Consider the following 57350-nt stretch of genomic DNA (forward strand, 5'->3'; position numbering starts at 1 on the left):
GCGATAGCGCTGAGTGCCGACGGAGATGAAGCACTCGCCCTCGATCAGCGCCACGATCTCGATGCGATTGCTTCTCGGGAATCCGAGGGAACTCGAATCCGGTGAGGTGAAGTAATTGGCGCGCGCGGTCATCCGCTGAGCACTCACCTGATCGATGACCACTCGCTCCGACTCCGCCTCGAACGCCTCTCGACTGCGCGGATGGAATTCACCGACTCCCATCCACTCGCTGATCGCCTTCTCGGCGCCCGGACCGCTGAAGCGCTGCCGATCGATGCGGCAGGGCGAGCTCGGCCTGAGGGGGGAGTCCGTGGACGGGAGGGTCTCTTTCATCACTGCTGTTTCATCTCGAGGATCGGCTACGAGCGCCCGGAACGGGATCCACTCGCCACACGTCCGCGACGGCAGGACATGTGAATTCTCAAAGCCACAACCTGCTCATCCGCACGCTGAACGGGGACTGCTGCGGGGTGACCGAGCGGTGAGTGTAACAGGAGAGAGGGCGCCGAATTCAAGTCCGGCGCCAATTGAGTGATTCCCCGCCGGATCAGCTGATCTCCGCCATCTTCGATTCCCCGTCTTTCCGCGGATGGATGTCTTTCTATACGCAAGCATCGACCTTTATATACGTCCTCATGAACGAAGAGCACTTTCAGGTTCCGGACATGGATCACCGAGCCTCATCAGCCGTTCCCGTCATCTCCGATGATCCGTGCCAGAGATTTCGGGACGCCGCGCGGTCGGCTCACCATCGATGTCGACCCCGCGAAAACCGCTCTGCCGCCCACGAGGCCGGTTCAGATCGTCGTCCGCCGCGACCGTCGCTCGCCCTCCCCACCCACGAAAGGGACACCCGAGAATGAGACCACGACTCCGCCGCCTCCTGGCCGCCGCCGCCCTCGCCGCCGCTGTCGCCGTTCCGAGCGCCGTCGCCGTGGGCGGTGCCGCACCGGCCGCCGTCGCCGACACCGCGAGCGCCGTCCCCGACCTCCGCGTCTCCTACCTCCAGCTCGGAGCGACCGGCTCGCTGGCGCAGATCGATCCGGCCGGCATCGCCGCCTCGAACGTGATCGTGTTCGCCTTCGCCGACCCGGCGAGCAGCACGGCGGATCCCGCGACCCTCGCGGCGATGCAGAAGGTCATCGACCAGGAGGCGAAGGGCACGGTGAACCTGCTCAGCCTCGGCGGGCAGACCGTCACCCGGGACACCGTGAACGCCGGCACGGCGAGCGCCGTCGGCTCCCGGCTGCTCGCGCAGATCGAGGACTACAACGCGAAGCTCAGCGGCGGGAGCATCACGGGCGTCGACCTCGACCTCGAGAACGGCATCGACGCTCCGACGATCAGCGCCCTCGGCGCGACCGTGAAGGGCGCGGGCCTCTCCCTCGCCGTCGCACCGCAGGTCTACCTGAGCAGCGGGACCGAGGTGGACCCGGCCGCGCCCACGAACCTGACCCTCACCTCCGGTGTCCACGACGGCGCGAACGACCAGTTCGGTCCGCTCCTGAAGAGCGGCACGGTCGACTACCTGCTCGCCCAGACCTACAACACCGGCGGCTGGACGGTCGGCGGCGCCGCCGAGAAGGACCCCGGCTTCTTCAGCACGATCGCCCGCGCGCTGAACAGCGCGGTGCGGTCCGACTGCTCCGCCGCCACCTCGCTGTGCATCGGCGAGGGCACGAGGATCGTGATCGGCCAGGTCAGCAACGCCGGCGCCAGCGGCACCGCGAACAACGTCTTCGGCGGATCCGGCGCCGCCGCCTACGACCAGGCCGCGGTGCTCGCCGACCTCGCCGCGCAGTGGAAGGCGATGAAGGCGAAGCCCGAGCTCTACGGTCACGTGACCGGCGTGATGCAGTGGTCGCTCAACAACGACTACGCGCCCGCGGCCTGGGGAGACACCTCGGCCGTCCCCGGCGCCTTCAGCGTCGCGCTCTTCGGGGCGGCCGCGCCGGCACCGGCTCCGTACTTCCTCCTCCAGGTGAGCAACACCGGCCCGGACAGCCCCGACTCGGGCGCCTACGCCTCGGCCACGCTCGTGGTCGACGGTCAGTACTGGATCTTCGGCAACAAGTGGGGCTCGGCACTGAGCCCGGGCGCCAACGAGTCGTTCGGCACCTCGGCGTCCGCCAAGAACCCCGCGACCCCGTACGTGATCAACAGCAGCAGCCTCGACTCGATCTTCAGCGGCGGGAAGAAGTCCTTCACCACCTCGCAGGTGCTGATCAACGGCTACTCCGCGCAGAGCGACGTCGCCTCACCGGGTGAGCAGTACGCCTGCCCGGTCGGATCGGGCTACACGTTCGAGGCCGGGCACTCCTACAACGTGCAGGTCAACGCGAACTCGGGCTTCAAGTCCTGCGCCATCTCGAAGGTCAACTGACCCTTCCCGCACTCCTCGGGCGGGCCGCGCCGTTCCCACACTCCGCTGCGGCCCGCCCGAGGTCGCGACCGGCTCCCCTCCGGTCGCCCTTCCGCTCTCCCGGTCACCCCGACCCGGAGAGCCAGAACGAGAGGAACACCCCATGTCCCGTCACCTGCTCCCCAAGGCGATCGCCGGAGTCGTCCTCGTGGCCGGCGTCCTGACCGGCTGCGCGCCGGCCACCGGAACCGCCTCGCAGTCGTCCACGAGCTCCAGCTCCGCCGCCGCGAAGACCACGGCGCCGTCGACGGTCGCGCCGGCCGGCGAGAGCCGCGAAGGCGCGTTCGAGGGCCTCAACGGCAAGAAGGTCGCCGGCACCGCGACCGTGTCGGGAAAGACGGTCGACCTCAGCGGCTTCTCCTCCGACGAGGGCCCGGACCTGCACCTCTACCTGACGAACGGGACCGACGAGAAGGCCGTGAGCGCCGGAGTCGAGCTGGGCCCGGTCTCCTACGACACGAAGACCCAGAGCTTCGACGTGGGCGACGCCGCCGACTACACCTACGTGGTCGTGCACTGCGACAAGGCGAAGGCCGTCTTCGGCGCGGCGAAGCTCTCGTGACGCGGCCCGGGTGGCGCTGGGCGGCCGCGGCCCTGGGCACCGCCGTCCGCGTCGCCCTGGGCCTGCTCTGGATCAACGAGGGCGCGATCAAGCTGCGATCCGGATTCGGAGCCTCCGACATCCTCCTCGTCGCCGACGGCGCCGCGGAGAACGGGCGAGTGCCCGACTACTTCCAGCTCTTCGCGTCGACGATCCTGCACGATCAGGCCGGTCTCTTCGGCTTCGTCACCCCGCTCGTCGAGATCGGGCTGGGCGTCGCGCTGATCGCGGGGATCCTCACCGCGCCGGCCGCGCTCGCCTCGCTCGCGACGCTGCTGATGTACTGGTCGGCCGATCAGCTCATCGACGAGTACCCGGTGATGGCGCTGCTGTCGGGCATCGTCCTCGGCTTCTCCACCACCTGCTCGCGGATCTCCGCGACGAGCGCCGTGATCCGCGTCCTGCGGTCCCGGCACGGCACGCCGGCCGCCGTCCTGGAGCGACCGGAGCTGCGCCGCTGGCTCTGACGACGCAGAAGGCGCAGACGGAGGCGGGGACCCCGGAACGAGCTCAGCTCCTGTTCCGGGGTCCCCGCCTTCCGCGTCACACCGTGATCGGGGCGCTGCTGCTGGTTCTGCCCAGCGCTGCGAAGACCGCTTCCTCCGCCCCCGGGTAGACGGGGCCCTGCGTCACGGTGGCCGTCACGGCGAAGGTTCCGGAGGGGAGCGGGGTGAAGACGCTCGGGACCGCGGGCTGCCTGATCAGGTCGCCGACGACGAAGGTCGAGCCGTCGCGGAGATTCGTCGCCACGTTGGTCCGGTAGACGCCGGCGGCGATCGGAACGTGGGCGTTGCGCGGACCGTCGGAGACGATGCCGTCTCCCCAGGACGCGACGTCGTGCTCCGAGACGATGTCGACGCGGGAGTCGACGGGCAACGTCAGCGGCGTCCCGAACTCCGCCGCGGGCCCGCCGACCCGCACCACGAGGGCGAACGCACCGGGAACCGCGCGATCCGGTGCGAGGAAGACGCCGAGCCAGGGCGCACCGCTCGGGGTCACGGTCGAAGCGGAGGCGCCCGGGGCGCTCAGAGCAGCGACGACCACGGGGGCTGACCAGGCGGCGGCGAGACCGGCCCGACGGGTCAGACCCGCTGTGGTTGCGCTGTCATTTTGGGAGTCGAAGGGCATGGCGGTTCCTCTTTCGTCGTGGTCAGTGCTCGGTCGCACTCCCGAGCCTAGGAGGAGGGTGCTCGCCGGGGCAGGGCGGAGGAGCCCCCCTTCCGTGCCACGCGGGAGGCGGACGAGGAGTCCCGCCTCAGCGGCAACGGCGCGCACCGGCGCTGCGCGTCGCGGCTCCGCACCCTCCGGCTGAGAGCGTTCTCACCCAGTGCTGGCGGGGATCGACCAGCGGAAGATCACGGTTCGGCAACGCCGCCGATCCGTCGCCCCTCGCGCTTTACAGACCGGTGCACGCGCAATATGTTGTCTCCGTGGACAAAGCCCCTCGGGGCTCCTCGCCCCTCCCGGGCGACGACACGACGACGTGCTCCCACCTGCACGCTCTCGCGCCGTCCTCATCCTCGGACACTGCTTTCAGAGAGGAATGCACTCCATGAAGTTCTCCCGCAGCATCACCACGCTGGCCGCCGCCGGCATCATCTCCCTCGGCCTCGCCGCCTGCTCCGCCAGCCCCGCCAACTCGGGCGGCGCCGCTGCCGGCGCGGGCGCCGAAGGCGACTGCACCGTCGGCATCTCGATGCCCACCCGCAGCCTCGAGCGCTGGATCAACGACGGCGAGGGCCTCCAGTCCCAGCTCGAGGGCGACGGCTGCACCGTCGACCTGCAGTACGCCGACAACAAGACCGACCAGCAGATCTCGCAGATCCAGAACCAGATCGCCGGCGGCTCGAAGATCCTCGTCGTCGCGGCCATCGACGGCGAGGCGCTCGCCCCCGTCCTCGCCGAGGCGAAGAAGCAGAACGCGACCGTCATCGCCTACGACCGCCTGATCAACGGCACCGCCGACGTCGACTACTACGCGACGTTCGATAATTACAAGGTCGGCCAGCTCCAGGGCCAGTACATCGAGTCGACCCTCGACCTCGCCAACGCCGCGGGTCCCTTCACCCTCGAGCCCTTCGCCGGCAGCCCCGACGACAACAACGCCAAGTTCTTCTTCTCCGGCGCCTGGGACGTCCTGCAGCCCTACATCGAGAGCGGCAAGCTCGTCGTGCCGTCCGGCAAGTTGCCCGCCTCGGACGACGACTGGGCCTCCATCGGCATCCAGGGCTGGGCCTCGGACAAGGCGCAGTCCGAGATGGACAACCGCCTCTCCTCCTTCTACACCGGTGACCAGAAGGTCGACGTGGTGCTCTCCCCCAACGACAGCCTGGCGATCGGCATCGAGGCCTCGCTGAAGTCCGCCGGCTATGCGCCCGGCGCCGACTACCCGATCATCACCGGGCAGGACGCCGACAAGGCCAACGTCAAGGCGATCCTCGCCGACGAGCAGTCGATGACGGTCTGGAAGGACACCCGCACCCTCGGCGACCGCGTCTTCCAGATGGTGCAGTCGATCGTCGCGGGCGAGGAGCCCGAGGTCAACGACACCGAGACGTACGACAACGGCGAGAAGGTCGTCCCGTCCTACCTCCTCGAGCCGCAGGTCGTCGTCAAGGACGACGTGCAGTCGGTCCTCGTCGACTCCGGCTTCCTCACGGCCGGCGACGTCGGACTCTGATCGGTCGGGCGGGGCAGGGGAGGAGTGATCCTCCCCCACCCCGCCCCTCTCCCCCTTCTTCCCCTCGAAGCCCATCCTCTGCACAACGAAGTGAGGCCCTGTTGGCCAGTCCCATCCTCATCATGCGCGACATCGTCAAGGAGTTCGGCGGCGGCGTCCGCGCCCTCGACGGCGTCTCGCTCTCGGTCCAGCCGGGCGAGGTCCACGCCATCTGCGGCGAGAACGGCGCCGGCAAGTCGACGCTCATGAAGGTCCTCTCGGGCGTCTACCCCGTCGGCAGCTTCGAGGGCTCGATCGAGTTCGAGGGCCGCCAGGCGCAGTACCGCTCGATCAACGACAGCGAGGCCGACGGCGTCGTCATCATCCACCAGGAGCTCGCTCTGAGCCCCTACCTGTCGATCGCCGAGAACATCTTCCTCGGCAACGAGAAGTCCACCCGCGGCGTCATCAACTGGAACGCCACCAACGCGGAGGCGGCCAAGCTGCTCGCCCGCGTGGGCCTCGCCGAGAGCCCGGCGACGAAGATCCTCGAGCTGGGCGTCGGCAAGCAGCAGCTCGTCGAGATCGCCAAGGCGCTCGCGAAGGAGGTGAAGCTCCTCATCCTCGACGAGCCCACCGCCGCGCTCAACGACGAGGACAGCGACCACCTGCTCGGCCTGATCGACCAGCTGCGCCGCCAGGGCATCACCTGCATCATCATCAGCCACAAGCTGAAGGAGATCCGCGCCATCGCGGACACGGTGACGATCATCCGCGACGGCCGCACCATCGAGAGCTTCGCGATGGCCGGCGAGGACGCGTCGGAGAGCCGGATCATCCGCGCGATGGTCGGCCGCGACCTCAACAGCATGTTCCCGCCGCGCGATCCGCAGATCGGCGAGGAGAAGCTCCGCGTCGAGAACTGGACGGTCCACCACCCGGTCGACATCAATCGCGTGGTCGTCGAGGACGCCTCCTTCACCGTGCGGGCCGGCGAGATCGTCGGCTTCGCGGGGCTGATGGGCGCCGGGCGCACCGAGCTCGCGATGAGCATCTTCGGCCGCAGCTACGGCACCGGCATCTCGGGCCGCGTCTTCAAGGACGGCAAGGAGATCCAGACGCGCACCGTCGAGGAGGCGATCCGCAACGGCCTCGCCTACGCGACCGAGGACCGCAAGCGCTACGGCCTCAACCTCATCGGCGACATCACCGTCAACGTGTCGGCCGCGGCGCTCTCGCGGCTCGCCCGCCTCGGCGTGATCGACAAGCACCGCGAGTACAAGGTCGCCGACTCGTACCGCTCGAAGATGAACATCAAGGCCCCGAGCGTCTCCGCCGTCACCGGCAAGCTCTCGGGCGGCAACCAGCAGAAGGTCGTCCTCTCGAAGTGGATCTTCTCGGGCCCGGACGTGCTGATCCTCGACGAGCCCACCCGCGGCATCGACGTGGGAGCCAAGTACGAGATCTACGGCATCATCAACGAGCTCGCGGCCCAGGGCAAGGCGGTCGTCGTCATCTCGTCCGAGCTGCCCGAGCTGATCGGGCTGGCCGATCGGATCTACACCATCTCCGAGGGGCGCATCACGGGCGAGATCGACCGTGCCGACGCCACCCAGGAACACCTCATGCACTACATGACCGCCGGAAAGGAACAGGCCCGATGAGCGCCACGACCACGACAGCCCCGAGCGGCACGCCGGCGAGCACGCCGTCGACGCCGCCCAAGCGGGCGCGCCGACTGAACATCAACCTCCGCCAGTACGGCATCCTCGCCGCGCTCGCGATCATCATCCTGCTCTTCCAGGTCCTGACGAACGGCCGCCTGCTGCTGCCGGGCAACGTCAACAACCTGATCCAGCAGAACGCCTACGTGCTGATCCTCGCGATCGGCATGGTGATGGTGATCATCGCCGGCCACATCGACCTCTCGGTCGGCTCGGTCGTCGCCATGGTCGGCGCCATCTCCGCGATCGCGATGAACAACTGGGGCCTGCCCTGGTGGGCCGCCGTGATCGTCGCCCTGGTCACCGGTGCCGCCGTCGGCGCCTGGCAGGGCTTCTGGGTCGCCTTCGTCGGCATACCGGCGTTCATCGTGACCCTCGCGGGCATGCTGATCTTCCGCGGCTTCACCCTGGTCCTGCTCACCGGCGGCACGATCAACGGCCTGCCGACCGAGTTCACCGCGATCGGCGCGGGCTGGCTGCCGGGCGTGCTCGGCGGCATCGCCGGCCGCGACGCGCTCACCCTCGTGCTGGGGCTGCTCGTCTGCGTCGCCCTCGTCGTGCAGCAGGTGCGCACCCGCGCCACGCTGCGCCGTCTCGAGCTCCCGCGCGAGCCGATCGCCTCCTTCTACGTGAAGGCGGTCGTCGCGGTCGTCGCGATCATGGCCCTCGCCTGGCTGCTCGCGGGCTACAGCGGCACGCCGATCATCCTGATCGTGCTCGCCGTGCTGATCCTCGCCTACAGCTTCGTGCTCGGGCGGACGGTCTTCGGCCGCCACATCTACGCGATGGGCGGCAACCTGTTCGCCGCGATGATGTCGGGCGTGAAGACGAAGTGGGTCAACTTCTTCATCTTCGTCAACATGGGCGCGCTGGCCGGTGTCGCCGGCATCGTCAGCACGGCCCGCGCGGGCGGCGCCGTCGCCTCCGCCGGTCAGAACTACGAGCTCGACGCGATCGCCGCGGTCTTCATCGGCGGCGCGGCCGTCCAGGGCGGCGTCGGCACGGTGGTCGGCGCGGTCATCGGCGGTCTCGTGATGGGCGTGCTCAACATGGGCCTGTCGATCCTCTCCGTCGACGCCGCGTGGCAGATGGCGATCAAGGGCTTCGTGCTCCTGCTGGCCGTCGCGTTCGACATCTTCAACAAGAGGAGGGCGGGCGGGCGCTAGCCTTCTCTCCTCCCTGCACCGTGCTCGGGCGCGTGCTCTCTCCACGGAGGGCCCGCGCCCGAGCGCATCCCCGGACCGGTGCCCCATCGCGCCGACGAGAGGCTGAGCAGCATGGCAGGAGCAGTCGGAGCATCGAGCAACGCTCTGCTCCGTCGGCACAACCTCGCCGCCATCGCGACCCTGGTGCACCGCTCCGGACCGATCAGCCGCGCCGAGCTGGGCCGCCTGACCGGCCTGAACCGCTCGGCGGTCGCCAACCTCGTCGGCGAGCTGAGCGAGGTCGGCTGGGTGGAGGAGGAGACCACCGCCTCCGACGGCCGCATCGGCCGCCCGAGCGCGACGGTCGTCCCCGGCCGCACCTTCGCGATGGTCGGCGTCCACCTCGACACCGACGCGATCATCGTCGGCCTGGTCGGCCTGCACGGCGACCTCCTCCGCCGCGTCCGCTTCGACACCCCGAAGCCGGCGAGCCCGGCGACCGTCGTCCGCGTGGTCAGCGGCATCGTGGCCGGCTTCCGCGCCGAGCGGGAGACCCATCGCGTCCTCCTCGGCGCCGGCGTCGCCGTGCCGGGCCTCGTGCAGGCCGACTCGGGCTTCGTGCACCGCGCGCCGCACCTGGGCTGGCGCGACGTCGACCTCGCGTCGCAGCTCAGCCGCGCGCTCGACCTCCCCGTCTCGGTCGGCAACGACGCCACGCTCGGCGCGATCGGCGAGTCGCTGTTCGGAGCCGCGCGGGGCGTCGCCGACGTCGTCTACGTGACCGGCGGCGCCAGCGGCATCGGCGGCGGCGTGATCATCGGCGGCGTCCCCCTGCAGGGCTCCTCCGGGTTCGCGGCGGAGCTCGGCCACACCCTCGTCGCCGCGAACGGCCGCCTCTGCGGCTGCGGGCGGCACGGCTGCCTCGAGGCGGAGGTCCGGATGCGCTCGCTCCTCGACGTGCTCGGCGCCCGCGTCCTCGATCAGGACGAGCTCGACATCGCGCTCGGCACCTCCCGCGACCCCGCCGTCCTCGGGGAGGTGGCCCGCCAGGTCGACCTGCTCGCCGAGGGCCTCTCGACCTACATCAACCTCTTCAACCCGACCGCGGTCGTCCTCGGCGGCTTCCTCGGCTCGCTGCTCACCGTCGACCGCGAGCGCCTGGCGGCCCGCGTCTCGGCGCGCGCCCTCAGCGACCTCGCCCGCGGTGTCCGGATCGAGCGCGCGGCCCTGCGCTCGAGGCTGGAGCTGGTGGGGGCCGCGGAGCTACCCTGGCGTCGCGCGCTCGCGGATCCCGCGGCGGCGGTCGGCGGCTCGGAGCCGCCTCCCGCGTCCGGCCCCGGCTCGCGGACGGACGCCCTCGGCGCCCGCGCCTGACACCGACGTCGAGGAGCACGAGCATGGCCGACTTCAACGAGCAGATCATCGCGGAGTTCCGCGCGAACGGCGGGACGGTGACGACCGCGGGCTTCGGCCGCAGCCTCGTCCTCGTGCACCACACCGGCGCGCGCTCCGGCGAGGAGCGCATCGCCCCGCTGATGGGCGTGCACCCCTCCGACGACGTCTGGCTGATCGCCGCCTCCGCCGCCGGCGCCCCGAAGCACCCCGCCTGGTTCCACAACCTCGAGGCGAACCCCGACACCGTGATCGAGACCCCCGACGACGGCACCGTCCCCGTCCGCGCCCGCGTCCTCGAGGGCGCCGAGCGCGACGCCGGCTGGAAGCACTTCACCGACGCCTCCGAAGGCTTCAAGGGCTACGAGGCCAAGACGACCCGCACCATCCCGGTCGTGGAGCTGACCCGCCACTGACCCCGTTCTTCCCCCTCCGCGAGATGCCACTTGTGCACGCGACACGCCGTGAAAGGCGTGCACAAGTGGCATCTCGCGGGGAGGGCTAGCCCTCGGGGTGCGGGGCGAGGTCGGGGGTCGCGCGGTCGAGGTCGGCGGCCTCCTCCTCGGGGCGGGGGGCGATCGTCTCGTCCTCCTCGAGCTCGGGAACGCTCGGCTCGTCGGGGGCGGGGATGCGCGGCGGGACGGAGTGCTCGTCGGAGGCGGTCATGATCGTCCTTCGTTCGGGGTTCGGTGTCGTCGGGGGTCGGTGCCGTCGGGATCGATGTCGTCGGGCGGCGTCCGGAACGGTGGCGCCGCCCGACCGAGAGGGTTCCGGCGGTCAGCTCGCGACGGCGGCGGGCTCGGGGAAGAGCGCGTCGAGCAGGTTCGCGACCCAGTCGATCAGCGCGCGGTCGCCGAGCGGGACGCCGTCGTGCACCGGCATCGGCACGACCACGGCGTTCGCCTGCTGCAGGTACTTCGCGGTCGGGTACATCCGGCGCAGTCGCACCTGGATCGAGTCGGCGAGGTGCGCCGGCGCGACGCGGACGTTCGAGCCCATCGCGACCACGTCGCTGAGGCCGGCGCGCTGCGCCCGCATCCGCAGCCGCGAGACCAGGACGAGGTTCTCCACAGCCTCGGGCAGCTCGCCGTAGCGGTCGGTCAGCTCCTCGACCACGAGGTCGACGCTGCCCTCCTTCGCGGTCGGCGAGGTCGCCGCGGACAGCTTCTGGTACGCCTCCAGGCGCAGCCGCTCGCTGTCGACGTACTCCTCCGGGATGCGCGCGTCGACCGGCAGCTCGAGCCGCAGCTCGGTCTGGCCCTCCGCCACCTCGCCGCGGAAGCCGTCGACGGCCTCGCCGATCATCCGCAGGTAGAGGTCGAAGCCGACGCCCTGGATGTGGCCGGACTGCTCGCCGCCGAGCAGGTTGCCGGCGCCGCGGATCTCGAGGTCCTTCAGCGCGATCTGCATGCCGCCACCGAGGTCGGAGTTGGCGGCGAGCGTCTGCAGGCGGTCGTGCGCGGTCTCCGACAGCGGCTTCATCTCGTCGTAGAGGAGGTAGGCGTAGGCGCGCTCGCGGCCACGGCCGACGCGACCGCGCAGCTGGTGCAGCTGCGAGAGGCCGTACTTGTCGGCGCGGTCGACGATCAGCGTGTTCGCGTTCGGGATGTCGAGGCCGGTCTCGACGATGGTCGTCGAGACGAGCACGTCGAACTTGCGCTCCCAGAAGTCGACGATGATCCGCTCGAGCTGCGACTCGCTGAGCTTGCCGTGCGCGACGGCGATCCGTGCCTCCGGCACCAGCTCGGCGAGCTGCGCGGCGACCCGGTTGATCGTCGAGACGCGGTTGTGCACGAAGAACACCTGGCCCTCGCGCAGCAGCTCGCGGCGGATCGCGGCCGAGACCTGCTTCTCCGAGTACGGGCCGACGAAGGTGAGGATCGGGTGGCGCTCCTCCGGCGGCGTGGCCAGCGTCGACATCTCGCGGATGCCGGTGACCGCCATCTCGAGCGTGCGCGGGATCGGCGTCGCACTCATCGAGAGGATGTCGACGTTCTTCTTCAGCGCCTTCAGCTTCTCCTTGTGCTCGACGCCGAAGCGCTGCTCCTCGTCGATCACGAGGAGGCCGAGGTCCTTGAAGACGATGTTGTCGCTGAGGAGGCGGTGCGTCGCGATGACCATGTCGACGGTGCCGTCGGCGAGGCCCTCGATCGTCTCCTTCGACTCCTTCGCGCTCTGGAAGCGGCTGAGGGCGCGCAGGTGCACCGGGAAGCCGGCGAAGCGCTCCTGGAAGGTCTCGAGGTGCTGGCGGACGAGCAGGGTGGTCGGCACGAGCATCGCGACCTGCTTGCCGTCCTGGATCGCCTTGAACGCGGCGCGCACGGCGACCTCGGTCTTGCCGAAGCCCACGTCACCGGAGAGCAGGCGGTCCATCGGGATCGGCCGCTCCATGTCGGCCTTGACCTCGTCGATCACGGTCAGCTGGTCGGGCGTCTCCGCGAACGGGAACGCCTCCTCCAGCTCGCGCTGCCACGGGGTGTCCGGCGGGAACGAGTGCCCACGCGAGGCCATCCGGGCGGAGTAGAGCTTCACCAGCTCGACCGCGATGTCGCGGACCGCGCGGCGCGCCTTGCTCTTCGCCTGCGCCCAGTCGCTGCCGCCCATCTTGCTCAGCGCGGGGGCCTCGCCGCCGACGTACCGGGAGAGGAGGTCGAGCTGGTCGGTCGGGACCAGCAGCTTGTCGCCCGGGAAGCCGCGCTTGCTGGGCGCGTACTCGAGGACGAGGTACTCGCGCCGGGTCTTCACGGCGTTGCGCCCGCCACTGGAGACCTCGCGCTGCGAGAGCTCGACGAAGCGGCCGATGCCGTGCGTGGCGTGCACGACGAAGTCGCCGGGGCTGAGCTGCAGCGGGTCGACGACGTTCTTCCGGCGCGAGGCGAGCTTCTTCACGGCGCGGGAGTCGTAGCCGACGGTGCGGCCGTAGAACTCGGTGTCGGTGAGCAGCGCGACCTTGGCGCCGTCGACCTCGAAGCCGTGGTCGACGTTGGCCTGGAGCACGTAGGCGAGGCCGGGCTCGAGCTCGGCCGGCAGGTCGGGGACGATGCGCGCGGCGACCTCGTGCTCGGCGAGCACCTGGTCGGTGCGCTCGACGGTGCCTGTGCCGGGGGCGGTCAGCACCACGCTCCAGCCGTCCGCCAGGCGGGCGCGCACATGCGCGAGGGCGCCCTCGACCGCGCCGCCGAAGCCGGGCACGGGCTCGCCGTCGACGCGGACAGCGAGGATCTCATCGATCCCGAGGTCCTCCGGCAGCACCTCGGCCTCGCCGGCGGCGGGACCCTGGCGGAAGGTGCTCATCGTCCACCACGGGTGGTCGGGGGTCTCGGCGCCGGGGGCGCTGAACTTCACGGCGTCGCGGAGGGCGCCGAGCGAGATGAACTCGCCGGACGCCAGGTCGATCGGGGCCTCGGCGCCGGCGGTCGCGGCGCTCCACGCGGCCTGGAGGAACTCGCGGTTCGTCTCGGCGAGGCTGATCGCGCGCGTGGCGACCCGCTCGGGGGCGAGCACGGCCACCGCGGCGCCGGCCGGGAGGTAGTGCGAGATCGGGACGAGGCGCTCCAGCAGCGCGGGGGCGAGCGACTCCATCCCCTCCACCGGGATGCCCTCGGCGATCTTCGCGAGCATCGCGGAGAGACTCGGGAACTCGTGCAGCATCTCCCGGGCGCGCTGCCGGACGGCCGGCACGAGCAGCAGCTCGCGGCTCGGCGGCAGCACGACGGAGTCGGCCTCCCCCGGCAGCGAGCGCTGGTCGGCGACGGAGAAGCCGCGGATCGAGTCGACCTCGTCGCCGAAGAAGTCGATGCGGCTCGGGTGCTCGGCCACAGCCGGGAAGACGTCGAGGATGCCGCCGCGGACCGCGAACTCGCCGCGCCGGGTGACCATGTCGACCCGCGAGTAGGCGAGGTCGACCAGCTCGGACGAGATCCGGCCGAGGTCGTAGCCGCGGCCGCCCTTGACCAGGCGGATCGGCGCGATGTCGGCGAGGTTGTCGGCGACCGGCTGCAGCGCGGCGCGCACCGAGGCGACGACGACGAGCGGCTTCTCACCGGACCAGGTCTTCATCCGGCGCAGGGCGTCGAGGCGGCGGCCGACGATCTCGGCGCTCGGGCTGAGGCGCTCGTGCGGCAGCGTCTCCCACGCCGGGAACTCGACGACCTCGGCGTCCGGCAGGACGCAGCTGAGAGAGGCGCGGACGTTCTCGGAGTCGCGGCCGGTCGCGGTGACGACGAGCGCGGCCTGCGGACGGTCGGCCTCGGCGCGGCGCTCCAGCAGGCCCGCCAGCAGGGGGACGCGGAGGCCGTCGGCCACGGAGAAATCGGCGTCGCGGATCGCGAACGCGAGAGCGTCGTCGAACGTGGAGGCGCGCGCGAGCGCCGAGATGATCCGGTTGAGAGGCACCGGAGGAGTTTACTGCCGACCTCCGACGTGCTCGCTTTCTGCGCCGGTCTTCGCCCGGCGCAGCGCAGTCGGCTGTGCGACCGGGTGCGTTCCGCAGAGCGTCCTGCGTTCGGCTCTTCGAAATCGCTTGGCACGCGATTTCGAAGTCGCCTTCGGGGCGGTCGGCTGGTCTGCCGGGTGCTGGATCTTGATCCGTCAGGAGTGGTCGGCTGGGAGTAGCTGAGGCGACCGTTCTTGACGGATGGGGTCCGCGTTCAGGACAGGGGCGACGCTCGGAGGGCGCGTCGCCGCCTGCCGGGCGCCCACTGCATGCTGATCGAGTAGGGCGCGCAGCGGCCGTATCGAGATCCTCCGGGCTGAGGACGCCGGGTCTCGATACGCCCCTGCGGGGCTACTCGACCAGCATGATCCGCGCAGCGGCCCGTAGCGGGATCCGGCGCTACGGGGTCGTGTGGACCTTCAGCTGGGCGGCCTGGAGGCCGGCGTCGGCGATGAGCTCGACGGCGTCGGCGGCGTCGGCGATCAGGATCGGCAGGTTCTCGCGCTCGGGGCCCGCGAAGTCCTTGAGGACGAAGTCGGCGGCGGGCTGGCGGCCGGGCGGGCGGCCGATGCCGACGCGCACGCGGAGGAAGTCGGCGCCGTCGGTCGCGGCGAGGATGTCGCGGATGCCGTTGTGGCCGCCGTGGCCTCCGCCGTTCTTGAGGCGCAGGGTGTCGAACGGGATGTCGAGCTCGTCGTGCACGACGATCAGGCGCTCGGGCGCGAGGGAGTAGAAGTCGAGCAGCTGCGCGGTCGGGCCGCCCGAGAGGTTCATGAAGCTGTTCGGCTTGCCGAGGATCAGCTTCGGTCCGCCGGGGCGGAGGAAGCCCTCGGCGACCACGGCGTTCGCGCGGTTGTGTCGGCGGAACGAGCCGCCGATCCGGGTCGCGAGCTCGTCGAGCACCATCTGCCCGACGTTGTGCCGGTTGCGCGCGTACTGCGCGCCCGGGTTGCCCAGTCCGACGACCAGCCAGGTCTCGCCCATCTCGTTCCCTCTTCTCGATGCGCTCAGCAGCGACGTCTTCCGCGGGGCGCAGCCCCCGGACGCGGAACGGGCCCGCTCGCGATCGCGGCGGGCCCGTCCGTGCGGGTGGTGCTCCGACTACTCGGCGGCCTCGGTGGGCTCGGCCGGCGTGGTGGGCTCGCCCTCCTCGCCCAGGTCCTGCTCGACCTCCTCGGTGACGTTCACGATGAGCGCCTCGGGGTCGGTGAGCAGCGTCGCGCCCTCGGGGAGGGTGACGTCGGCGGCGGTGATCTGCGTGCCGGCCTCGAGTCCCTCGACCGAGACGACGACGTTCTGCGGGATCTTCGTGGCGTCGACCTCCAGCGAGAGCGTGTTCGCCTCGGTGGAGACGAGCGTGCCGGGAGCGGCCTCGCCCTCGACGTGCACGGGGATGTCGACCGAGACCTTCTCGCCGAGACGGATGACCGCGAGGTCGATGTGCTCGATGATCTGGCGGACCGGGTCGCGCTGGATGTCCTTGACCAGCGACGTCTGGGCGACGCCCTCGATGTCGAGCTCGAGGATCGCGTTCGCCTTGCGGGTCAGCAGGAGGATCTGGTGGCCGGGCAGCGTGACGTGCACGGGCTCGGTGCCGTGGCCGTAGAGGACCGCGGGGATCTTGTTCTGGGCGCGGATCTTGCGGGCCGCTCCCTTGCCGAACGAGGTGCGGACCTCGGCGACGACCTTGTTGGTGAGTTCTGCCATGGTGTTCTCCTGGACGGCGCCGTGCGCCGCCTGCTCGGGTCCCGGCCTGGGGCCGCGGACGGGGTTTCGACTCGAACGCGTGTCTGCGTGAGGAAAGGTCCGCGGCGCTCCTTCCGGAGCTCCACCTGGTTCCACCGCGTCGATCACGGATGCACGGGGCATCCCTCGCCGAAGTTCAGCTGCCCACCCTACCGGCCGCGCGGCCGAGCCGCCACCCGCGGGCGCCCCTACCGCGCCCCCAGCCGGGCTGGCTAGCGTGCGGGCATGACTTCTGACGACTTCGGCTCCTACGTCGAGAAGAACGGCTTCCACCGCGACACCAACTACATCCCGACCCGCATCACCGCGGACGGCCGCGACGGCTACCCGGTCGAGGCGGGCCGCTACCGGCTGGTCGTCTCGCGCGCCTGCCCGTGGGCGAACCGCGCCGTGATCGTCCGCCGCCTGCTCGGCCTCGAGGACGCGCTGTCGATGGGCATCTGCGGACCGACGCACGACAAGCGCAGCTGGACCTTCGACCTCGACCCGGGCGGCGTCGACCCGGTGCTCGGCATCCCGCGCCTGCAGGACGCGTTCCTCGCGCGCTTCCCCGACTACCCGCGCGGCATCACGGTGCCGGCGATCGTCGACATCCCCACCGGCCAGGTCGTCACCAACGACTACCCGGTGATGACGCTCGACTTCTCGCGGGAGTGGACGGAGTTCCACCGCGAGGGCGCGCCCGACCTGTACCCGGAGGAGCGCCGCGACGAGATCGACGAGGTCGCGGAGCTGGTCTTCCAGGACGTCAACAACGGCGTCTACAAGTGCGGCTTCGCCGGCTCGCAGAAGTCCTACGAGCGGGCGTACGACGCACTCTGGGCGCGACTCGACTGGCTGGAGGAGCGCCTCAGCACGCAGCGCTACCTCGTCGGCGCCACGATCACCGAGGCCGATGTCCGCCTCTTCACGACGCTCGCCCGCTTCGACGCCGTCTACTACAGCCACTTCAAGGCCAACCGGAACCTGCTCTCGGCGATGCCGGCCCTCTGGGGCTACGCCCGCGACCTGTTCGCGACCCCGGGCTTCGGCGACACGATCGACTTCCAGCACATCAAGTCGCACTACTACGAGGTGCAGCGCGACATCAATCCGACCGGCGTCGTGCCGAAGGGCCCGGACCTGTCCGGCTGGCTCGTCCCCTCGCACCGCGAGGAGCTCGGCGGCCGCCCGTTCGGCGACGGCACCCCGCCCGGCCCGCCGATCCCCGCCGAGGTCGTCCCCGAGGGCCACGGCGCCTGACCTCCTGAACGGCCGTGCGCGCTGAGTTCCCCCTCCGTGCACGGCCGCTCCCGGCTGCGCGTGCGACCCCGGCGCTAGCCTGGATCCGTCAACCCTGAACGTGTACGTCGAGGAGAACCGTGTCTGACCAGCCCACCGCCACAGCCAACATCGGAGTCGTCGGTCTGGCGGTGATGGGCTCGAACCTGGCCCGCAACCTCGCCAGCCGCGAGGGCAACACCGTCGCCGTCTACAACCGCTCCTCCGGGCGCACCGAGACGCTGATCACCGAGCACCCCGAGGCCGGCTTCGTCGCCTCGGAGACCATCGAGGCCTTCGCTGCCTCGCTGAAGACCCCGCGCACCGCGATCATCATGGTCCAGGCCGGCCGCGGCACCGACGCCGTGATCGAGCAGCTGACCGCCGCCTTCGAGCCCGGCGACATCATCGTCGACGGCGGCAACGCGCTGTTCACCGACACCATCCGCCGCGAGAAGACCGTCCGCGAGACCGGCATCCACTTCGTCGGCACCGGCATCTCCGGCGGCGAGGAGGGCGCGCTCAAGGGCCCGTCGATCATGCCCGGCGGCTCGGTCGAGTCGTACAAGACTCTCGGCCCGATCCTCGCCTCGATCGCGGCGGTCGCCGAGGGCGAGCCCTGCGTCACCCACATCGGCACCGACGGCGCCGGCCACTTCGTCAAGATGATCCACAACGGCATCGAGTACGCCGACATGCAGCTCATCGCCGAGGCCTACGACCTGCTCCGCACGGTCGGCGGCCACGAGCCCGCCGCGATCGCCGACGTCTTCGACGCCTGGAACAAGGGCGACCTCGAGTCGTACCTCATCGAGATCACCGCCGAGGTGCTCCGCCAGGTCGACGCCGACACCGGCAAGCCCTTCCTCGACATCGTGCTCGACCAGGCCGGCTCGAAGGGCACCGGAGTCTGGACCGTGCAGAACGCGCTCGACCTGGGCGTGCCCGTCGGCGGCATCGCCGAGGCCGTCTTCGCCCGCGCCGTCTCCTCCAAGCCCGCGCAGCGCGCCGCCGTGCAGAAGCGCGTCACCTCGCGCCCCACGCCCGTCGCCCTCTACGACGGCTTCGAGGACGACGTCCGCGCCGCCCTCTACGCCTCCAAGGTCGTCGCCTACTCGCAGGGCTTCGACGCGATCATCGCCGGCGCCGAGAAGTACGGCTGGGAGATCGACAAGGGCGCCGTCGCGAAGATCTGGCGCGCGGGCTGCATCATCCGCGCCCAGTTCCTCAACCGCATCGTCGACGCCTACGCCGAGAACGCGGAGATCACGACGCTGCTCGAGGACCCGTACTTCGCCGAGGCCGTCGCCAACGGCGAGGCCGCCTGGCGCCGCATCGTCTCCACCGCCGCGCTCTCGGGCGTGCCGATCCCCGGCTTCGGCGCCGCGCTGTCGTACTACGACTCGCTCGCCTCCGAGCGCCTGCCCGCCGCCCTCGTGCAGGGCCAGCGCGACTTCTTCGGCGCGCACACCTACCAGCGCGTCGACAAGGAGGGCACCTTCCACACGCTGTGGTCGGGCGACCGCTCCGAGGTCGAGCAGGACCCGTCCACGCACTGACCCGCGGACGCACCCACGGGTGCAGACGCAGAAGGCGCCCCCGCCCGTCGGATCCTCGGATCCCGCGGGCGGGGGCGCCTTCGTCGTGCGGAGCGATGGAGCGACGGATCAGCGCAGCCAGACCGTCGTGGAAGGCCGCAGCAGGCGCCCCTCGAGCGGCGCGCTGGCGAGCAGCACCTCGCCCTCGGGGAGCTCCACCGGCTCCTCGCCGACGTTGGTCACCGAGTGCCAGCCGTTCGGGCGCGCGAAGTGCAGCACGCCGGGCTGCGCGTCCCGCCACTCCAGGCTCTCGTCGGTCTGCAGCTCGTGCCGGAGCGCGAGGGCGCTGCGGTAGAGCGCGAGCGTCGAGTCCTCGGCGAGCTCCTCCGCCTCGACGGAGGAGTCGGCGAACCAGGCGGGCTGGGGCAGGTGCGCGCCACCGGGGCCGAAGCCGAAGGAGTCGCCGGTCGCCTCCCAGGGCAGCGGGACGCGGCAGCCGTCGCGGCCGACGTCGGTGCCGCCGCTGCGGAAGAACGTCGGGTCCTGACGGTCGGCGTCCGGGATGCCGGCCACCTCGTGCAGGCCGAGCTCCTCGCCCTGGTACAGGTAGGCCGAGCCCGGCAGGGCCAGCAGCAGGAGAGTGGCGGCGCGGGCGCGGCGGAGCCCCAGAGCGCGGTCGAGCACCGGCTCCGCTCCCCCGCTGAGCAGCCACTGCTTCGCGGGGGCGGTCTCGGCCGCGCCCTTCTGCGGGAGCCCGTAGCGGGTCGCGTGACGGACGACGTCGTGGTTGGAGAGCACCCAGGTCGTCGACGAACCCGACTCCGCGGCCAGTTCGAGGTTGAAGGTGATCAGCCGGCGGAACTCCTCCGCGTCGAGGTCGGCCTCGAGCAGGTCGAAGTTGAAGGCCTGGCCGAGCCCCTCGGGGCTCGCGTAGCGGGCGCGGCGGGAGGCGTCGACCCAGGCCTCCGCGACGGCGGTGCGCGGCGGGTCGTAGGAGTCGAAGAGGGCGCGCCACTCGGCGTAGACCTCGTGCACCTCGTCGCGGTCCCAGAACGGGTGGCTGCCGTCGATCCGCTGGCCGTCGATCTCGGCGGCCGCGGGGAGCGGCTCGGTGAGGTCCTTGACCAGCGAGTGCGCCACGTCGATCCGGAAGCCGTCGACGCCGCGGTCGGACCAGAAGCGGAGGGTCTCGAGGAAGTCGTCGCGGATCTCGCGGTTCGCCCAGTTCCAGTCGGGCTGCTCCTTCGCGAAGAGGTGCAGGTACCACTGGCCGTCGCCGACCGGCTCCCAGGCGGGGCCGCCGAAGACGGACTCCCAGTCGCTCGGCGGCAGGGCGCCGTCCTCACCGCGGCCGTCGCGGAAGACGTAGCGCTCCCGGGCGGGCGAGCCCTTCGGGGCGGCGAGCGCCTCCTGGAACCACGGGTGCAGGTCGGAGGAGTGGTTGGGCACGATGTCGACGATCACGCGGATGCCGCTCTCGTGCAGGCGGGCGGTCAGCTCGTCGAACTCGGCCAGGGTGCCGATCCGCGGGTCGACGTCGCGGTAGTCGGCCACGTCGTAGCCGCCGTCGGCCAGCGCCGACGGGTAGAACGGGCTGAGCCAGACGGCGTCGATCCCGAGCTCCCGCAGGTACGGGATCCGCTCGAGGATGCCGGCGAGGTCGCCGATCCCGTCGCCGTTCGCGTCCGCGAAGCTCCGCGGGTAGATCTGGTAGACGGCCGCCTGCCGCCACCACTGGGCGTCCTCGGTCGTTCCGCTCCTGGTGAGTACCGTGTCCGTCACGGGTGTCCTTCCGTTCGTCGTGGTGTCTGGTCTGGTCTGTGGTCGGCCGCGGCCGGCGTCTCCGCTCATCGAGCCGCGCGCACCCTTTGCTGATCGAGCAGCCCGCGCAGCGGGCGTATCGAGATCCACCTCGCCAGGGCTGCTGCTTCGAGGCCGGCCTCTCGATGACGTGGGTCTCGATACGCCCCTCCGGGGCTACTCGACCAGCAAGGAGAGGGAGCGGCAGCGCGTCAGCGCGTCATTTGATGGCGCCTTGAGTCACTCCCGACATCACCCAGCGCTGGGTGAACAGGTAGACGACGATCGCCGGGGCCATCGCCATCAGGTAGGAGGCGAAGGCGACGTTGTAGTCGTTGCTGAACTGGGTCTGGAAGATCTTCTGCAGCACCGGGAGCGTCTGCAGCGACGGGTCCGAGGTGATCAGCGACGGCATCATGAAGTCGTTCCAGGAGGCGAGGAAGGCGAAGATGCCGACCGTCGCGCTCATCGGGGCGAGCAGCGGGAAGACGAGCCGCCAGAAGACCTGGTTGGTGGTCGCGCCGTCGAGCCGGGCGCTCTCCTCGAGCTCCTCGGGCAGCGAGCGGAGGAACGCGGTGAAGAGCATCACGCTGAAGCTCAGCTGGAACATCACGTGCAGGATCGCGACGCCGAGCGGGTTGTCGAGTCCGACGAGTCCGGTGAGCGAGACCTGCGACAGCGCGAGCACCGGGAACGGCAGGAACATCGCCGCGAGCAGGTAGAAGAACGACCAGCGGTAGAAGCGCTTGCTCCAGTTCCGCGAGATCGCGAACGCGGCGAGGGCCGAGAGGACGATGGTGCCGCCGACCGTGATCGCCGAGACGAAGACCGACACGGCGAACCCGCGGGGGAAGTCGGTCAGATTCCAGGCCTGGACGAAGCCGTCGACCGAGAACGGCAGCGGGATCGAGAAGGCGTTGCCGTCCACCGCCTGGGCGCCGGTCTTGAAGGCCATCGTCAGCGTCACCCACAGCGGGCCGATCACCGAGAGGGCGCAGACCACGAGGACGAGGGTGAGCAGGAGGCTCGAGCGCCGCCGCTTCCCCCCGCGACGGGCGTCGGCGTCGACGGCGGCGCGGGTGCCGGGGAGGGACGGGGCGAGGGGGACCTGGCTGGTCATCAGAAGGCCGCCTTTCCGCGCGAGACGCGCAGCTGTACGAGCGCGATCACGAGCGCGATGAGGAAGAAGATCGTGGCGTTGGCCATCTGGTAGGCGTAGTCGCCGCTGGTGAAGCCGGAGAAGATCGTCATCGCGACGCTGCGGGTCGAGGTCCCGGGGCCGCCGTCGGTCAGGCCGACGATGATGTCGTAGGAGTTGAGGAAGTTCTTGAAGCCGATCACGAGGTTGATCACGACGTAGCCCGCGACCAGCGGCAGCGTGATCGAGCGCAGCTGCCCCCAGCTGGACGCGCCGTCGAGCGAGGCGGCCTCGTAGACGTCGCCGGGGATCGAGAGCACGCCGGCGATGTAGATCAGCAGTGCGGAGGGCACGGCCTGCCAGGCGGTCACGATCACGATCGCGAGCCAGGCGAGATTCGGGTCCGCGAGGATGCTGCTGGCCAGCGGCGTCGCTCCGACCGACTGCGCGAAGGCGGGCAGCGAGTTGGAGAAGAGGAAGTTGAAGACGAACGCGATGATGATGCCCGAGACGACCATCGGCAGCACGAACACGGCCCGCAGCGCGACCTTGCCGCGGATCTGCGAGGTGAGCGCGATCGCCAGGAGGAACGCGATCACGTTGACCGCGAGCACCGTGACCAGCGCGAGCCCCACGGTGAAGCCGTAGGAGGCGAGGATCGCCGGGTCGGAGAACAGCGCGACGTAGTTCGTGAGACCGATGAAGCTCCACTCGCCGAAGCCGATCGAGTCGGTGAAGCTGAAGAAGATCCCCATCAGCGCGGGCAGGGTGATCGCGAGCGTGAAGAGCACGAGCGCGGGGAGCAGGTAGAGCAGGAAGGTGCGGTCGGTGCGCGGCTTCCGTCGCGGGGCGACGGCGGCGCGGGGAGTCGCGACGGTGCGCTCCTCCGGGCGGGCGGGGGCGGAGAGGGCCATGGTGTCTCGTCTCTGAGAGGTGGTCGGGGAGGTCTAGGAGCGGAACGCGATGCGCGCCCAGTCGGCGTCGATCGTGCGGAGCGTCGCGGCGGGGTCGGAGCCGAGGGCGACGCCCTGGACGTAGTTCTGCAGCGGGATGTTCTGCGGCACGAGCTGCGAGGCGCCGAGGCTGAACGCCGCCCGGTCGTAGAACTCCTGGAGCTCGACGAGGGTGGGCTGGGTGACGGCGGGGGCGTCGGTGGTGACGCCGAAGGCGTTGTTGTCGGCGTTGTAGGCGTCGATGATCTCGGGCTGCATCAGGAAGGAGAGGAACTCGCGCGCCGCCGCCTTCTTGGTCGAGGCCTCCGGGATCCACAGCGCGAGGTCGACGTTCACCCGCACGCGGCGCTCGTCCGGGTCGTCCGTCATCGGCAGCGGGAAGGCGCCGATCGAGAGGTCCGGGGCGGTCTTCGCGATCTCGCTCAGCGCCCACGGGCCCTGGAAGTACATCGCCGCCTCGCCGTTCGAGAAGGCGAGGTTGCCGTCGCCGTACGCGCGGCTGGCGGCGTTCGGCTGCGCGTAGCCGGCGAGCTGCACCATCTGCTCGACGGGAGCGGCGAAGTCCTTCTCGAATGAGACCGGCGAGGAGGGGCCGACGTCGGCGCCCTGCTCCTTCAGCTGCGAGAAGAAGGACTCGAGGTCGACGGTGCCGCCGACGGAGTAGTCGAACAGCCCCTGCGCGACGGTCCACGGGTCCTTGTAGGTGCCGTAGATCGGGGTGATTTCCGCCGCGGTCAGTGCGTCGCAGACCGCGAGGAACTCGGTCCAGGTGGTCGGCACCTCGAGGTTCTGCGCGGCGAAGATCTCGCGGTTGTAGAGCACCGCCGACATCATCAGCGAGTAGGGCAGCACGCTGGTGCGGCCCGGGTAGGACGCGGTCTGCTCGATCAGCGGCTGCAGGTCGGGATTGATCCGCTTCGCCTCGGCCATGTCGGACAGGTCGCTCAGGGCGCCTCGCTCGACGAACCGCGCGACCTCGAAGTTGTAGTTCAGGCAGCCGAGGTCCGGCGGGTTGGTGCGGACGAAGCCGGCCGAGAGGTTCGAGGAGAAGTCGTGCACGACCCGCACCCGCGACTGCGCGGCGTGGAAGCGGTCGATGACCTCGTCGAAGTAGCCGATCACCTCGGGCTTGGACTGGAAGAAGGTGATCTCGGTGACCCCGCCCGAACCGGAAGGGGAGGCGCAGGCGGCGAGGCCGAGCGCGGCGGCGCCGGCACCCGCCGCGGTGAGCAGAGTGCGCCGGCTGAGGGCGGTGGTGGTGAGGGGCACTTCGTCGTCTCCCGGGTTGCGGATAAGTTGCTTCGGTGACTAAATCTAGGTAGTAGATCTAGTACGCGATGTACTGTTGCAGCCGATCCGGCCGAGGTCAAGGGGAAGGGGGACTCGATGTCCGAGAGCAGGCTCTCCGTGAGCACCGGCTCGTTCCAGCGCCGGCGCAGCGCGCTCGACGTGCTCGAGTGCGCCTGGACCGGCGAGGCGGTGACCGCCTCCGCTCTGATCGAGCGCACCGGCCTCACCCGCTCCACCGTCATCGCCGTCTGCGACGACCTGATCGAGCTCGGCTGGCTGGAGGAGCTGGAGAACCAGCGCGCCGCCGGCGACTACGTCAAGGGCCGGCCTGCGCGCCGGTACGCACTCCGCCGCCGCGCGGGCGTCGTCGTGGGCGTCGACGCCGGGCAGCACAGCGTCGGCGTCTTCGTCGCCGACCTGCTCGGCGAGACCCTCGTGCGGCACGTCGAGCCCGTCGATCACGAGCGAGTCGAGGACCTTCCGCACGAGCGCCGCGTCGCCGACATCGACCGGGTCCTCGACCGCGCCCTCCTCCTCGCCGGCGTGACCGACGACGAGGTCCTCGCGCTGACCCTCGGCGTCCCGGCTCCCGTCGACGCGATCGGCCACTCCCCCGCGGGCGACAACGGCTTCTGGGGTGCGATGAACCCCGGGCTCGTGGACCACTACTCCGGCCGCGGCTGGTCGCCGGTGGTCGACAACGACGCGAACCTCGCCGCGCTGGCCGAGGGCTGGCGCGGCGCGGCGATCGGCTGCGACGACTACCTGGCGCTGCTCTCCGGCGAGCGGCTCGGCGGCGGGATCGTGCTCGGCGGCTCGCTGCTGCGCGGCGCCCGCGGGCTCACCGGCGAGATGCGCTACCTCGACCTGGTCGAGGGCGTCGGCTCGGCGGAGGGCATCGCCGCCCTCGCACGGACCTGGGCCCGCGAGGCGCTGGCCGCGGCGGGCCGGCCGGCGTCGCTCCTCGACGCCGTGGCGCAGCCCGGGGCCGCCGAGGTGCTGGCCGCGGCCGACGCGGGCGATCCGCTGGCCTCCGCCGTCGTCGCGCGGCTGATCGACCGCCTCACCGCCATCACCGCGACCGTCGCCAACCTGCTCGACGTCTCCCTGATCGTCGTCGGCGGGGCGCTGGCCGCCTCGGCCGGCCCGTTGCTCGCGGCGGTCTCCGAGCGCCTGGTGGGCGAGGTGCACGCCCCGGCACCGCGGATCCTGCCGTCGACGCTCGGCGATCAGGCGGTCGCTCTCGGCGCGGTCCGCTCGGGACTCGGGCGGGTGCGGGCGGATCCGCTCGCGCTGCAGCTGCCGAGCCGGCCGGCCGAGACCGCCGCGCTCGCCTAGGGGCCGCTAGCGCCGGAAGGCGCGGACGATGAGCAGCAGCGCGAGCAGGACGGCGACCGCGGCGGCCGTCGCCGAGGGCAGCGCGAGCAGGAGGACGAGCGCGCCCGCCGCGGAGACGATCGCGGGCCAGCGCGCGCCGGCGACTCCGCGGTCCAGCCGGCGCAGGATCAGCGCGATCAGCGAGGCCGCCACCGCGAACGCGAGCAGGGCGTCGGCGTCGAGGACGACCACCGCGAGCACCGACACCAGGCAGACGGCGAGCTGACCGGCCGCGGGCACGCCCGTGCGGCGGTTGCGGTGGGCGAACGGCCCGGGGATCTCGCCCGTGTCCGCGAGCCGGACGAGCGCCGAGGCGTCGCGCCGGGTCAGGGCGACGAGCGCGAGAAGGGCGGCGAGCACGGCGGCGATGCCGACGAGGGCGGCGGCGGGGGTCCCGGCTGCGACCGCGGAGAGCGAGGCCGGGACATCGGCGAGCTCCTGCGGACCGACGAGCAGCAGCAGCCCGACGCCGATCACGGCCGCCACGACGGTCGTGATGCCGATCCCGAGCAGCGAGCGGCCGAGCGTCGGCGTCTCGCCGGGCGAGGCGGGAGCGAAGAGGACGAGCAGCAGGGCGGCCGCCGTTCCGGCACCCTCCGCACCGCCGATCACCGTCTCCGACGGCGCCGCGACCGGGTCCGCGAGGGCGACGATCACGGCGGACGCCAGCAGGAGGAGCAGCACGAGCCCCAGGAGCAGGCGCGCGAGCCCGGGCGGGACGGCACCGCCGCGGAGCACGAAGAGGGTGGTGCCGACGATCAGGAGCACGGCGACCGGGCGCGCGCTCGCGCCGACGATCGAGTCGGCGGCGGTCAGTGCGAGGGCGGACGCCGCGAGGGCGCGGCCGGCGAGCCCGAGCCACTCCCCCGTCGGTCCGTCGTGCACCTCGCGGCCGGAGTCGGCGACTGCGCCGACGACGGCCATCGCCGCCGCGAGCCCGAGACCGAGCAGCAGCCACCAGCCGGCCTCGTGCGCGGCGGGCGACCAGACCAGGAAGAGCGCGGCCACGGCGATCGACGCCCGCGACAGCTCGGAGGCGCGCAGCAGACCCCCCGTCCGGGTCTGATCACCATGCATGCGCATTCACTCATGCTAGGGCGTCGGACGCTCCCCCGAGCGAGCCGAAGGCCGCCGACCGCGGACGCTCGTGCTGATCGAGCAGCCCGCACAGCGGGCGTCTCGAGATCCACCACCGTCAGACGCGGGTCCGCAGACCACCCCGCGGACGACGCCGGGTCTCGATACGCCGCTCCGCGGCTACTCGACCAGCATGTGGCGCGCGGAGCGCGGACGTCTCCGGTCTCGGCCTACGCGTCGCCGTCGAACATGGAGGTGACGGAGCCGTCGTCGAAGACCTCGTGGATCGCGCGGGCGAGCAGCGGGGCGATCGGCAGGATCGTCAGGCGGTCCCACTTCTTCTCCTCCGGCAGCGGCAGGGTGTCGGTGACGACGACCGAGTCGATGAACTCGGAGCTGAGCAGCTCGCGGGCCGGGTCGGAGAAGACGGCGTGGGTCGCGGCGACGACGACGCCGATGGCGCCGGCGGCCTTGAGGGCCTCGGCGGCCTTGGCGATGGTGCGGCCGGTGTCGATCAGGTCGTCGACGAGGAGGCAGACGCGGCCGCTGACCTCTCCGACGATCTCGTGCACCGAGACCTGGTTCGCGACCTTGGGGTCGCGGCGCTTGTGGATGATCGCGAGCGGCACGCCGAGCTTGTCGCTCCAGATGTCGGCGACGCGGACGCGGCCCATGTCCGGCGAGACGACGGTGAGGGTCGAGGGGTCGAGCTTCTCGCGGAAGTGCTCGAGCAGCACCGGCATCGCGAAGAGGTGGTCGACGGGGCCGTCGAAGAAGCCCTGGATCTGCGCGGCGTGCAGGTCGACCGACATGATGCGGTCGGCGCCGGCGGCCTTGAACAGGTCGGCGACCAGGCGGGCCGAGATCGGCTCGCGGCCGCGGCCCTTCTTGTCCTGGCGCGCGTAGGGGTAGAACGGGGCGACCACGGTGATCCGCTTGGCCGAGGCGCGCTTGAGCGCATCGACCATGATCAGCTGCTCCATGAGCCACTCGTTGATCGGCGAGGTGTGCGACTGCAGGACGAAGACGTCCCCGCCGCGGACCGACTCGCCGTAGCGGACGTAGAGCTCGCCGTTCGCGAAGGTGCGCCCCTCGGTGGTGACCAGCTCGGTGCCCAGCTCGTCGGCGACCGCTTCCGCCAGTGCCGGATGCGCCCTCCCCGAGACCAGGACCAGGCTCTTCTTGTTGCTGGCGGTGATGCCCGTCACTGTGCTCCGCTTCCTCCGGTCGCGCGGTCGGTGCCCTCGGGCTCCGACGCCTGGGCGGCCTCGGCGGCGGTGGCCGACGCGGTTCCCGGACGATGGGTCTGCACCCATCCGGCCATGTTGCGCTGCGGAGCGACGGTGATGCCGAGGGCTCCGGCGGGGATGTCCTTGCGGATGACCGTGCCGGCGCCCGTGTACGCTCCGTCACCGATTCTAACGGGGGCGACGAAGACGTTGTGCGACCCGGCGCGCACGTGCGACCCCACGACGGAGGACGCCTTGTTCACCCCGTCGTAGTTGGCGAAGATCGAGCCGGCGCCGATGTTCGACTCCTCGCCGATCGTCGCGTCGCCGACGTAGGAGAGGTGCGGCACCTTCGAGCCGGCGCCGATCGTCGCGTTCTTGGTCTCGACGTAGGTGCCGATCTTCCCGCGCTCGCCGAGCACGGTGCCCGGGCGCAGGAACGAGAACGGGCCGACCTGCGCCTGCGCGCCGATCACCGCGAGTGTCGCGTCCGAGCGCTTGATCACCGCGTCCTCGCCGACCTCGCAGGAGTCGAGCGTCGTGTCCGGCCCGATGATCGCTCCGGAGGCGATGACCGTCGGCCCCTTGATCTGCGTGCCGGGGAGGATCTCGACGTCGGGCGAGAGCACCGCGTCGACGTCGATCCAGGTGGTGGCCGGGTCCTGGATCGTGACGCCCTCGAGCTGCCAGCGGCGGACGATGCGGGCGTTGAGCTCGAGGGCCGCGTCGGCGAGCTGGGCGCGGTCGTTGATGCCGGCGACGAGCCAGCGGTCCTGCACGGGGACGGCCTCGATGGCGCGGCCGGCGGCCTTCAGCGCGGCGGCGGCGTCGGTGAGGTACTTCTCCTGCTGCGCGTTGTCGGTGCCGATGGCGCCGATCACCGCGCGCAGGGCGGCGGCCTCGAAGGCGTAGACGCCGGCGTTGGTCTCGGTGAGCGCGAGCTCGGCGTCGCTGGCGTCCTTCTGCTCCACGATCGAGGCGAAGCCGCCGTCGACGCCGCGGACGATCCGGCCGAAGCCGGTCGGGTCCTCGAGCACGCAGGAGAGCATCGTCAGGGCGTTCGCCGCGCCGAGGTGCTCGTCGACCAGGCGGCGCAGGGTCGGGGCGTCGAGGAGGGGGACGTCGGCGCTGAGCACCACGACGGTCCCGTCGAAGTCGTCCGGCAGCGCGGCGAGGCCGAGCTCCACGGCGCGGCCGGTGCCGGGCACCTCGTCCTGATCGACGACGAGGGCCGCGGGCGTGTGGTCCAGGACCGCGGCGGCGACCCGCTCGCGCTCGTGCCGGACGACGGTGACGACGTGGCCGGCGTCGAGCGAGGCGGCCGTGTCGAGGACGTGCCCCAGCAGCGGGCGCCCGGCGAGACGGTGCAGGACCTTGGGGGTGCGGGACTTCATCCGGGTGCCCTGACCGGCGGCCAGGATCACCACCGCGAGCGTGCTGTCGACCATGGTGCGCGTGCTCCTCCGTCCGGCACCGGTGCTCGGTGCTCGAGCTCCGCCACCAGGATTCGAACCTGGACCGGACAGCTCCAAAGGCTGCCGTGCTGCCGTTACACCATGGCGGACCGCGCTCTCGCGCGCCGTCCATCCTGCCATCCGCCCGCACCCGCCGTCGCCGTGGCGTCCCCGTCGAGGGGTTCCCGGCGACTCCCGGGGCGCGCACCCGCCAGAATGGACGGGTGAGCGCGAATGACGAGGTGGACGGCATCGTCGACGCCTGGGTGCGCGAGCGGCCCGACCTCGACTTCACTCCCCTGCAGGTCTTCTCCCGGATGCGCCGGCTCGCCAAGCAGCTGGAGCGGGCGCGCGGCAGTGCCTTCGGCCGCTCGGAGCTCGAGACCTGGGAGTTCGACGTCCTCTCCGCCCTCCGCCGCGCAGGGGCGCCCTACCGGATGAGCCCGAAGCAGCTGCTCCAGGCGACGATGGTCACCAGCGGCACGATGACCAATCGGATCGACCGCCTCGTCGAGCGCGACCTCGTCGAGCGCCTCGACGATCCGAACGACGGCCGCGGCGTGCTGGTGCAGATGACGCCGTCGGGCCTCTCCCGGGTGGATGCGGCGATCACCCGGCTCGTTGACGCCGAGCAGGAGCTGCTCGGAGCCCTCACGCACGCGCAGCAGGAGCGGCTGGCGCAGCTGCTCCGCAAGCTCTCGCTCGACTTCGGCTGACGCCGCTGCAGAACATCAGCTGAGACAGGGGTCCCTCCCCCCACAGCGGAGGCACACCCTTCTCAGCTGATGTTCTGCGCCGCTCTCAGCCCTCGAGCAGCTCCGACAGCTCCAGCCAGCGCAGCTCGAGCCCGGCCGCCTCGTCCTGGTGCTCGCGCAGCTTCGCGTTCAGGCCCAGGATGCCGTCGTAGTCGTCCGGGTCGTGGGTCGCCATCTTCTCGTGCACCGCGGCGGAGAGCTGCGTGAGCTTGTGCAGGCGCCGGTCGATCGCCGACACCTCCTTCTCGGCGGTGCGCCGCTCGGCGCCGCCGAGACCGGACGGCGCCGGAGCGGAGGCCCCCGTCGAGCCGCCCGCGGGCGCGCCCTTCTCCAGCGCGCGGCGCAGGTCGAGGTACTGCTCCACCCCGCCTGGCAGGTGGCGGAACGCGCCGTCCATCACGGCGTACTGCTGGTCGGTGACCCGCTCGAGCAGGTAGCGGTCGTGCGAGACGACGAGGAGCGTGCCGGGCCAGGAGTCGAGCAGGTCCTCGATCGCGGCGAGCATGTCGGTGTCGAGGTCGTTGGTGGGCTCGTCGAGGATCAGCACGTTGGGCTCGCTGAGCAGGATCAGCAGCAGCTGCAGCCGGCGGCGCTGGCCACCGGAGAGGTCCTTCACCGGCGTCGAGAGCTGCGCGCTGGAGAAGCCGAGGCGCTCGAGCAGCTGCCCGGGCGTCATCTCCTTGCCGCCGATCGAGTAGCTGGTGCGCTGCTCGGCGATGATCTCGCGGACCGGCTGGTGCTGCACCTCGGTCAGCTCGCGCAGCTGCTGGTCCAGGATCGCGACGCGGACCGTGGTGCCGCGCTTGACCTTGCCGCTGGTCGGCTGCACGCTGCCGGCCACGAGACCCAGGAGCGTCGACTTGCCGGCGCCGTTCACGCCGAGGACGCCGGTGCGCTCGCCGGGAGCGATCCGCCACTCGATCCGGTTGAGCACGGTCCGCTCGCCGTAGCGGACGGTGACGTCGAGCAGGTCGACGACGTCCTTGCCGAGCCGCGAGACGGCGAGCTGCGACAGCGAGACGGAGTCGCGCACGGGCGGCTCGTTCTCGATCAGCTGGTTCGCCGCGTCGATGCGGAACTTGGGCTTGGCCGTGCGGGCCGGAGCGCCGCGGCGGAGCCAGGCCAGCTCCTTCTTCATCAGGTTCTGCCGCTTCGACTCCATGGTGGAGGCCATCCGGTCGCGCTCGACGCGCTGCAGGATGTACGCCGCGTAGCCGCCCTCGAAGGGCTCGACCAGGCGGTCGTGCACCTCCCAGGTCGCGGTGCAGATCTCGTCGAGGAACCACCGGTCGTGGGTGACGACCGCGAGGCCGCCCGAGGTCGCGGCCCAGCGGCGCTTGAGGTGCTCGGCGAGCCAGGCGATTCCCTCGACATCGAGGTGGTTGGTGGGCTCGTCGAGGAAGACGACGTCCCAGTCGCCGACGAGCAGCTTGGCCAGCGCGACGCGGCGGCGCTGGCCGCCCGAGAGCGCGCCGACGACGCCGTCCCAGGGGACGTCGCGCAGAAGCCCGGCGATGACGTCGCGGGTCCGCGCGTCCCCGGCCCACTCGTGCTCCTCGAGGCCGCCGACGACGGCCTGGGCGACGGTGAGCTCCTCGTCGACGGTGTCGGCCTGGTCGAGCATGCCGAGCGTGACGCCGCGGCGGTGGGTGACCCGGCCGCCGTCCGGCTCGATGCGCTGGGCGAGCAGGCGGAGGAGGGTGGACTTGCCGTCGCCGTTCCGGCCGACGATGCCGATGCGGTCGCCCTCCTCGATACCGAGGGAGACGTCGTCGAAGATGACCCGCGTGGGGTACTCGAGGCGGAGCGACTCAGCGCCCAGGAGATGTGCCATAGGGGCCGAGTTTACCGGGGGCCGCCTCCGCGGATCCCCACGGGCGGACGCGGTGCGCTCAGGCGACCGTCACGGTGCGCATGTGCCAGCCGGTCGCGCCGTCGGGGGCGGGCGGCGCCTCGTCCTGCGTCTGCACCAGGCCCTCGGAGTCGGTGGCGCGGACCAGGACGACGTGGTCGCCGGCGATCGCGTCCCACTCGTAGACCCACTGGATCCAGGTGTCGGCGGTGACGGCCTCGGCCAGGCGCGCGGTCTGCCAGGCGCCGCCGTCGATCTGGACCTCGACCTTCGAGATGCCGGTGTGCGGCGCCCAGGCGACGCCCGCGACCGCGACCGTGCCGGCCGGAACGGCCTGGCCCTGGCGGGGGACGTCGATCCGGGACTCGACCTTGATCGGGCCCCGCTCGGTCCAGCCGCGGGTCGACCAGTAGGCGACGTCGTCCTCGAAGGTGGTGACCTTGAGCTCGGTGACCCACTTCGTCGCCGAGACGTAGCCGTAGAGGCCCGGGACGACCATCCGCACCGGGAAGCCGTGCTCGACCGGGAGCGGCTGGCCGTTCATGCCGACCGCCAGGAGGCTGGCGCGACCCTCGTCGGTCAGCACCTCGAGCGGGCTGGAGGCGGTGAAGCCGTCGATGCTGCGGGAGAGCACCATGTCGGCGCCGGCGGTCGGGCGAGCACGGGCGAGCAGCTCGCGGATCGGGTAGCCGAGCCAGAGCGCGGTGCCGATCAGGTCGCCGCCGACCTCGTTCGAGACGCAGGAGAGGGTGACGAGGTGCTCCTCGAGCGGGAGGGCGAGGAGCTCGTCCCAGGTGAGGGTGATCTCCTCCTCGACCATGCCGGTGATCTTCAGCGACCAGTCCGCCGGGTCGACGCTGGGCACGGAGAGCGCGGTGTCGATCCGGTAGAAGTCGTCGTTGGAGGTGACGTAGGAGCTGATGCCCTCGATGCTGTCGAGGACGCCGGTCGCGGGGATCGGCGCGGCGGTGGCGGCGGGGGTCGGCAGCACGACGGCCTCGCGGACCGCGGTGACGGCGGAGGCGGCGGCGGTGACGACGCGCGCGCCCACGCCCGCGACGACGGCGGCGGCACCGGCGATGCCGACCAGGCGGAGGAAGGAGCGGCGGTCGGTCGAGCCCTGAGCGGGCTCCTCGTCCCAGGCGCGCAAGCGGGCGGAGGCGGCGCGCAGCACCATCGCGCCGGCGACCATGCCGACCACGCTCGGCGCGGCGTCGATGCCGGAGGCGCCCTCCCGGCTGACGGCCGCGAGGGCTCCGAGGCCGGCGACGGCGGCGAGGACCAGGACGCCGAGCGGCGTCTTGCGGTACTCGAGCAGTCCGGCGGCGATGGCGAGCAGGGCGACCGCGATCCCGAGGGAGACGAGGAGGACGAGCTTGTCCCCGGTGCCGAACAGGGCGATGACCGTGTCCTTGACGCCGGGCGGGACGATGTCGATCACGAAGCCGCCGACCGCGACGAGAGGGCTGCCGCCGGCGCCCGTGAAGACGGCGACGAGCTCGGCGGTGGCGAGGGTGACGGCGGCCGAGACGAGCCCGGTGAGGATCGCGAACAGTGCTACTCGTCTGGGGGCCATGAGCGGCACTCTAGGCCACGAGATCGAGCGTTCTCTGCGGACGGCGGGTGGGTCTCGATACGCCGCTGCGCGGCTACTCGACCAGCATGGGTGGGCCGCTGCGCCGCTACTCGACCAGCATGCCCCGACGGCATGCCTCAGGTGGAGAGGAGGCGGGCGCCGTGGACCGGGCCGGAGACGCGGACGGCGCGCAGGCGGGCGGACGTCAGCTCGAGCTGCAGGTCGAGCGCGGCGTCGGCGTCGGGCAGGAGGAAGGCGACCGTCGGGCCGGAGCCGGAGACGAGGCCGCCGAGGGCGCCGCTCTCCTCGCCGCGCTCGAGGATCCGCGCGAGGCCGGGCTGCAGGTGCAGGGCGGGCGCCTGGAGGTCGTTGTGCATCGCATCGGCGAGCATCGCGGCATCGCCCGCCCGGAGAGCCTGCAGCACGTTCGGCTCGATGCTCGGCGTCGCGGAGATCGGCCGGAAGTCGTGCAGGTGCCGCTCGCGGTGGCGATCCAGCTCGCGGTAGACCTCGGGGGTCGACAGGCCCTGCTCCGAGAGCACGAGCACCCACTCGAAGCGGCCCTTCGCGAGCGCGGGGCTCAGCTCGTCGCCGCGGCCGACGCCGATCGCGGTGCCGCCGGTGAAGGAGAACGGCACGTCCGCGCCGAGCCCGGCGGCGATCCCGAGCAGCTGCTCGCGGGTGCAGGCGGTGCCCCAGAGCGCGTCGCAGGCCAGCAGCGTCGCGGCGGCGTCGGCCGAGCCGCCGCCCATCCCGCCCGCGATCGGCACGTTCTTCTCGATCTCGAGGTGCACGCCGCCGCGGTAGCCGGTCGCCCGGGCGAGGGCCCGCGCCGCCTTGATCGCGAGGTTCGACCCGTCGACGGCGAGGCCGCGGGTGTCGATCGAGCCGGAGAACTCGACCGAGAAGTCGGGGGCGTCGCTCGCGCGGACGTCCTCGTAGAGCGACAGCGACTGGAAGGCCGTCGCGAGCTCGTGGTAGCCGTCCTCGCGGACGGCGCCGACTTTCAGGTAGACGTTGATCTTGCCTGGCGCTCGCGCGTGGACCCGGTTCGACGTCGTCGCGCGATGGGCCATGCGACCACGCTACAGGGTGGCGGAGCCGCGCTCGTCCGCGGCGGGAGCGCTCTCGTCGACGGCCTCGCCGGCATCCTCGTCGACGCTCTCGCCGTCGTCCTCGGGCCCTGTCGCAGTTGGCACCGCGCCACCGCGGACCGGCACCCGCGCCGGGTCGAGCGCCCGGCCGAGGGCGGTGAACGCCGCGACGTCGAGCTCCTCGCCGCGGGCCGTCTGCGGCACGCCGGCCGATTCGAGGGCGGCGATCGCGGCCGTGCTGTCGCCGAAGAGCGCGGCGAGCGACTGGCGGAGCATCTTCCGCCGCTGCGCGAACGCCGCGTCGACCACCGCGAAGACAGCGCGGCGCAGGGTCTCGTCGCCCGGCTCCTCGCCGCGCTCGAACGAGACGAGGACGCTGTCGACGTTGGGCACTGGCCAGAAGATCTGCCGGGACACGGTGCCGCCGGTCGTGAACGAGCCGAACCAGGACGCCTTGACGCTCGGGCCGCCGTAGATCTTGGAGCCCGGGCCGGCCGCGAGGCGGAGGCCGACCTCGGACTGCACCATCACCACGCCGGAGCGGATGCTCGGGAAGTGCTCGAGGAAGTGCAGCAGCACCGGCACCGAGATGTTGTACGGGAGGTTCGCGACGAGCCGCACGGGCTCGCCCGGCAGCTCGAGCACCTTCATCGCGTCCGCGCGGATCACGGTGAGGTCGGCGGCGGGCGCCATCAGCTGGACCGTGCGGGGCAGCTGCTCCGCGAGCCGGCCGTCGATCTCGACGGCGACGACCCCGGCGCCGGCCTCGAGGAGGCCGAGGGTGAGCGAGCCGAGGCCGGGGCCGATCTCGACGACGCTCTCGCCCCGCTCCACGCGGGCGAGCTTGACGATGCGGCGGACGGTGTTGGCGTCGTGCACGAAGTTCTGGCCGAGCTTCTTCGTCGGCGTGACGTCGAGCAGCTGGGCGAGATCGCGGATCTCGGCGGGTCCGAGCAGCTTCGGGACGGCGACCTCCTCGGCCGCCGCCTCCGCCGCGTGCCGGCCGGTCACGCCAGCTGTCCGACCGGCTCCAACGGCTCCGAGCCGACCTCGCCGCCCCACTCGCCGTAGACCTGCTCCGTGTTCGACGCGATCGTGGCGGCCAGGTGACCGACGTCGGTCTCCAGCGTCGCGGCCATCGAGCGGAGGGTGTGCGGGATCAGGTAGGGCGCGTTCGGGCGGCCGCGGAACGGCTCCGGAGTGAGGTACGGCGCGTCGGTCTCGACGAGGATCAGGTGCCGCGGAGTGGCGACCAGCGCCTCGCGCAGCGACTCGGCGTTCTTGAACGAGACGGTGCCGGCGAAGGAGAGGTACCAGCCCTCCTCCGCGCACATCCGCGCCATCTCGGCGTCGCCGGAGAAGCAGTGGAAGACGGTGCGCTCGGGGGCGCCGACGCGGCGGAGGGTCTCCATCACCTCGCGGTGCGCGTCGCGGTCGTGGATCTGCAGCGCGATCCCGGTCTCCTTCGCGATGCGGATGTGCTCCTCGAACGAGCGGAACTGGGCTGCACGGCCGCTCTCGCCGGTGCGGAAGAAGTCGAGGCCGGTCTCGCCCACGGCGCGGACGCGCGGCTGGGTGGCCAGCTCGGCGATGACGGCGAGGGCGTCGTCGAGCTCGCCGCGCTCCTGGAGCGCCGGCGCCTCGTTGGGGTGGATGGCGACGGCGGCGAGCATGCGCGGCTCGGACGCGGCGCGCTCGGCCGACCAGCGGCTGGTCTCGACGTCGGTGCCGACCTGCACGACGCCGCGGACGCCGACCGTGGAGGCGCGGTCGAGCTGCTCCCGGTAGTCCAGGGGCTCGAGGCCGTCGCTGATCTCGAGGTGGGTGTGGTTGTCGTAGACGGGGACGACGAGCGCCTCGGGCAGCGGCGGGTACGTCAGGTCACGGCCGGACGTGTTCTCACGGGCGCGGACGTGCTGGCTGTCGGTCATGCGTCCAGGCTACCGGGGCGGGGCGGCGGAGCCTCGGCGGGCGGATGGAGAACCCGCGCCTGCACACGGTGGATCTCGATACGCCCGCGGCGCGGGCTACTCGATCAACATATCGGCGCCCGCGCAGCGGGCTCCTCCTGCATGAAGGCGCCCGCGGAGTGGGCTCCGCGATCAGCGGCGCGGACGGGTCAGGACTCCGGGACCTCTATGCGGGGGAAGAGCGGGGCGAGGGTGCCGACGGTGGTGCCGACGGGCAGCTGCCCCCACTCCCCCGCCGCGCGCAGCGGCTGGGCGGTGAGTGCGCCGAGCGCGTCCTGCACGCCGAGCGCCTCCCAGAGCGCCGTGGTCGCGCGGGGCACGACCGGCGAGAGCAGCACGGCCAGGGCGCGCAGCCCCTCCGACGCCGTGTAGAGCACGGTGCCGAGGCGCTCGCGCTCGTCCTTCTTGGCCAGGGCCCACGGCTCCTGCTCGGTGATGTAGCCGTTGAGCTCGTCGACGATCGTCCAGACGGCGGTGATCGCGTCGTGGATCGCGAGGGTCTCGATCGAGCGGTCGGCCGCGGCCGCCGCCTCCGCGACCGTCGCCTGCACGCGCTCCTCCGCCTCGGTCAGTGCCGAGGGCTCGGGCACGACGCCGTCGTAGTAGCGGTGCAGCATCGCGATGACCCGCGAGGCGAGGTTGCCGAAGCCGTTGGCGAGCTCGGCCTGGTACCGCGCCGCGAGGTCCTCCCAGGAGAAGGAGCCGTCCTGGCCGAAGGTGATCGCCCTCATGAAGTAGTAGCGGAACGCGTCCGAGCCGAAGGTGTCGGTGATCTGCTCCGGTGCGATTCCGGTGAGCTTCGACTTCGACATCTTCTCGCCGCCGACCAGCAGCCAGCCGTGGCCGAAGACCTGCTTGGGGACGTCGAGCCCGGCGGCCATCAGCATCGCGGGCCAGATCACCGCGTGGAAGCGGAGGATGTCCTTGCCGACGATGTGGGTCGCCGGCCAGCGGCGCTCGAACTCCGCCTCGTCCTGGCCGTAGCCGACGGCGGTGATGTAGTTCAGCAGCGCGTCGAACCAGACGTAGACGACGTGCGAGTCGTCCCAGGGCACCTTGACGCCCCAGTCGAAGCTCGAGCGCGAGATCGAGAGGTCGGCGAGGCCCTGGCGCACGAAGCTGACGACCTCGTTGCGCGCCGACTCGGGCTGCACGAAGTCGGGGCGCTCCTCGTAGAGCGCGAGCAGGCGCTCGGTGTACTCGCTCATCTTGAAGAAGTAGTTCTTCTCCTTGAGCAGCTCGACCGGCTTCGAGTGGATCTTGCAGACGTACTGGCCCTCGTACTCGCCGGTGCCCTCGTCGAGGTCGGAGAGCTGCTTGTACTCCTCGCAGCCCACGCAGTAGTAGCCCTCGTACTCGCCGGTGTAGATCGCGTCCTCGTCGTAGAGCTTCTGCAGGAACTTCTGCACGTTGACCTCGTGGCGCTGCTCCGTGGTCCGGATGAAGTCGTCGTTGGCGATGTCGATCGTCGACAGCAGCGGCTTCCACGAGTTCTGCACGAGCCGGTCGGCCCACTCCTGCGGGGTCGTCCCGTTCGCGGTGGCGGTGCGCAGGATCTTCTGGCCGTGCTCGTCGGTCCCGGTCAGCAGCCAGGTGTCGTCGCCCGCCTGGCGGTGCCAGCGGGTGAGGACGTCGGCGGCGACCTCGGTGTACGCGTGCCCGATGTGGGGGACGTCGTTCACGTAGAAGATCGGGGTCGTGAGATAGAAGGAGGCGCCGTCGGACATGGCGACCATCCTAGGGTTCGCCGCCGGGGCCTCCCGCTGTGTGACGGAGCGGTGCCGGACGCCACCAGGGCTCGGGCTCAGCCGCGACGGGACGCGAGGGCCGCCTCGTAGAGCGCGCGCTTGGACAGGCCGGTGATCTCCGCGACCTCGGCCGACGCCTCCTTGAGCCGCGCGCCCGCCGCGACCCGCTCGAGCACGTCGGCGAGCCCGTCCTCGAGGGAGGACTCGCGCTCGGGAGCGCCCTCGACCACCAGGCAGATCTCGCCGCGGACGCCGTCGGCCGCCCACTCGGCGAGCTCGGCCGCCGTACCGCGGCGGACCTCCTCGAACATCTTGGTCAGCTCGCGGCAGACCACGACCCGGCGCTCGGGGCCCATCGCCTCGACCAGATCGGCGAGGGAGTCGCCGATGCGGTGCGGCGACTCGAAGAAGACCATCGTCCGGCGCTCGTCGACGAGGGAGCGGAACAGCGTGACCCGCTCGCCGTGCTTGCGCGGCAGGAAGCCCTCGAAGCTGAAGCGGTCGGTCGGCAGGCCCGAGACGGCGAGCGCCATCAGCACGGCCGACGGGCCGGGCAGGGCGGTCACGCGGACACCGGCGGCGACGGCGGTCTCGACGAGGTGGTAGCCCGGGTCCGAGACGGTCGGCATGCCGGCGTCGCTGAGGACGAGGAGGTCCTCCTCGCGGGCGAGCTCGACCAGCTCGGCGGAGCGCTCGCGCTCGTTGTGGTCGTGCAGGGCGTAGAGCTGCGGGCGGTTCTCGATCCCGAGGGCGCGGAGCAGCTGGATGGTGACGCGGGTGTCCTCGGCGGCGATGTGCCGGGTGCTCTCGAGCGCCTCGACGAGCCTCCGCGTCGCGTCGCCGAGATTGCCGATGGGCGTGCCGGCCAGGATGATCATCCGTCCATCCTCCCAGTCGGCGCGCGTCGGCGGCCGAACACGGCCCGGCGGCGGATCCGCGCGCCGTTAGCATGGCCGGGTGACGGACCGACCGCAGCGCGACTTCGACGACCTGCTCCTCGACTCCGCGGGGGCCTCGCGCGCCGTGCCGGTCGGGCCCGCGGACGGGAGCACCGCCGGCGTCACTGCCGCGAGCACCGCCGAGAGCGCCCCGACGACGCGCGTGCGCGAGAGCGCGCCGGATCTGCCCCGCGGCTCCTGGTTCGACGACGTGCACGACCGCCTCGTCGCGACCACCGCGCGCCGCCGGCTCTGGGAGCTGGGGCTGCCGATCCTCGTCGTCGTGGTCGCCGCCGTGCTCCGCCTCTGGAACCTCGGGCACCCGCGCTCGCTGGTCTTCGACGAGACCTTCTACGTCAAGGACGCCTGGACCCTCTGGAACCTCGGCTTCGAGGGCGCCTGGCCGGAGAACCCCGACCCGGGCTTCGCCACCGGCGCCGTCGACGTCTTCACCGGAGCGCCGTCCTTCGTGGTGCACCCGCCGCTGGGCAAGTGGATCATCGGGCTCGGGATGGGCCTGCTCGGCGCGGACGACAGCGTCGGCTGGCGCCTCGCCACCGCGATCGTCGGCATCCTCGCGGTCGCCCTCGTGATCGTGATCGGGAAGCTGCTCTTCCGCTCCACCTTCCTCGCCTCGCTCGCCGGCCTGCTGCTCGCGATCGACGGCCACGCGATCGTGATGTCGCGGGTCTCGCTGCTCGACGGCATCCTGATGTTCGTCGCCCTCTGCGGTGTCGCCGCGATCCTGCTCGACCGGCGCTGGGCCGAGGAGCGGATGGCCGTGAAGGTCGCCGCGGGCGACCTGCCGAGCTGGGGACCGGTGCTCTGGTGGCGGCCCTGGCTGCTGACCGCCGGTCTGATCTTCGGCCTCGCCGCGGGCGTGAAGTGGACGGGCATCTACTTCCTCGCCGCCTACGGCGTCTACGCGGTCGTCGTCGACGCACTGCTGCGCCGGCGCGCGGGCGTGCCGTTCTGGGTCAGCGGCGCGATCCTCAAGCAGGGGCCGGTCACCTTCCTCCTGGTCGTGCCGATCGCGCTGATCGCCTACCTCGGCACCTGGCTCGGCTGGCTGCGCACCTCGGGCGGCTGGGCGCGGCAGTGGGCGACGGAGGCGCCGGGCAACGCCTGGACCGGCGCGCTCGCCTGGGTGCCGGACTGGGCGCAGAGCCTCTGGCACTACCACGTGCAGATGTACGACTACTCGATCAATCTGCGCGCCACGCACCCGTACGAGGCGAACCCGCTGACCTGGCTGCTGATGCTGCGGCCGACGAGCATGTACTTCGTCGACCAGGCGACCGGGGTCGACGGCTGCGCGGCGGTGCGCTGCGACGAGGCGATCACCTCGGTCGCGAACCCGCTGATCTGGTACGCCGGCGTGCTCGCGCTGGTCTACCTGCTCTACCGGCTCGCGCGCTACCGGGAGTGGCGCGCCGGCTTCGTGCTGATGGGCATCGTCGCCGGGTACCTGCCCTGGATGCTGTACCTGGACCGCACCGTCTTCCAGTTCTACTGCGTCGTCTTCGAGCCCTACATGATGCTGGCGCTCGCCCTGACGGCCGGGGTGGTGATCGGGAAGCGCGGTGACGAGCGCGGCAGACGCACGCGCGGCATCGTGATCGTGCTGATCTTCGTGGTGCTCGCGGCGGCCCTGACCGCCTACTTCTATCCGCTGTGGACCGGGCAGCAGACGTCCTTCTCGTTCTGGCAGGCGCACATGTGGCTGCCCTCATGGGTCTGATCGCCCGGATCGGGCCCGGACTCGCGGCCTGCGCGGCCGCCGCGGTCCTGGCCTTCGCGGTGCACCTGGCGGTCCCCGCCGTGCCGATGCTGACGGCCGCCGTGGCGCTCGGGATCCTGGTCGCACAGCTGCCGGCAGCCCGTCCCTTGCTGAGCGGCCGGCTGGCACCGGGGCTCAAGTTCTCCTCGCGCACGCTGATGCGCACAGGCATCGTCCTGCTGGGGCTGAAGCTCTCGCTCGTCGACATCGCCGCGCTCGGCTGGGGAGCGATCCTGATCGTCGTCGCGATCGTGCTCGCGACCTTCGGGCTGACTTACGGCCTCGGGCGGGCGCTGCGCCTGCCCGGCCGCGAGCCGCTGCTGCTCGCCGCGGGCTTCTCGATCTGCGGGGCCTCGGCGATCGGCGCGATGGCCGGTGCGACCCGGGCGAAGGAGGAGGAGCAGGCGGTGCCGGTCGCGCTGGTCACCCTCTGCGGCACCCTCGCGATCGCGGTGCTGCCCGCGCTGCGGTATCCGCTCGGCCTCACGGACGTGCAGTTCGGGCACTGGGTCGGAGCGTCGGTGCACGACGTCGGCCAGGTGGTCGCGACGGCGCAGGTCGCGGGGGCGTCGGCCCTCGCGATCGCGGTGGTCGTGAAGCTGACCCGCGTGGTGATGCTCGCGCCGATGGTGGCGGTGGCCGCTGCCGTGACGCGACGCGGCGGAGACGCGGGAGGACCGCGACCCGCGATCGTGCCGCTGTTCGTGGTCGGCTTCCTCGCGGCGGTGCTGCTGCGGACGCTGCTGCCGCTGCCGGAGGGCGTGCTGGTCGCGGCGGACACGGCGCAGACCTGGCTGCTGGCGGCGGCGCTCTTCGCGCTCGGGAGCGGTGTGCGGCTGCGGGCGCTGCTGACGACCGGCTGGCGGGCGCTGGTCGTCGCGCTCGCGTCCTGGTTCGCGATCGCCGTGATGTCGCTGGCGGCGGTGCACGCGACGCTGTGACAGTCGTCGCGGCGCGACGCTTCGAGTGCTCGGAGCCTGGGACTGTTACGGGATGCGTCGCTCCGGCGGCCCGGTGTCGGCGGCGCCCGCTAGCGTCGATCGCATGGCAGATCGCGAGTACGGCTTCAAGACGCGGGCAATCCACGCCGGCAACATCCCCGACCCGGTGACGGGCGCGCGAGCGCTGCCGATCTACCAGACGAGCGCGTTCGTCTTCGACGACACCTCCGACGCGGCGGCGCGGTTCGCGCTGCAGAAGTACGGGAACATCTACTCCCGGCTCTCCAACCCCACCGTCGCCTCGTTCGAGGAGCGGGTCGCGAGCCTCGAGGGCGGCCTCGGCGCCGTCGCGACCGCCTCCGGCCTGTCGGCGCAGTTCATCACCTTCGCGGCGCTGGTCGGCGCGGGCGACCACGTCGTCTCCTCCGCCAACCTCTACGGCGGCTCGATCACTCAGCTCGACGTGACACTGCGGCGCTTCGGCGTCGAGACCACCTTCGTGCAGTCGAGCGACCCGGCCGACTACGCCGCGGCGATCACCGACAAGACCAAGGTCCTCTACGCCGAGACGATCGCGAACCCCTCCGGCGAGATCGCCGACATCGAGGGCCTGGCCGCCGTCGCGCACGCCGCCGGCATCCCGCTGATCATCGACTCGACCGTCGCGACGCCGTACCTCGTCCGCCCGATCGAGTGGGGCGCCGACATCGTCATCCACTCGGCCACCAAGTTCCTCGGCGGGCACGGCACCACGCTCGGCGGCGTCGTCGTCGAGTCGGGGCGCTTCCACTACTCGCAGGAGAAGTTCCCGCTGCTGCACGACGCCGTCGCGTCCTACGGCGGTCTCTCCTGGGACGGCAACTTCGGCGAGTACGGCTTCCTCACGCGCCTCCGCGCCGAGCAGCTGCGCGACATCGGCCCGGTCCTCGCCCCGCACTCGGCCTTCCTGCTCGCGCAGGGCGTCGAGACGCTGCCCTACCGGATCCAGGCGCACGTCGACAACGCCCGCCGCGTCGCGGAGTGGCTCGACGCCGACCCGCGGATCGAGGAGGTCTACTGGGCCGGCCTGCCCGCGCACCCGCACCACGAGCGCGCGCAGAAGTACCTGCCCCAGGGCCCCGGCTCGGTCTTCAGCTTCGTGGTCAAGGGCGGTCGCGCCGTCGGCCAGACCTTCATCGAGTCGGTCGACCTCGCCAGCCACCTCGCCAACATCGGCGACGCGAAGACGCTGGTGATCCACCCCGCCTCGACGACGCACGCGCAGCTCACGGAGCAGCAGCTGCTGCACGCCGGGGTGCTGCCGGGCCTCGTCCGGCTCTCGGTCGGCATCGAGGACGCGGACGACATCATCTACGACCTCGATCAGGCGCTCACCCGCGCGGTCGAGGAGCACGGCACGCCGGACGCACCGACCGAGCTGCCCGACGACGTCTCGGTGACCATCGACTCCCCGACCGTGGAGGTCTGACCATGAGCGACACCGCCATCGCTGCCGACACCGCCGCGACCACCGAGGCCGACGACACCGTCGTCGCGCACCTGTCGAACGGGCTCAGCTGCTCCGTGCCGACGAATTCGCCCCTGGCGAAGCTGCTCAAGTCGCAGCGCACCTGGGTCGGGCCGGACGCGAAGAAGCGGCTGGACATCCTCCGGCGCGCGAAGACCGTCGCGATCGTCGGCGCCTCGCCGAACCCGGCGCGCTCCTCCTACTTCGTGTCGACCTATCTGCAGCAGTCGAGCGACTACGAGCTGTACTTCGTGAACCCGAACGCGAAGGAGATCCTGGGGCAGCCGGTCTACAAGAGCCTCGCGGACCTCCCGGTGGTTCCGGACATCGTCGACGTCTTCCGCAAGGCCAGCGACATCCCGTCCGTCATCGACGACGTCGTCGCCATCGGCGCGCCGACGGTGTGGGTGCAGCTCGGCATCTGGAACCAGGAGGCCGCCGAGTACGGCGAGTCGAAGGGCCTCACCGTGGTGATGGACCGCTGCCTCAAGGTCGAGCACGCCCGCTTCCACGGCGGCCTGCACCTCCTCGGCTTCGACACCGGCCAGATCACCTCCCGCAAGACCCTGCGCTGACGCGCCCCTCCTGCCCCGAGATGCCACTTGTGCACGCTTTCCACGGCGTGTCGCGCGCACAAGTGGCATCTCGCGGAGGGGGTCAGTCGCCCTTCACGTTGACGAGCTGGCGGAGGGTGTGCCGGATCTCGACGAGGTCGGCCGCATCGGCCATCACCCGGTCGATCGGCTTGTAGGCCGGCGGGATCTCGTCGAGGAAGGCGTCGGTGTCGCGGTACTCGATGCCGGCCATCGCCTCGCGCAGCTGCTCGCGGCTGAAGGTCTTCCGCGCCGCCGACCGGGAGTACTCGCGGCCGGCGCCGTGCGGCGACGAGTTCAGCGACATCGCGTCACCGCGCCCCACCACCACGTACGAGGCGGTCCCCATCGAGCCGGGGATGAGCCCCGGCCGTCCGGCGTCGGCCTGGATCGCGCCCTTCCGGCTCACCCAGACGTCGCGGCCGAAGTGGCGCTCCTTCTCGGTGAAGTTGTGGTGGCAGTTGATCCGCTCCCGCTCCTGGACCGCGACGCCGCTCCACTCGGCGAGCTGGCGGATCACCCGGTCCATCATCTCCTCGCGGTTGAGCAGCGCGAACCGCTGCGCCCAGCGCAGCTCGGCGACGTAGCGGTCGAACTGCTCCGTCCCCTCGACCAGGTAGGCGAGGTCGGGGTGCGGCAGCGCGATCCAGTGCCGCTCGCAGTACTCGCGGGCGACCCGGATGTGCGCCGTCGCGATCCGGTTGCCCACGCCTCGCGAGCCGGAGTGCAGGAACAGCCAGACCGCGTCGGTCTCGTCGACGCTCACCTCGATGAAGTGGTTGCCGCTGCCGAGCGAGCCGACCTGCAGCCGCCAGTGCTTCGCCGAGCGCGCCGGGTCGAAGCCCGCCTCGACGGCGAGCGCCTCCAGCTCGGCCACTCGCGGCTCGGCGGTCGCGGCGACCTTGCGATTCGCCGCGCCGGCCGACAGCGGCACCGCCCGCTCGATCTGCCGCCGCAGCTCGCCCAGGTCGCGGCCGGCGAGGTCGCTCCGGGAGAACTGCGTGCGGACGGCGATCATGCCGCAGCCGATGTCGACGCCCACGGCCGCCGGGATGAGCGCGCCGAGGGTCGGGATGACCGAGCCGACCGTCGCTCCGAGTCCGAGGTGGGCGTCGGGCATCAGCGCCAGGTGGGGGTGGATGAACGGCATCTCGGACGCGGTGAGCGCCTGCTGCCGCGCGTTGTCGTCCAGGATGCTCGCCCAGGAGACGAGCCGCTCCGTGATTCTCTGCATGGTCCTTCCTCTCGTGAAGGCCCGGCGGTCGCCGGGATCGGGGTGGGACGCGCTCGGGGCGGCGGGATGCCGCGAGCCGACCGCGAGGCCCCTCCCCTGCAGAGGAGTGCCGACGCACGAGGGCCCCGAGACGACGTCGTCCGGGAGCCCGCGGCGGATGCCTAGGGGTGCCGGACGACGCCGGGCTGGAGGTTCGCGAGATCGCGCTTCGAGCGTTCGAGCTCGACCGTGCCGACGAGGGCGCGGGGGCGATCGGCGACGAGCAGCTCGTCTCGGGTCGATCGATTCGCGGTCACGGGCTGCTCCTTCCGGGCGTCGGGGGTGCGCACTCCGGTGGCGCGCCCGCCGAAGCCAGCAGTGCCGCTGGTGCCGTGCAACCCGGGCGTGTCGCGCGGCGCGGGACGTCGTAGCCCATCGGCGAAGGATCCTCCTGCCGTCCAGTGAGCACCTCCCCCTCGAGTCGGAGTCTCCTCCGCATCGCGTGGGCGCTCTCTGGGCGACCCCTCCGCGTCCCCGGATCCGTGACAGCGACAGGAGTAGGCAGGACGGGCAAGGGAGAAGCGAACTCCGCCGATCGTGACAACGAATCCGGCCGCCCGGCGGCCACGAAGAGGTGTACGAAACGATGAGAACCACCCGTCCCACTCCAGTCGCCCAGCGCCCGAGGCGCCTCCTGATCGCAGGGCTCGCCTGCGGCGCCCTCGCCTTCGGGTCGGTCGCCACGGCACCTGCGGTCTTCGCCGCCGAGGCACCGGTCAGCGCCGCTGCTGCCTCGGCCGCCGCCTGGCCCGTCGTCGCCGAGGGCGAGAACAGCGCCAACGCCCGAACCGTGCAGCACCTGCTGAACGCCGCCGGCGCCTCCGTGGACGCCGACGGCGTCTTCGGCCCCGCCACCGCCGCCGCGGTGATCTCCTTCCAGAGCGCGCGCGGCCTCTCCGCCGACGGCATCGTCGGCGCGCAGACCTGGGCCGCCCTGATCACGACGGTGTCCTCGGGCGACTCCGGCGAGGCGGTCAGCGCGCTCCAGGTGCAGCTGAACAAGGTCGGCGCGAGCCTCACGGTCGACGGCGCGTTCGGCGCCGCGACCCTCGCCGCCGTGAAGAGCGTCCAGTCGGCGGCCGGGCTGACCGTCGACGGCGTCGTCGGACCGCAGACCTGGCAGTCGCTGGTCGGCACCGGCTCGGGCACCACGCCCGACCCGGGCCAGCCGGGCGAGACGTTCGCGACCCTCAGCGAGGAGCAGCTCGCGAACATCCGCACGATCATCGCCGAGGGCAAGACGGCCGGCGTCCCCGAGTACGGCTGGGTCGTCGCCATCGCCACGGCGATGCAGGAGTCGCGACTGCGGAACCTCTCCGGTGGCGACCGCGACTCGGTCGGCCTGTTCCAGCAGCGCCCGTCGGCGGGCTGGGGCGACGCGGCCGATCTCGTCGACCCGGTCTACGCCTCGAGGGCGTTCTACGGGGCGGCGAACAGCCCCACCACGAACACCGGCCTGACGGACATCGCCGGCTGGGAGTCGATGTCGGTGACCGAGGCGGCGCAGGCCGTGCAGGTCTCCGCCTACCCGGACGCCTACGCGCAGTGGGAGACCCTGGCGCGCGAGGCCGTCGAGAGCGAGGGATGAGGATCATGAGCACGACAGAGATCAGCACGACGGAGATCAGCACGACCACCAGCACGGCGGCCCCCGAGGCCCGGCACCGGCGGAGCATCGGCGCCCGCGTCCTCGCCGTCGTCACCGCCCTGCTGCTCGCCTTCGGCGTCAGCGTCGGGACCGCGACCAGCGCTCAGGCGGCCGACTGGCCCGTCCTCTCCTCCGGCTCGACCGGGGAGGACGTGACCACCGCGCAGTACCTGCTCCGCTCCTCCGGCCAGTCGCTCGCGGTCGACGGCGCGTTCGGCGCCGGCACGCAGTCGGCGGTCACCTCCTTCCAGTCCGGCGCGGGCCTCGCGGCCGACGGCGTGATCGGCGCGGCCACCTGGGGCGCGCTGACGGTGACCGTGCAGAGCGGTGCCTCCGGAGACGCGGTCAGCGCGGTCCAGACGCAGCTGAACGCGAACGGCGCGTCCGTCGCGGTCGACGGCGCGTTCGGCGCGGCGACCACCGCCGCGGTCCAGAGCTTCCAGGGCACTGCGGGACTGACCGCCGACGGCATCGTCGGGCCGGCCACCTGGAAGGCCCTGATCGCCGGGACCGGCGGCGGCACCACGCCTCCCCCGTCGGGCGACGCCGCCGCGACCGCGCAGGCGATCCTCGACAACCCGGGGATCGAGCTCTACGAGCTCGGCTCGGACGCCGCCTCCACCTCGCTCGCGAACATCCGCGACACGGCCGCCGGCCAGCCGGCGAAGACGAGCCCCGAGGGCGACGCCGGAGTGACCTCGGTCGCGCTGAACCCGGCCATGCTCGACGCGCTGCTGAAGCTGAACACGCAGTACGGCCACACCCTGCGGGTCACCTCCATCGCGGGTGAGGACCACTCCACCGGCTCCGGCCACTACACCGGCGACGCGGTCGACATCGACCTGATCGACGGCGTGCGGGTCTACGAGGGCGCCGACCACCAGGCGATCCAGAACGCCTGCGCCGAGATGGGCGCGACGCTCACGCTCGGCCCCGGCGACGCGGGCCACTCGGACCACGTGCACTGCGAGTTCTGACCCTCGGGACCTCGGTTCCGGTACTCGGAACCACAGGGGGCGGGCGCTCGATCGGGCGCCCGCCCCGTTCCGCGCGTGAGGCGTAGTCTCGGGAGATGAGTGCATACGTCTCCGCCTTCGACCTGTTCAGCGTGGGGATCGGCCCCTCCAGCTCGCACACGGTCGGCCCGATGCGGGCGGCCCTGGCCCTCGCCGAGCGGCTGCGGGACGCCGGGCTGCTCGACCGGGTGAGCCGCGTGGTCTGCACGCTCTACGGCTCGCTCGGCTCCACGGGCATCGGCCACGGGACGCCGGACGCGATCGTCGCCGGTCTGTCCGGGCTGCACCCGGAGACCTGCGACCCGGAGGAGGTCCGCGGAGCGTGGCGGCGGCTCGACGAGGACGGCGCGATCGCGCTCGCGGGCGAGGCGCGCCTGCCGATGACGCGCGACGACATCGCCTTCGAGCCGCGCACCCGGCTGCCCGAGCACCCCAACGCCCTGACGTTCAGCGTCTGGCTCGGCGACGCGGCGCTGCCCGAGTGGGAGGAGACCTACTACTCGATCGGCGGCGGCTTCATCCGCCGGGCCGGCGAGCGCGCCGAGCTGGCCTCACTCGCTCCGCACCCCTACCCCTTCGTCTCCGCGCTCGACCTGCTCGCGACCTGCGACCGGACCCGCTCGAGCATCGACGAGATCGCCGCCGCGAACGAGCGGGCGCTGCACCCCGGCCTCGACGTCGACGCGCGGCTGGACGCGATCTGGGACGCGATGGCGGCCTGCGTCGAGCACGGCCTGGCGACCGAGGGCGTCCTGCCCGGCGGTCTGGGCGTGCAGCGCCGCGCCTCCGTCCTGCGCGGCCGGCTCGAGGCCTTCGAGGACGACCCGCTGGACCGCGCGCGGGCGACCTCGGTGGAGTGGCTGCACGCGTTCGCCCTCGCGGTCAACGAGGAGAACGCGGCCGGCGGGCGCGTCGTCACGGCGCCGACGAACGGGGCGGCGGGCATCATCCCGGCCGTCGCGCACCACTACCTCCGCTTCGTGCCCGGGGCGGACCGCGCGGGCATCCGGCGGTTCCTGCTCACCGCGACGGCGATCGGCTCGCTCTGCAAGACCAACGCGTCGATCTCCGGCGCGGAAGCCGGCTGCCAGGGCGAGGTCGGCTCGGCCTGCGCGATGGCGGCGGGCGCGCTGTGCGCGGTGCTCGGCGGGACCCCGCGGCAGGTGGAGAACGCGGCCGAGATCGCGATGGAGCACCACCTCGGGCTGACCTGCGACCCCGTCGGCGGGCTGGTGCAGATCCCGTGCATCGAGCGCAACGCGATCGCGGCCTCGACGGCGGTCAGCGCGGCGCGGCTGGCGCTGCACGGCGACGGGACGCACCGGGTCTCGCTCGACACCGTGATCGAGACGATGCGGCAGACCGGCATCGACATGTCCTCGAAGTACAAGGAGACCAGCGAGGGCGGTCTCGCGGTCAACGTCATCGAGTGCTGAGCGCGGCGGTCGGTACCGCAGGAGGGACGGCCGCGCCGAGCCGACTGTGACGCCGGATGAACCACGATGACGCACTGGCCTGCGGAGCGTCGGGGGTCGCGCCTAGCGTGGTGCAGGTGAGCAGCACTGCAGCCCCCTACCTCGCCCGGCCGATCGTCTCGACCCAGTGGCTGGCCGACCAGCTCGGCCGCGAGCACCTCGTCGTGGTCGACGCGAGCGTCCTGCTGGTGACCGGCTTCGACGGCCGGCCCGGCTACCTCGGCGGCGACGAGCAGTACCTCCTCGAGGGCCACGTGCCCGGTGCGGTCTTCGGCGACCTGCTCGCGCAGCTCTCGGATCCGGAGGCGTCCCTCCCCTTCACCCGGCTCGATCCCGAGCGCTTCGCCGCGGCGACGGCCGCCCTCGGCATCGACGACGACTCGGTGGTCGTCGTCTACGACTCCGCGGTCGGCCAGTGGGCGTCGCGCCTGTGGTGGCTCCTGCGCGCCGCCGGGCACGACGCGGTCGCGGTGCTCGACGGCGGACTCAGCGCCTGGCGGCGGGAGGAGCGCCCGATCGAGACCGGTCACGTCGAGCCGCGGACCGCCGCGGGCATCACCGTGCGCCCCGAGCGCCCGCTCTGGATCGACAAGGCCGGCGTCGAGCGCGTCGTCCGCGGCGAGGAGCCGGGCGCCCTGGTCTGCGCCGTGCCGCCGAGGGAGTTCACCGGCGAGCAGGGGCGCCGGCCGCGGCTCGGCCACCTCCCCGGCTCGGTCAGCGTCCCGGCCGTGCGACTGGTCGACCGCGAGGACAACACGCTCCTGCCGCCGGAGCGGCTGCGGGCGCTCTTCGGCGAGTCGCTCCAGGCCGAGCGGATCGTCCTGTACTGCGCGGGCGGGATCGCCGCGACGGCCGACGCGCTCGCCCTCGCCGTCCTCGGCGTCGACACCGCGGTCGTCTACGACGGCTCGCTCAACGAGTGGGCCGCCGACCCCGACGCCCCGCTCGTCGTCACGGCCGCGTGAGCAGCTCCTCCGGGAGCTCGGTCGTCGGCAGCGCGCAGACGAAGGCCTCGCAGGAGTAGGCCGTCGGCAGGCCGTCGCGCGACGTCCGGCCCTCGAAGAGCTCGAAGCCCGCGCGGGCCCACTCGGCCGCCGCGTCGTCGCTCACCACCGCGAGCACGCCCAGCCCGGTCTCCCGGGCGCCGCGCTGCAGCTGCGCCCGGGAGCCGTCGTCCGGCACGACGACGACCAGCTGCGTGACCGGCCGCGCGAGGCGCCCGGCGAGCGCGAGGACCCCGCCGAACCCCATCGGCTGCCCGAGTGCCCCCGGCCCGATGCCCGCGACCACGACCTCCGCCGCCTCCCGGTAGCGCCGCTCCCCCGTCAGGAGGTACAGCACGTGGGCCGCGTCGGCCGCCGCCGAGAGCCCCGAGGGGTAGGCGCCCTCGGACGGATCCGCCGCCAGCAGCAGCCCGCGCGCGGTGAGCGCCGGGTCCCCACCTCCGGGCAGCGCGAACGGCGGCCAGGACGCGGCCGCGTCCAGCGCCTCGTCGATCAGCGTCCGGGCGACGAGCGCGGAGCGGGGCGTCCCCTCGGCGAGCGCCAGCTGCAACAGCCCGCCGGCGAGCATGCCGAGGTCCTCCAGCGCCGGGCGCGCGGCGGAGACGGAGTCGCCGAGCGAGGCGCGGACGCCGACGCGCCCGTCGACGAGGTGCCGCTCCAGGAGGAGATCGGCGGCGTCGCGCGCGGCAGCGATCCAGTCCTCCCGGCCCAGGGCCCGCCCGGCTCGCGCGAGCGCTCCGATCGCCAGCCCGTTCCAGCCGGTGACGACCTTCTCGTCGAGCGCGGGCGGGGTCAGATCCGTGCGGTCCTCGGCGAGGTAGTAGCCGCCCTCCGAGCGCTGCCCGTCGATGACGCTCTCCGAGTCCTGTGCGCTGGCGAAGCCGCCGCTCGGCCGCCGCAGCGTCGCCAGCAGGAACGACGCGACGCCCTCCGCCACCCCGGCGAGCGCCTCCCGGTCGGTGCCCTCGCGCCCGAGCAGCACCGCCGCCACGTCGAGCAGCTGGGCGTTGTCGTAGAGCATCCGTTCGTAGTGCGGATCGCTCCAGTCCTCGCGGGTGGCGTAGCGGAAGAAGCCGCCGTCGCGATCCCGCAGCGGCGAGCCCGCCAGCGTCAGCAGTGTCCGCTCGGCCAGCTCCGCGCCGTCGTCCCGTGACGCCAGGAACCCGAGCACCGGCGCCACCGGGAACTTCGGCGCCCCGCCGAACCCGCCGTGCACCCGGTCCTCCTCCGTGGCCAGCGCCCCTACGGCCGCCGCGAGCGCCGCGTCGTCCGGGAGCGCGTCTCCCGTGGGCACCACCGCCGTCGCCTCCCGCAGCGCCGCGCTCAGCGACCCCGCCGTCGCCTGCACCTCGTCGCGCCGCAGCCGCCACGCCTCCGACACCGCGTCGAGCACGTCCGAGAACGCCGGCACCCCGCCGACGGCCCGCGGCGGGAAGTACGTCCCCGCGTAGAACGTCTCCCCGGCCGGAGTCGTGAACACCGTCAGCGGCCAGCCCAGATTCCGCGTGAACGCACTCGCCGCCGTCAGATAGGCGGTGTCGACGTCCGGATGCTCCTCGCGGTCCACCTTGACCGCCACGAACCCGTCGTTCAGCCGCGCCGCGAGCACCGGATCCGAGAACGACTCCCGCGCCATCACGTGGCACCAGTGGCAGGTCGCGTACCCGATCGACACCAGCACCGGCACGTCCCGGCGCACCGCCTCGGCGAACGCCTCCTCCCCCCACGGCCACCAGTCCACCGGGTTGTCGGCGTGCGAGCGGAGGTACGGACTGACACTGGAGCGGAGTCGTTCGGCCATGCCCTCCACGCTAGACGCGCCGCCCGCCGCCGTCCGGGGCGTTGACAGCCGCCCCCACGCTCGCCCCTCCCCCGGTGGACACCCGCTCCGCGGGTGCCCCCATGCTGATCGAGTAGCCCGCGCAGCGGGCGTATCGAGATCCACCATCGTCAGAAGCCGAGTCTGCAGACCCGTCCTGCTGACGACGCCGGGTCTCGATACGCCCCTCCGGGGCTACTCGACCAGCATGACTGCAGCCGCCCCGCTGACGACATCGAGTCTCATCCCGAAGGGATGGACGCCGCCCCTCGCCGCTGTCTCACGCCGAAGGGGTGGACGCGGTGCCTCGTCGCGGCTCCTGGCTCGGGTCTGGCGGGCGCGCCGCAGGCGCGCGGGAAGGAGCCGCGACGAGGCACCGCGTCCACCCCACCCCGCGACGAGGCACCGCCTCCGCCCCAACCCGCACCGAGTGACGCCGACCCGCCCGGAATCGTAGGGTGGCCCGAGCAGGAGAGGCGGGCGGATGCGCACGGAGCAGTCATCGAAGGAGGTCCCCCTCACGCAGTGGAACTGGTTCACGCGGGCGAAGACACCGAGTGAGAGCATCGTGATCGGCATGCTGGTGCTCGCGATCCCCGCCTGGAACCTCGTCGGGGTGTTCGTCGACGGCGTCCAGCTCGGCGTTCGGATCGCCGTCCTCGCCGCACTGACCGTCGTCCTGTTCGGCGTGATGGGCACGCTGATGGCCGTCCGGCACCCGACCCCGTACGCCGACCTGACCGCGCGGACCGTCCGCGTCCGCTCCCGGACGACCCCGTTCGCCGCCTTCACCTCGGCACAGCGACGGCCGACCGTTGGCCGCTCGAAACGCGTCGCGATCGAGCTCCACGCCCCCGGCCAGACGATCCTCCTGGAGCTGCGCGACAACCTAGGACGCCTGACGACCGGCCGGACGCAGGAGGCCGTGCTCGAGCTCCTGCGCGGCAGCAGCATCGAGACGCCCACCTCCCGCGACGACCCGACGGGCCGCTTCGCCGCGGTGAACTTCCCGGCGCACCTCACCCGCGACCAGGCGATCGCCCTGGCGGAGCGCCCCCTGACCGCCCCCGATGTCGGCGCCGGCACGCACTGACCGCGCCGATCCTCCCCCTCGACCCCGTCTCACCCCGAAGGAACGGACGCCTCCCCTCGGCCCCACCCTCGCCCCCGGCGGGGTGGACGTCAGCGCTCGAAGAACCAGCCGGTCGGCCGCTGCGGCCCCGACGACGACCCGCCGCCGCTCGCCCGCCGGCCGAAGACCAGGTACGCGATGCTCCCCGCGAACGGGAGGATCACGATCAGCGCCACCCAGCCGACCTTCGCGACCTTCGAGAGACGCCCGTTCGCCAGCACGCCCCGGATCGCGAGGATCAGCAGGACGATGTTGAGGATCACGAGGAGGGACTGCGTGTTCACACTCGGCTCTCTGCTCGGCCCGCACGGCGCGGGTGGCCGCCCGCGGGATTCCGCCGGGAGACCTGGGCATCATGTCACGGCGCCGTAGGATGGAGGGCTCATGTCAGACGTCCTCAGCATCCGGTATCCTCCCGAACTCCCCGTCTCGGCGCGCAGGGACGACATCGCCGCCGCCATCCGCGACCACCAGGTCGTCATCGTCGCCGGCGCCACCGGCTCCGGCAAGACGACGCAGCTGCCCAAGATCTGCCTCGAGCTCGGCCGCGAGAGCATCGCGCACACCCAGCCCCGCCGCATCGCCGCCCGCACCATCGCCGAGCGCATCGCGGAGGAGCTCGACGACGAGGTCGGCGGGATCGTCGGCTACCAGGTCCGCTTCACCGACAAGGCGAGCGCGTCGACCCGGATCAAGCTGATGACCGACGGCATCCTGCTCAACGAGATGAACCACGACCGGATGCTCAGCCGGTACGACACGATCATCATCGACGAGGCGCACGAGCGCAGCCTCAACATCGACTTCCTGCTCGGCTACCTGCACCGGCTGCTGCCCCGCCGCCCGGACCTCAAGCTGATCATCACCTCCGCCACGATCGACCCGCAGAGCTTCGCCGAGCACTTCCGCGACGCCGCCGGCGAGCCCGCGCCGATCATCGAGGTCTCCGGCCGCACCTACCCCGTCGAGATCCGCTACCGCCCGCTCGTCGCCGAGGAGCCCGAGGAGGAGGACGACACCGACGTCCCCGACGCCACGAGCGGCAGCCGCGATCTGATGACCGGCATCGCCGACGCGCTGGCCGAGCTGGCCCGCGAGGACCAGGGCGACGTCCTCGTCTTCCTCTCCGGCGAGAACGAGATCCGCGACGCCGAGGACGCCATCCGCGGCCGGAACCTCCCCGGCACCGAGGTCCTCCCCCTCTACGGCCGGCTGTCGGCCGCCGATCAGCACCGCGTCTTCGAGCGCGGGCGCACCCCGGGCGTCCGGCGCCGGGTGGTGCTCGCGACCAACGTCGCCGAGACCAGCCTCACCGTGCCCGGCATCCGCTACGTCATCGACGGCGGCACCGCCCGCATCTCGCGCTACAGCGCCCGCTCGAAGGTGCAGCGCCTGCCGATCGAGGCGATCTCGCAGGCGTCGGCGAACCAGCGCTCCGGTCGCTCCGGCCGCACCAGCGCGGGCATCGCGATCCGGCTCTACTCGGAGGAGGACTTCGAGCGCCGCCCCGAGTTCACCGATCCGGAGATCCTGCGCACCGGCCTCGCCGCCGTCATCCTGCAGATGATCTCGCTCGGCCTCGGCGACATCGCCGGCTTCCCGTTCCTCACCCCGCCCGATTCCCGCGGCATCAAGGACGGCCTCGACCTCCTCACCGAGCTCGGCGCCCTCCGCTCCTCCGCCACCCCCGCCGACTCCCCCTCGCGAGATGCCACTTATGAGGGCGACACGCCGAAGAAACCCGTCACAAGTGGCATCTCGCGGGGGGCCGACACGGCGCCTCAGCTGACGAGGATCGGGCGGGATCTCGCGCGGCTGCCGATCGACCCGCGGTTCGGGCGGATGGTGATCGAGTCGCGCAAGCACGACGTCAGCCGCGAGGTGATGGCGATCGTCGCCGGGCTGACGATTCAGGACGTCCGGGAGCGCCCGCTGGAGCGCCGCGCGCAGGCCGACCAGCAGCACGCCCGCTTCGTCGACCCCACCAGCGACTTCCTCACCCTGCTCAACCTCTGGAACTACGTGGAGGAGAAGCAGGCCGAGCTCTCCTCCAGTGCCTTCCGCCGGCTCTGCAAGGCCGAGTACCTCAACTACCTCCGCGTGCGCGAGTGGCAGGACGTCTTCCGCCAGCTCCGCCAGCTGGCCCGGCCGCTGAAGCTCGAGCTCGGCGAGCCGAAGGTCGACCCCGACGGGATCCACCGGAGCCTGCTCGCCGGTCTGCTCTCGCACCTGGGCATCAAGGACACCACCTCGCAGCAGGCCCAGCGCGCGGCGAAGAACCGCGAGCGCCAGAGCGTCCAGTACGTCGGCGCCCGCAACGCGAAGTTCTCGATCTTCCCCGGCAGCGCGCTGGCGAAGAAGCAGCCCGACGCCCTGATGAGCGCCGAGCTGGTCGAGACCAGCAAGCTCTTCGCCCGCTCGAACGCCGCGATCGATCCGGCCTGGGCCGAGGCGATCGCCGGCGACCTGGTGAAACGCCAGTTCAGCGAGCCGCACTGGGAGAAGGCGCAGGGCGCGGCCGTCGCCTACGAGAAGGTCACGCTCTACGGCGTGCCGATCATCGCCCGGCGCCGGGTGCAGTTCTCCCGGATCGACGCCGGGTACGCCCGCGAGCTGTTCATCCGCCATGCCCTCGTGGAGGGCGAGTGGGACGCGCGGCACGCCTTCGACAGGAAGAACCGGGCCCTGCGCGCCGAGCTCGAGCGCCTCGAGGAGCGCACCCGCCGCCGCGACCTGCTCGTCGACGACGAGGCCGTCTTCGACTTCTACGACCGCCGCGTCCCGCGCGACATCACCTCGGTGCGCTCCTTCGACTCCTGGTGGCGCACCGCGCAGCACGACGAGCCCGACCTGCTGACCATGACGCAGGAGACCCTCCTGCCCGAGGACGCGGAGCAGATCGACGAGACCGCGTTCCCGACCCAGTGGCGCCAGGCCGACCAGCGCTTCCGGCTCTCCTACCGGTTCGAGCCGGGCACCGAGGAGGACGGCGTCACCGTGCACGTGCCGCTCGCGCTGCTGCCGCGCGTCACGCCGCTCGGCTTCGACTGGCTGGTGCCGGGGCTCCGCGCCGAGCTCGTCACCGCGATGATCAAGGCGCTGCCCAAGCACCTGCGCCGGAACGTCGTCCCGGCGAACGACTGGGCGCGCAAGCTCACCGCCGCGCTCCCCCAGGACGTGCCGAACCCGCCGACGGAGTCGTTCGCCGCGACCCTCGCCGGGGCGATCCGCCGCGAGGCCGGCGTCGTGATCGACGCCTCCGACTTCGACCTCGAGCGCATCCCCGCGCACCTCCGGGTCACCTTCGCGATCGCCGACGAGCGCGGCCGCACCGTCGCCGCCGGCAAGGAGCTCGCGCCGCTGGCCGAGCGCCTGCGCGGCCGGGTCCGCGACGAGGTCGCCCGGGTGGTCGAGGCGCGCGTGCCCGACGCCCTCGAGCGCCGCGGCATCAGGACGTGGGACATGGCGGAGCTCCCCCGTGTCACCGACACCCGCCAGGGCGGCAACACGATCCGCGCCTACCCGGCACTGATCGACGACGGCGACTCCGTCTCGATCCGCCTGCTCGCGACCGCGGAGGACCAGGCGCGCGAGCACCCGCGCGGCGTCCGCCGCCTGCTGCTGCTCGCGACGCCCAGCCCGGTCGCCTACGTGCAGCAGTACCTGACCGCCAACGAGAAGCTCGTGCTCGCGCAGAGCCCGTACCAGAACTCGACGGCGCTGTTCGGCGACTGCCTGCTCGCCTGCGTCGACGCGGTGCTCTGGCGGATGAAGCCGGACGGCATGCTCTTCCTCCGCGCCGAGTTCGACGCGGTGCGCGACCGGGTCTCGGGCAGCGTGATGGACTCGATGTTCGAGACCGTGAAGACCGTCACCACGATCCTCACGACGGCGCGCGGCGTCGAGAAGGCGCTCAAGGCGTCCACGAGCATGGCGCTGCTCCCGGCGCTGACCGACGCCCGCGAGCAGCTGACCGGGCTCGTGCACCC

The 57350-nt window shown here is 72.0% G+C and carries 46 protein-coding genes and 1 tRNA gene (2 of these 47 cut by a window edge); 22 read left to right on the forward strand and 25 right to left on the reverse strand.

Annotation, left to right across the window (positions count from 1 at the left end; translation table 11 throughout):
- Nucleotides 1-333 carry the 5' end (the start) of a hypothetical protein gene (locus MT353_RS17290; protein WP_308197337.1) on the reverse strand. Its footprint begins 651 nt before the window's first position, so only the first 333 of its 984 coding nucleotides appear in the window; it begins with the start codon at nucleotides 331-333; its stop codon lies beyond the left edge, outside the window.
- Nucleotides 334-859: 526 nt separating this feature from the next.
- Between MT353_RS17290 and MT353_RS17295 the strand changes: the two genes are divergently transcribed.
- From MT353_RS17295 to MT353_RS17305, 3 genes are all read left to right on the forward strand, one after another.
- Entirely contained in the window at nucleotides 860-2383 is a 1524-nt protein-coding gene (locus MT353_RS17295) for a hypothetical protein (RefSeq protein WP_243625431.1), read from the forward strand.
- 142 nt (nucleotides 2384-2525) lie between these two features.
- Nucleotides 2526-2984, forward strand: coding sequence for a DM13 domain-containing protein (locus tag MT353_RS17300; protein ID WP_123447228.1), 459 nt, complete (start codon nucleotides 2526-2528; stop codon nucleotides 2982-2984).
- Entirely contained in the window at nucleotides 2981-3490 is a 510-nt protein-coding gene (locus MT353_RS17305; RefSeq protein ID WP_243625432.1) for a DoxX family membrane protein, read from the forward strand. Before MT353_RS17300 ends, MT353_RS17305 begins: the two co-directional genes overlap by 4 nt.
- A 76-nt stretch (nucleotides 3491-3566) precedes the next feature.
- Here MT353_RS17305 and MT353_RS17310 read toward each other — a convergent pair whose 3' ends face one another.
- The gene (locus tag MT353_RS17310) at nucleotides 3567-4151 is read right to left on the reverse strand and encodes a hypothetical protein (RefSeq protein ID WP_243625433.1); all 585 of its coding nucleotides are present in this window, start codon (nucleotides 4149-4151) and stop codon (nucleotides 3567-3569) included.
- 424 nt (nucleotides 4152-4575) lie between these two features.
- Between MT353_RS17310 and chvE the strand changes: the two genes are divergently transcribed.
- The 5 genes from chvE to MT353_RS17335 all read left to right on the forward strand — a co-directional run bounded on the left by chvE (nucleotide 4576) and on the right by MT353_RS17335 (nucleotide 10359).
- Entirely contained in the window at nucleotides 4576-5703 is a 1128-nt protein-coding gene (gene chvE, locus MT353_RS17315; protein ID WP_374204722.1) for a multiple monosaccharide ABC transporter substrate-binding protein, read from the forward strand.
- Nucleotides 5704-5825: 122 nt separating this feature from the next.
- Nucleotides 5826-7346 (forward strand): multiple monosaccharide ABC transporter ATP-binding protein, encoded by a 1521-nt coding sequence (gene mmsA / locus MT353_RS17320; protein WP_123447230.1) that lies wholly within the window; start codon nucleotides 5826-5828, stop codon nucleotides 7344-7346.
- Nucleotides 7343-8572, forward strand: a complete 1230-nt coding sequence (gene mmsB, locus MT353_RS17325; RefSeq protein WP_123447231.1) for a multiple monosaccharide ABC transporter permease — start codon at nucleotides 7343-7345, stop codon at nucleotides 8570-8572. The genes mmsA and mmsB overlap by 4 nt, the downstream gene beginning before the upstream one ends.
- Before the next feature lie 111 nt (nucleotides 8573-8683).
- Entirely contained in the window at nucleotides 8684-9925 is a 1242-nt protein-coding gene (locus tag MT353_RS17330; protein ID WP_243615236.1) for an ROK family transcriptional regulator, read from the forward strand.
- A 23-nt stretch (nucleotides 9926-9948) separates the two neighbouring features.
- Nucleotides 9949-10359 carry a nitroreductase/quinone reductase family protein gene (locus MT353_RS17335; protein WP_243625435.1) on the forward strand — a complete coding sequence of 137 codons (411 nt, stop codon included), beginning with the start codon at nucleotides 9949-9951 and terminating at the stop codon, nucleotides 10357-10359.
- A gap of 85 nt (nucleotides 10360-10444) precedes the next feature.
- On the opposite strand, the gene MT353_RS17340 is transcribed toward MT353_RS17335, so the two are convergent.
- From MT353_RS17340 to MT353_RS17355, 4 genes are all read right to left on the reverse strand, one after another.
- A complete protein-coding gene (locus MT353_RS17340; protein ID WP_243625436.1) occupies nucleotides 10445-10609 on the reverse strand; it encodes a hypothetical protein in 165 nt (54 codons plus the stop codon).
- 111 nt (nucleotides 10610-10720) lie between these two features.
- A complete protein-coding gene (gene mfd / locus MT353_RS17345) occupies nucleotides 10721-14338 on the reverse strand; it encodes a transcription-repair coupling factor (RefSeq protein ID WP_243625437.1) in 3618 nt (1205 codons plus the stop codon).
- A 439-nt stretch (nucleotides 14339-14777) separates the two neighbouring features.
- Nucleotides 14778-15362, reverse strand: a complete 585-nt coding sequence (gene pth / locus MT353_RS17350; protein ID WP_123737724.1) for an aminoacyl-tRNA hydrolase — start codon at nucleotides 15360-15362, stop codon at nucleotides 14778-14780.
- A 117-nt stretch (nucleotides 15363-15479) separates the two neighbouring features.
- Nucleotides 15480-16085: a 50S ribosomal protein L25/general stress protein Ctc gene (locus MT353_RS17355; RefSeq protein ID WP_123447622.1), complete on the reverse strand. Its 606-nt coding sequence runs from the start codon at nucleotides 16083-16085 to the stop codon at nucleotides 15480-15482.
- Between the two features lie 264 nt (nucleotides 16086-16349).
- Between MT353_RS17355 and MT353_RS17360 the strand changes: the two genes are divergently transcribed.
- Both MT353_RS17360 and gndA read left to right on the forward strand, forming a co-directional pair.
- The gene (locus MT353_RS17360) at nucleotides 16350-17366 is read left to right on the forward strand and encodes a glutathione S-transferase family protein (RefSeq protein WP_243625438.1); all 1017 of its coding nucleotides are present in this window, start codon (nucleotides 16350-16352) and stop codon (nucleotides 17364-17366) included.
- A gap of 119 nt (nucleotides 17367-17485) precedes the next feature.
- Nucleotides 17486-18943, forward strand: a complete 1458-nt coding sequence (gene gndA / locus MT353_RS17365) for an NADP-dependent phosphogluconate dehydrogenase (RefSeq protein ID WP_308197292.1) — start codon at nucleotides 17486-17488, stop codon at nucleotides 18941-18943.
- A gap of 108 nt (nucleotides 18944-19051) precedes the next feature.
- Here the strand turns inward: gndA and MT353_RS17370 are convergent, their stop codons facing one another.
- The 4 genes from MT353_RS17370 to MT353_RS17385 all read right to left on the reverse strand — a co-directional run bounded on the left by MT353_RS17370 (nucleotide 19052) and on the right by MT353_RS17385 (nucleotide 24082).
- Nucleotides 19052-20704 (reverse strand): glycoside hydrolase family 13 protein, encoded by a 1653-nt coding sequence (locus MT353_RS17370; RefSeq protein WP_243625439.1) that lies wholly within the window; start codon nucleotides 20702-20704, stop codon nucleotides 19052-19054.
- A gap of 238 nt (nucleotides 20705-20942) precedes the next feature.
- Nucleotides 20943-21842 (reverse strand): carbohydrate ABC transporter permease, encoded by a 900-nt coding sequence (locus tag MT353_RS17375; RefSeq protein WP_243625440.1) that lies wholly within the window; start codon nucleotides 21840-21842, stop codon nucleotides 20943-20945.
- Entirely contained in the window at nucleotides 21842-22774 is a 933-nt protein-coding gene (locus MT353_RS17380) for a carbohydrate ABC transporter permease (RefSeq protein ID WP_123447627.1), read from the reverse strand. The genes MT353_RS17375 and MT353_RS17380 overlap by 1 nt, the downstream gene beginning before the upstream one ends.
- A 33-nt stretch (nucleotides 22775-22807) precedes the next feature.
- Nucleotides 22808-24082 (reverse strand): extracellular solute-binding protein, encoded by a 1275-nt coding sequence (locus MT353_RS17385; protein ID WP_243625441.1) that lies wholly within the window; start codon nucleotides 24080-24082, stop codon nucleotides 22808-22810.
- Between the two features lie 117 nt (nucleotides 24083-24199).
- Here MT353_RS17385 and MT353_RS17390 point away from each other — a divergent pair, with 117 nt between their 5' ends.
- The gene (locus MT353_RS17390; RefSeq protein WP_243625442.1) at nucleotides 24200-25441 is read left to right on the forward strand and encodes an ROK family protein; all 1242 of its coding nucleotides are present in this window, start codon (nucleotides 24200-24202) and stop codon (nucleotides 25439-25441) included.
- 6 nt (nucleotides 25442-25447) lie between these two features.
- On the opposite strand, the gene MT353_RS17395 is transcribed toward MT353_RS17390, so the two are convergent.
- The 4 genes from MT353_RS17395 to MT353_RS17410 all read right to left on the reverse strand — a co-directional run bounded on the left by MT353_RS17395 (nucleotide 25448) and on the right by MT353_RS17410 (nucleotide 29350).
- Nucleotides 25448-26563: a hypothetical protein gene (locus tag MT353_RS17395; protein ID WP_243625443.1), complete on the reverse strand. Its 1116-nt coding sequence runs from the start codon at nucleotides 26561-26563 to the stop codon at nucleotides 25448-25450.
- Nucleotides 26564-26787: 224 nt separating this feature from the next.
- Entirely contained in the window at nucleotides 26788-27765 is a 978-nt protein-coding gene (locus MT353_RS17400; RefSeq protein WP_123447631.1) for a ribose-phosphate diphosphokinase, read from the reverse strand.
- Complete coding sequence (gene glmU, locus MT353_RS17405; protein WP_243625444.1) at nucleotides 27762-29234, reverse strand: bifunctional UDP-N-acetylglucosamine diphosphorylase/glucosamine-1-phosphate N-acetyltransferase GlmU; 1473 nt, start codon at nucleotides 29232-29234, stop codon at nucleotides 27762-27764. The genes MT353_RS17400 and glmU overlap by 4 nt, the downstream gene beginning before the upstream one ends.
- 44 nt (nucleotides 29235-29278) lie before the next feature.
- Nucleotides 29279-29350 (reverse strand) — tRNA-Gln (locus tag MT353_RS17410).
- Between the two features lie 114 nt (nucleotides 29351-29464).
- Here MT353_RS17410 and MT353_RS17415 point away from each other — a divergent pair.
- Complete coding sequence (locus tag MT353_RS17415; RefSeq protein ID WP_123447633.1) at nucleotides 29465-29956, forward strand: MarR family winged helix-turn-helix transcriptional regulator; 492 nt, start codon at nucleotides 29465-29467, stop codon at nucleotides 29954-29956.
- Nucleotides 29957-30041: 85 nt separating this feature from the next.
- Here MT353_RS17415 and MT353_RS17420 read toward each other — a convergent pair whose 3' ends face one another.
- From MT353_RS17420 to rsmI, 7 genes are all read right to left on the reverse strand, one after another.
- Entirely contained in the window at nucleotides 30042-31829 is a 1788-nt protein-coding gene (locus tag MT353_RS17420; RefSeq protein WP_123447634.1) for an ABC-F family ATP-binding cassette domain-containing protein, read from the reverse strand.
- A 58-nt stretch (nucleotides 31830-31887) separates the two neighbouring features.
- Nucleotides 31888-33423, reverse strand: coding sequence for a molybdopterin-dependent oxidoreductase (locus MT353_RS17425; RefSeq protein ID WP_243625445.1), 1536 nt, complete (start codon nucleotides 33421-33423; stop codon nucleotides 31888-31890).
- Nucleotides 33424-33560: 137 nt separating this feature from the next.
- The gene (locus MT353_RS17430) at nucleotides 33561-34499 is read right to left on the reverse strand and encodes a 4-(cytidine 5'-diphospho)-2-C-methyl-D-erythritol kinase (protein WP_123705149.1); all 939 of its coding nucleotides are present in this window, start codon (nucleotides 34497-34499) and stop codon (nucleotides 33561-33563) included.
- A 9-nt stretch (nucleotides 34500-34508) separates the two neighbouring features.
- Nucleotides 34509-35528: a 16S rRNA (adenine(1518)-N(6)/adenine(1519)-N(6))-dimethyltransferase RsmA gene (rsmA, locus tag MT353_RS17435; protein WP_132437714.1), complete on the reverse strand. Its 1020-nt coding sequence runs from the start codon at nucleotides 35526-35528 to the stop codon at nucleotides 34509-34511.
- Nucleotides 35525-36448, reverse strand: coding sequence for a TatD family hydrolase (locus tag MT353_RS17440; RefSeq protein WP_243625446.1), 924 nt, complete (start codon nucleotides 36446-36448; stop codon nucleotides 35525-35527). The genes rsmA and MT353_RS17440 overlap by 4 nt, the downstream gene beginning before the upstream one ends.
- 188 nt (nucleotides 36449-36636) lie before the next feature.
- Nucleotides 36637-38214 carry a methionine--tRNA ligase gene (gene metG / locus MT353_RS17445; RefSeq protein WP_123737609.1) on the reverse strand — a complete coding sequence of 526 codons (1578 nt, stop codon included), beginning with the start codon at nucleotides 38212-38214 and terminating at the stop codon, nucleotides 36637-36639.
- 77 nt (nucleotides 38215-38291) lie between these two features.
- Entirely contained in the window at nucleotides 38292-39113 is an 822-nt protein-coding gene (gene rsmI, locus MT353_RS17450) for a 16S rRNA (cytidine(1402)-2'-O)-methyltransferase (RefSeq protein WP_243625447.1), read from the reverse strand.
- Between the two features lie 79 nt (nucleotides 39114-39192).
- Between rsmI and MT353_RS17455 the strand changes: the two genes are divergently transcribed.
- The 4 genes from MT353_RS17455 (at nucleotide 39193) to MT353_RS17470 (ending at nucleotide 43976) form a co-directional block, all read left to right on the forward strand.
- Complete coding sequence (locus tag MT353_RS17455; RefSeq protein ID WP_243598490.1) at nucleotides 39193-40914, forward strand: dolichyl-phosphate-mannose--protein mannosyltransferase; 1722 nt, start codon at nucleotides 39193-39195, stop codon at nucleotides 40912-40914.
- On the forward strand, nucleotides 40905-41894 hold the full coding sequence (locus tag MT353_RS17460) for a YeiH family protein (RefSeq protein ID WP_243625448.1): 990 nt from the start codon (nucleotides 40905-40907) through the stop codon (nucleotides 41892-41894). The genes MT353_RS17455 and MT353_RS17460 overlap by 10 nt, the downstream gene beginning before the upstream one ends.
- A 103-nt stretch (nucleotides 41895-41997) precedes the next feature.
- The gene (locus MT353_RS17465) at nucleotides 41998-43362 is read left to right on the forward strand and encodes an O-acetylhomoserine aminocarboxypropyltransferase/cysteine synthase family protein (protein WP_243625449.1); all 1365 of its coding nucleotides are present in this window, start codon (nucleotides 41998-42000) and stop codon (nucleotides 43360-43362) included.
- A gap of 2 nt (nucleotides 43363-43364) precedes the next feature.
- Entirely contained in the window at nucleotides 43365-43976 is a 612-nt protein-coding gene (locus tag MT353_RS17470; protein ID WP_308197535.1) for a CoA-binding protein, read from the forward strand.
- An 82-nt stretch (nucleotides 43977-44058) separates the two neighbouring features.
- Here the strand turns inward: MT353_RS17470 and MT353_RS17475 are convergent, their stop codons facing one another.
- Nucleotides 44059-45228 carry an RtcB family protein gene (locus MT353_RS17475; RefSeq protein WP_243625450.1) on the reverse strand — a complete coding sequence of 390 codons (1170 nt, stop codon included), beginning with the start codon at nucleotides 45226-45228 and terminating at the stop codon, nucleotides 44059-44061.
- A 161-nt stretch (nucleotides 45229-45389) separates the two neighbouring features.
- Nucleotides 45390-45524, reverse strand: coding sequence for a hypothetical protein (locus tag MT353_RS21700; protein WP_279400856.1), 135 nt, complete (start codon nucleotides 45522-45524; stop codon nucleotides 45390-45392).
- A gap of 329 nt (nucleotides 45525-45853) precedes the next feature.
- On the opposite strand from MT353_RS21700, the gene MT353_RS17480 reads away from it, so the two are divergent.
- From MT353_RS17480 to MT353_RS17495, 4 genes are all read left to right on the forward strand, one after another.
- The gene (locus MT353_RS17480; protein ID WP_243625451.1) at nucleotides 45854-46855 is read left to right on the forward strand and encodes a peptidoglycan-binding protein; all 1002 of its coding nucleotides are present in this window, start codon (nucleotides 45854-45856) and stop codon (nucleotides 46853-46855) included.
- 5 nt (nucleotides 46856-46860) lie between these two features.
- Nucleotides 46861-47892, forward strand: a complete 1032-nt coding sequence (locus MT353_RS17485; RefSeq protein WP_243625452.1) for a peptidoglycan-binding protein — start codon at nucleotides 46861-46863, stop codon at nucleotides 47890-47892.
- A gap of 95 nt (nucleotides 47893-47987) precedes the next feature.
- A complete protein-coding gene (locus tag MT353_RS17490; RefSeq protein WP_123733580.1) occupies nucleotides 47988-49367 on the forward strand; it encodes an L-serine ammonia-lyase in 1380 nt (459 codons plus the stop codon).
- A 116-nt stretch (nucleotides 49368-49483) separates the two neighbouring features.
- Entirely contained in the window at nucleotides 49484-50371 is an 888-nt protein-coding gene (locus MT353_RS17495) for a rhodanese-like domain-containing protein (protein ID WP_243625453.1), read from the forward strand.
- Here the strand turns inward: MT353_RS17495 and MT353_RS17500 are convergent.
- Nucleotides 50358-52211, reverse strand: coding sequence for a thioredoxin domain-containing protein (locus MT353_RS17500; protein ID WP_243625454.1), 1854 nt, complete (start codon nucleotides 52209-52211; stop codon nucleotides 50358-50360). The genes MT353_RS17495 and MT353_RS17500 overlap by 14 nt on opposite strands.
- A gap of 502 nt (nucleotides 52212-52713) precedes the next feature.
- On the opposite strand from MT353_RS17500, the gene MT353_RS17505 reads away from it, so the two are divergent.
- A complete protein-coding gene (locus MT353_RS17505; protein WP_243625455.1) occupies nucleotides 52714-53322 on the forward strand; it encodes a hypothetical protein in 609 nt (202 codons plus the stop codon).
- Between the two features lie 89 nt (nucleotides 53323-53411).
- Here MT353_RS17505 and MT353_RS17510 read toward each other — a convergent pair whose 3' ends face one another.
- Nucleotides 53412-53645 carry a PLD nuclease N-terminal domain-containing protein gene (locus MT353_RS17510; protein ID WP_123705161.1) on the reverse strand — a complete coding sequence of 78 codons (234 nt, stop codon included), beginning with the start codon at nucleotides 53643-53645 and terminating at the stop codon, nucleotides 53412-53414.
- 100 nt (nucleotides 53646-53745) lie between these two features.
- On the opposite strand from MT353_RS17510, the gene hrpA reads away from it, so the two are divergent.
- Nucleotides 53746-57350 carry the 5' portion of an ATP-dependent RNA helicase HrpA gene (hrpA, locus tag MT353_RS17515; RefSeq protein WP_243625456.1) on the forward strand. 310 nt of this gene lie beyond the right edge of the window, so the window shows 3605 of its 3915 coding nt (coding positions 1-3605); its start codon is at nucleotides 53746-53748; its stop codon lies off the right edge, out of view.

This window comes from Rathayibacter sp. VKM Ac-2927 (genome assembly GCF_022815525.1).
GTDB lineage: Bacteria > Actinomycetota > Actinomycetes > Actinomycetales > Microbacteriaceae > Rathayibacter > Rathayibacter festucae.

What these genes read in the sequence shown, in the direction of transcription:
- metG (WP_123737609.1), bottom strand. Translation starts at nt 38,214, where the DNA reads ATGTCCGACGGCGCCTCCTTCTATCTCACGACCCCGATCTTCTACGTG.
- MT353_RS17490 (WP_123733580.1), top strand. Translation starts at nt 47,988, where the DNA reads ATGAGTGCATACGTCTCCGCCTTCGACCTGTTCAGCGTGGGGATCGGC.
- MT353_RS17300 (WP_123447228.1), top strand. Translation starts at nt 2,526, where the DNA reads ATGTCCCGTCACCTGCTCCCCAAGGCGATCGCCGGAGTCGTCCTCGTG.
- chvE (WP_374204722.1), top strand. Translation starts at nt 4,576, where the DNA reads ATGAAGTTCTCCCGCAGCATCACCACGCTGGCCGCCGCCGGCATCATC.
- MT353_RS17390 (WP_243625442.1), top strand. Translation starts at nt 24,200, where the DNA reads ATGTCCGAGAGCAGGCTCTCCGTGAGCACCGGCTCGTTCCAGCGCCGG.
- MT353_RS17360 (WP_243625438.1), top strand. Translation starts at nt 16,350, where the DNA reads ATGACTTCTGACGACTTCGGCTCCTACGTCGAGAAGAACGGCTTCCAC.
- MT353_RS17485 (WP_243625452.1), top strand. Translation starts at nt 46,861, where the DNA reads ATGAGCACGACAGAGATCAGCACGACGGAGATCAGCACGACCACCAGC.
- MT353_RS17420 (WP_123447634.1), bottom strand. Translation starts at nt 31,829, where the DNA reads ATGGCACATCTCCTGGGCGCTGAGTCGCTCCGCCTCGAGTACCCCACG.
- MT353_RS17355 (WP_123447622.1), bottom strand. Translation starts at nt 16,085, where the DNA reads ATGGCAGAACTCACCAACAAGGTCGTCGCCGAGGTCCGCACCTCGTTC.
- MT353_RS17460 (WP_243625448.1), top strand. Translation starts at nt 40,905, where the DNA reads ATGGGTCTGATCGCCCGGATCGGGCCCGGACTCGCGGCCTGCGCGGCC.
- mmsB (WP_123447231.1), top strand. Translation starts at nt 7,343, where the DNA reads ATGAGCGCCACGACCACGACAGCCCCGAGCGGCACGCCGGCGAGCACG.
- MT353_RS17340 (WP_243625436.1), bottom strand. Translation starts at nt 10,609, where the DNA reads ATGACCGCCTCCGACGAGCACTCCGTCCCGCCGCGCATCCCCGCCCCC.
- MT353_RS17295 (WP_243625431.1), top strand. Translation starts at nt 860, where the DNA reads ATGAGACCACGACTCCGCCGCCTCCTGGCCGCCGCCGCCCTCGCCGCC.
- MT353_RS17430 (WP_123705149.1), bottom strand. Translation starts at nt 34,499, where the DNA reads ATGGCCCATCGCGCGACGACGTCGAACCGGGTCCACGCGCGAGCGCCA.
- MT353_RS17475 (WP_243625450.1), bottom strand. Translation starts at nt 45,228, where the DNA reads ATGCAGAGAATCACGGAGCGGCTCGTCTCCTGGGCGAGCATCCTGGAC.
- MT353_RS17505 (WP_243625455.1), top strand. Translation starts at nt 52,714, where the DNA reads ATGCGCACGGAGCAGTCATCGAAGGAGGTCCCCCTCACGCAGTGGAAC.
- MT353_RS17375 (WP_243625440.1), bottom strand. Translation starts at nt 21,842, where the DNA reads ATGACCAGCCAGGTCCCCCTCGCCCCGTCCCTCCCCGGCACCCGCGCC.
- pth (WP_123737724.1), bottom strand. Translation starts at nt 15,362, where the DNA reads ATGGGCGAGACCTGGCTGGTCGTCGGACTGGGCAACCCGGGCGCGCAG.
- MT353_RS17500 (WP_243625454.1), bottom strand. Translation starts at nt 52,211, where the DNA reads ATGGCCGAACGACTCCGCTCCAGTGTCAGTCCGTACCTCCGCTCGCAC.
- MT353_RS17440 (WP_243625446.1), bottom strand. Translation starts at nt 36,448, where the DNA reads ATGACCGACAGCCAGCACGTCCGCGCCCGTGAGAACACGTCCGGCCGT.
- MT353_RS17470 (WP_308197535.1), top strand. Translation starts at nt 43,365, where the DNA reads ATGAGCGACACCGCCATCGCTGCCGACACCGCCGCGACCACCGAGGCC.
- MT353_RS17425 (WP_243625445.1), bottom strand. Translation starts at nt 33,423, where the DNA reads ATGGCCCCCAGACGAGTAGCACTGTTCGCGATCCTCACCGGGCTCGTC.
- MT353_RS17330 (WP_243615236.1), top strand. Translation starts at nt 8,684, where the DNA reads ATGGCAGGAGCAGTCGGAGCATCGAGCAACGCTCTGCTCCGTCGGCAC.
- MT353_RS17380 (WP_123447627.1), bottom strand. Translation starts at nt 22,774, where the DNA reads ATGGCCCTCTCCGCCCCCGCCCGCCCGGAGGAGCGCACCGTCGCGACT.
- rsmI (WP_243625447.1), bottom strand. Translation starts at nt 39,113, where the DNA reads ATGATCATCCTGGCCGGCACGCCCATCGGCAATCTCGGCGACGCGACG.
- MT353_RS17395 (WP_243625443.1), bottom strand. Translation starts at nt 26,563, where the DNA reads ATGCGCATGCATGGTGATCAGACCCGGACGGGGGGTCTGCTGCGCGCC.
- MT353_RS17480 (WP_243625451.1), top strand. Translation starts at nt 45,854, where the DNA reads ATGAGAACCACCCGTCCCACTCCAGTCGCCCAGCGCCCGAGGCGCCTC.
- mmsA (WP_123447230.1), top strand. Translation starts at nt 5,826, where the DNA reads ATGCGCGACATCGTCAAGGAGTTCGGCGGCGGCGTCCGCGCCCTCGAC.
- MT353_RS17335 (WP_243625435.1), top strand. Translation starts at nt 9,949, where the DNA reads ATGGCCGACTTCAACGAGCAGATCATCGCGGAGTTCCGCGCGAACGGC.
- MT353_RS17310 (WP_243625433.1), bottom strand. Translation starts at nt 4,151, where the DNA reads ATGCCCTTCGACTCCCAAAATGACAGCGCAACCACAGCGGGTCTGACC.
- MT353_RS17465 (WP_243625449.1), top strand. Translation starts at nt 41,998, where the DNA reads ATGGCAGATCGCGAGTACGGCTTCAAGACGCGGGCAATCCACGCCGGC.
- glmU (WP_243625444.1), bottom strand. Translation starts at nt 29,234, where the DNA reads ATGGTCGACAGCACGCTCGCGGTGGTGATCCTGGCCGCCGGTCAGGGC.